General features: G+C 33.1%; 60 protein-coding genes. 58 read left to right on the top strand and 2 right to left on the bottom strand.

Annotated features, from left to right (window positions below):
• Positions 1 to 119: 119 nt before the first annotated feature.
• Positions 120 to 1,352 carry a MerR family transcriptional regulator gene (locus HZF24_RS15640; protein WP_179239293.1) on the bottom strand — a complete coding sequence of 411 codons (1,233 nt, stop codon included), beginning with the start codon at positions 1,350 to 1,352 and terminating at the stop codon, positions 120 to 122.
• Between the two features lie 350 nt (positions 1,353 to 1,702).
• Here HZF24_RS15640 and cobU point away from each other — a divergent pair, with 350 nt between their 5' ends.
• The 58 genes from cobU to HZF24_RS15350 all read left to right on the top strand — a co-directional run bounded on the left by cobU (position 1,703) and on the right by HZF24_RS15350 (position 54,150).
• Positions 1,703 to 2,296, top strand: a complete 594-nt coding sequence (gene cobU / locus HZF24_RS15635; RefSeq protein WP_179239291.1) for a bifunctional adenosylcobinamide kinase/adenosylcobinamide-phosphate guanylyltransferase — start codon at positions 1,703 to 1,705, stop codon at positions 2,294 to 2,296.
• Positions 2,278 to 3,012: an adenosylcobinamide-GDP ribazoletransferase gene (gene cobS / locus HZF24_RS15630; RefSeq protein ID WP_179239290.1), complete on the top strand. Its 735-nt coding sequence runs from the start codon at positions 2,278 to 2,280 to the stop codon at positions 3,010 to 3,012. The genes cobU and cobS overlap by 19 nt, the downstream gene beginning before the upstream one ends.
• Before the next feature lie 2 nt (positions 3,013 to 3,014).
• Positions 3,015 to 3,599 (top strand): histidine phosphatase family protein, encoded by a 585-nt coding sequence (locus tag HZF24_RS15625; protein WP_179239288.1) that lies wholly within the window; start codon positions 3,015 to 3,017, stop codon positions 3,597 to 3,599.
• Between the two features lie 147 nt (positions 3,600 to 3,746).
• Positions 3,747 to 4,943 carry an acetate/propionate family kinase gene (locus tag HZF24_RS15620; RefSeq protein WP_179239287.1) on the top strand — a complete coding sequence of 399 codons (1,197 nt, stop codon included), beginning with the start codon at positions 3,747 to 3,749 and terminating at the stop codon, positions 4,941 to 4,943.
• Positions 4,944 to 5,187: 244 nt separating this feature from the next.
• Positions 5,188 to 5,937, top strand: coding sequence for an Rpn family recombination-promoting nuclease/putative transposase (locus HZF24_RS15615; protein ID WP_179239286.1), 750 nt, complete (start codon positions 5,188 to 5,190; stop codon positions 5,935 to 5,937).
• 459 nt (positions 5,938 to 6,396) lie between these two features.
• Positions 6,397 to 6,825, top strand: a complete 429-nt coding sequence (locus tag HZF24_RS15610; RefSeq protein WP_179239285.1) for a hypothetical protein — start codon at positions 6,397 to 6,399, stop codon at positions 6,823 to 6,825.
• Positions 6,806 to 7,060, top strand: coding sequence for a hypothetical protein (locus tag HZF24_RS15605; protein WP_179239284.1), 255 nt, complete (start codon positions 6,806 to 6,808; stop codon positions 7,058 to 7,060). The genes HZF24_RS15610 and HZF24_RS15605 overlap by 20 nt, the downstream gene beginning before the upstream one ends.
• Before the next feature lie 666 nt (positions 7,061 to 7,726).
• Complete coding sequence (locus tag HZF24_RS15600) at positions 7,727 to 8,944, top strand: S8 family serine peptidase (protein ID WP_179239283.1); 1,218 nt, start codon at positions 7,727 to 7,729, stop codon at positions 8,942 to 8,944.
• Between the two features lie 143 nt (positions 8,945 to 9,087).
• Positions 9,088 to 9,954 carry a CPBP family intramembrane glutamic endopeptidase gene (locus HZF24_RS15595; protein ID WP_179239282.1) on the top strand — a complete coding sequence of 289 codons (867 nt, stop codon included), beginning with the start codon at positions 9,088 to 9,090 and terminating at the stop codon, positions 9,952 to 9,954.
• A gap of 106 nt (positions 9,955 to 10,060) precedes the next feature.
• The gene (locus HZF24_RS15590) at positions 10,061 to 11,407 is read left to right on the top strand and encodes a hypothetical protein (RefSeq protein ID WP_179239281.1); all 1,347 of its coding nucleotides are present in this window, start codon (positions 10,061 to 10,063) and stop codon (positions 11,405 to 11,407) included.
• An 11-nt stretch (positions 11,408 to 11,418) separates the two neighbouring features.
• Entirely contained in the window at positions 11,419 to 12,441 is a 1,023-nt protein-coding gene (locus tag HZF24_RS15585; RefSeq protein WP_179239280.1) for an ABC transporter ATP-binding protein, read from the top strand.
• Positions 12,428 to 13,204 carry a carbohydrate ABC transporter permease gene (locus HZF24_RS15580; protein ID WP_179239279.1) on the top strand — a complete coding sequence of 259 codons (777 nt, stop codon included), beginning with the start codon at positions 12,428 to 12,430 and terminating at the stop codon, positions 13,202 to 13,204. The genes HZF24_RS15585 and HZF24_RS15580 overlap by 14 nt, the downstream gene beginning before the upstream one ends.
• Positions 13,205 to 13,212: 8 nt before the next feature.
• A complete protein-coding gene (locus tag HZF24_RS15575) occupies positions 13,213 to 14,037 on the top strand; it encodes a carbohydrate ABC transporter permease (RefSeq protein WP_179239278.1) in 825 nt (274 codons plus the stop codon).
• A 17-nt stretch (positions 14,038 to 14,054) separates the two neighbouring features.
• Positions 14,055 to 15,341, top strand: coding sequence for an HlyD family secretion protein (locus tag HZF24_RS15570; protein WP_179239277.1), 1,287 nt, complete (start codon positions 14,055 to 14,057; stop codon positions 15,339 to 15,341).
• Between the two features lie 14 nt (positions 15,342 to 15,355).
• Entirely contained in the window at positions 15,356 to 16,489 is a 1,134-nt protein-coding gene (locus HZF24_RS15565) for a DUF6290 family protein (RefSeq protein WP_179239276.1), read from the top strand.
• A 174-nt stretch (positions 16,490 to 16,663) separates the two neighbouring features.
• Positions 16,664 to 17,167 carry a YceD family protein gene (locus tag HZF24_RS15560; protein WP_179239275.1) on the top strand — a complete coding sequence of 168 codons (504 nt, stop codon included), beginning with the start codon at positions 16,664 to 16,666 and terminating at the stop codon, positions 17,165 to 17,167.
• Positions 17,168 to 17,179: 12 nt separating this feature from the next.
• The gene (gene rpmF, locus HZF24_RS15555; RefSeq protein ID WP_179239273.1) at positions 17,180 to 17,359 is read left to right on the top strand and encodes a 50S ribosomal protein L32; all 180 of its coding nucleotides are present in this window, start codon (positions 17,180 to 17,182) and stop codon (positions 17,357 to 17,359) included.
• Between the two features lie 154 nt (positions 17,360 to 17,513).
• Positions 17,514 to 18,512, top strand: a complete 999-nt coding sequence (gene plsX / locus HZF24_RS15550) for a phosphate acyltransferase PlsX (RefSeq protein WP_179239271.1) — start codon at positions 17,514 to 17,516, stop codon at positions 18,510 to 18,512.
• Positions 18,513 to 18,518: 6 nt separating this feature from the next.
• Entirely contained in the window at positions 18,519 to 18,746 is a 228-nt protein-coding gene (gene acpP, locus HZF24_RS15545; protein ID WP_179239270.1) for an acyl carrier protein, read from the top strand.
• A gap of 147 nt (positions 18,747 to 18,893) precedes the next feature.
• Positions 18,894 to 19,613 carry a ribonuclease III gene (gene rnc, locus HZF24_RS15540; protein WP_246346165.1) on the top strand — a complete coding sequence of 240 codons (720 nt, stop codon included), beginning with the start codon at positions 18,894 to 18,896 and terminating at the stop codon, positions 19,611 to 19,613.
• Positions 19,600 to 20,685 (top strand): elongator complex protein 3, encoded by a 1,086-nt coding sequence (locus HZF24_RS15535; RefSeq protein ID WP_218835320.1) that lies wholly within the window; start codon positions 19,600 to 19,602, stop codon positions 20,683 to 20,685. The genes rnc and HZF24_RS15535 overlap by 14 nt, the downstream gene beginning before the upstream one ends.
• Positions 20,686 to 20,693: 8 nt before the next feature.
• Entirely contained in the window at positions 20,694 to 24,257 is a 3,564-nt protein-coding gene (gene smc / locus HZF24_RS15530) for a chromosome segregation protein SMC (RefSeq protein ID WP_179239268.1), read from the top strand.
• Positions 24,258 to 24,333: 76 nt separating this feature from the next.
• Positions 24,334 to 25,488 (top strand): signal recognition particle-docking protein FtsY, encoded by a 1,155-nt coding sequence (gene ftsY, locus HZF24_RS15525; protein ID WP_179239267.1) that lies wholly within the window; start codon positions 24,334 to 24,336, stop codon positions 25,486 to 25,488.
• A gap of 231 nt (positions 25,489 to 25,719) precedes the next feature.
• Complete coding sequence (locus tag HZF24_RS15520) at positions 25,720 to 26,055, top strand: type II toxin-antitoxin system HicB family antitoxin (protein ID WP_407695757.1); 336 nt, start codon at positions 25,720 to 25,722, stop codon at positions 26,053 to 26,055.
• A 25-nt stretch (positions 26,056 to 26,080) separates the two neighbouring features.
• On the top strand, positions 26,081 to 26,335 hold the full coding sequence (locus tag HZF24_RS15515; RefSeq protein WP_179239266.1) for a hypothetical protein: 255 nt from the start codon (positions 26,081 to 26,083) through the stop codon (positions 26,333 to 26,335).
• 456 nt (positions 26,336 to 26,791) lie between these two features.
• A complete protein-coding gene (locus HZF24_RS15510; RefSeq protein ID WP_179239264.1) occupies positions 26,792 to 27,502 on the top strand; it encodes a LytR/AlgR family response regulator transcription factor in 711 nt (236 codons plus the stop codon).
• A 27-nt stretch (positions 27,503 to 27,529) separates the two neighbouring features.
• Positions 27,530 to 28,867 (top strand): sensor histidine kinase, encoded by a 1,338-nt coding sequence (locus HZF24_RS15505; RefSeq protein ID WP_179239263.1) that lies wholly within the window; start codon positions 27,530 to 27,532, stop codon positions 28,865 to 28,867.
• Positions 28,868 to 28,975: 108 nt separating this feature from the next.
• Positions 28,976 to 29,551 carry an accessory gene regulator ArgB-like protein gene (locus HZF24_RS15500; protein WP_179239261.1) on the top strand — a complete coding sequence of 192 codons (576 nt, stop codon included), beginning with the start codon at positions 28,976 to 28,978 and terminating at the stop codon, positions 29,549 to 29,551.
• A complete protein-coding gene (locus HZF24_RS15495) occupies positions 29,548 to 29,682 on the top strand; it encodes a cyclic lactone autoinducer peptide (RefSeq protein WP_179239259.1) in 135 nt (44 codons plus the stop codon). Before HZF24_RS15500 ends, HZF24_RS15495 begins: the two co-directional genes overlap by 4 nt.
• Positions 29,683 to 30,127: 445 nt before the next feature.
• Entirely contained in the window at positions 30,128 to 30,511 is a 384-nt protein-coding gene (locus HZF24_RS15490; protein ID WP_179239258.1) for a hypothetical protein, read from the top strand.
• Positions 30,512 to 30,606: 95 nt separating this feature from the next.
• Positions 30,607 to 32,541 (top strand): ABC transporter permease, encoded by a 1,935-nt coding sequence (locus HZF24_RS15485; protein WP_179239257.1) that lies wholly within the window; start codon positions 30,607 to 30,609, stop codon positions 32,539 to 32,541.
• A gap of 17 nt (positions 32,542 to 32,558) precedes the next feature.
• Positions 32,559 to 33,398, top strand: coding sequence for an ATP-binding cassette domain-containing protein (locus HZF24_RS15480; protein ID WP_179239256.1), 840 nt, complete (start codon positions 32,559 to 32,561; stop codon positions 33,396 to 33,398).
• Between the two features lie 2 nt (positions 33,399 to 33,400).
• A complete protein-coding gene (locus tag HZF24_RS15475; protein ID WP_179239255.1) occupies positions 33,401 to 34,039 on the top strand; it encodes an ABC transporter permease in 639 nt (212 codons plus the stop codon).
• Between the two features lie 229 nt (positions 34,040 to 34,268).
• Positions 34,269 to 34,616 carry a YlxM family DNA-binding protein gene (gene ylxM / locus HZF24_RS15470; protein ID WP_179239254.1) on the top strand — a complete coding sequence of 116 codons (348 nt, stop codon included), beginning with the start codon at positions 34,269 to 34,271 and terminating at the stop codon, positions 34,614 to 34,616.
• A 5-nt stretch (positions 34,617 to 34,621) separates the two neighbouring features.
• Positions 34,622 to 35,980 carry a signal recognition particle protein gene (gene ffh / locus HZF24_RS15465; protein ID WP_179239253.1) on the top strand — a complete coding sequence of 453 codons (1,359 nt, stop codon included), beginning with the start codon at positions 34,622 to 34,624 and terminating at the stop codon, positions 35,978 to 35,980.
• 61 nt (positions 35,981 to 36,041) lie between these two features.
• Positions 36,042 to 36,305, top strand: coding sequence for a 30S ribosomal protein S16 (gene rpsP, locus HZF24_RS15460; protein WP_179239252.1), 264 nt, complete (start codon positions 36,042 to 36,044; stop codon positions 36,303 to 36,305).
• Positions 36,306 to 36,316: 11 nt separating this feature from the next.
• Positions 36,317 to 36,547: a KH domain-containing protein gene (locus HZF24_RS15455; protein WP_179239251.1), complete on the top strand. Its 231-nt coding sequence runs from the start codon at positions 36,317 to 36,319 to the stop codon at positions 36,545 to 36,547.
• 24 nt (positions 36,548 to 36,571) lie between these two features.
• On the top strand, positions 36,572 to 37,072 hold the full coding sequence (gene rimM, locus HZF24_RS15450; RefSeq protein WP_179239250.1) for a ribosome maturation factor RimM: 501 nt from the start codon (positions 36,572 to 36,574) through the stop codon (positions 37,070 to 37,072).
• On the top strand, positions 37,069 to 37,785 hold the full coding sequence (gene trmD / locus HZF24_RS15445; RefSeq protein ID WP_179239249.1) for a tRNA (guanosine(37)-N1)-methyltransferase TrmD: 717 nt from the start codon (positions 37,069 to 37,071) through the stop codon (positions 37,783 to 37,785). The genes rimM and trmD overlap by 4 nt, the downstream gene beginning before the upstream one ends.
• 99 nt (positions 37,786 to 37,884) lie before the next feature.
• The gene (rplS, locus tag HZF24_RS15440) at positions 37,885 to 38,232 is read left to right on the top strand and encodes a 50S ribosomal protein L19 (protein WP_179239248.1); all 348 of its coding nucleotides are present in this window, start codon (positions 37,885 to 37,887) and stop codon (positions 38,230 to 38,232) included.
• Positions 38,233 to 38,292: 60 nt separating this feature from the next.
• Positions 38,293 to 39,147: a ribosome biogenesis GTPase YlqF gene (gene ylqF, locus HZF24_RS15435; RefSeq protein ID WP_179239247.1), complete on the top strand. Its 855-nt coding sequence runs from the start codon at positions 38,293 to 38,295 to the stop codon at positions 39,145 to 39,147.
• A gap of 170 nt (positions 39,148 to 39,317) precedes the next feature.
• The gene (locus tag HZF24_RS15430; RefSeq protein ID WP_179239246.1) at positions 39,318 to 39,950 is read left to right on the top strand and encodes a ribonuclease HII; all 633 of its coding nucleotides are present in this window, start codon (positions 39,318 to 39,320) and stop codon (positions 39,948 to 39,950) included.
• Positions 39,951 to 40,275: 325 nt separating this feature from the next.
• Entirely contained in the window at positions 40,276 to 40,932 is a 657-nt protein-coding gene (deoC, locus tag HZF24_RS15425; protein ID WP_179239245.1) for a deoxyribose-phosphate aldolase, read from the top strand.
• Positions 40,933 to 40,976: 44 nt separating this feature from the next.
• A complete protein-coding gene (locus HZF24_RS15420; RefSeq protein ID WP_322790752.1) occupies positions 40,977 to 42,068 on the top strand; it encodes a BMP family ABC transporter substrate-binding protein in 1,092 nt (363 codons plus the stop codon).
• A 104-nt stretch (positions 42,069 to 42,172) separates the two neighbouring features.
• On the top strand, positions 42,173 to 43,705 hold the full coding sequence (locus HZF24_RS15415; RefSeq protein ID WP_179239243.1) for an ABC transporter ATP-binding protein: 1,533 nt from the start codon (positions 42,173 to 42,175) through the stop codon (positions 43,703 to 43,705).
• Positions 43,695 to 44,798 carry an ABC transporter permease gene (locus HZF24_RS15410; RefSeq protein ID WP_179239242.1) on the top strand — a complete coding sequence of 368 codons (1,104 nt, stop codon included), beginning with the start codon at positions 43,695 to 43,697 and terminating at the stop codon, positions 44,796 to 44,798. The genes HZF24_RS15415 and HZF24_RS15410 overlap by 11 nt, the downstream gene beginning before the upstream one ends.
• Entirely contained in the window at positions 44,795 to 45,748 is a 954-nt protein-coding gene (locus HZF24_RS15405; RefSeq protein ID WP_179239241.1) for an ABC transporter permease, read from the top strand. The genes HZF24_RS15410 and HZF24_RS15405 overlap by 4 nt, the downstream gene beginning before the upstream one ends.
• A 108-nt stretch (positions 45,749 to 45,856) precedes the next feature.
• Positions 45,857 to 47,347 carry a helicase HerA-like domain-containing protein gene (locus HZF24_RS15400; protein WP_179239240.1) on the top strand — a complete coding sequence of 497 codons (1,491 nt, stop codon included), beginning with the start codon at positions 45,857 to 45,859 and terminating at the stop codon, positions 47,345 to 47,347.
• Positions 47,348 to 47,351: 4 nt separating this feature from the next.
• A complete protein-coding gene (locus tag HZF24_RS15395; protein WP_179239239.1) occupies positions 47,352 to 47,696 on the top strand; it encodes a YraN family protein in 345 nt (114 codons plus the stop codon).
• A gap of 77 nt (positions 47,697 to 47,773) precedes the next feature.
• Positions 47,774 to 49,078, top strand: a complete 1,305-nt coding sequence (gene mtaB, locus HZF24_RS15390) for a tRNA (N(6)-L-threonylcarbamoyladenosine(37)-C(2))-methylthiotransferase MtaB (protein WP_179239238.1) — start codon at positions 47,774 to 47,776, stop codon at positions 49,076 to 49,078.
• 38 nt (positions 49,079 to 49,116) lie between these two features.
• Positions 49,117 to 49,458: a histidine triad nucleotide-binding protein gene (locus tag HZF24_RS15385; protein ID WP_179239237.1), complete on the top strand. Its 342-nt coding sequence runs from the start codon at positions 49,117 to 49,119 to the stop codon at positions 49,456 to 49,458.
• Between the two features lie 106 nt (positions 49,459 to 49,564).
• Positions 49,565 to 49,750: a 30S ribosomal protein S21 gene (rpsU, locus tag HZF24_RS15380; RefSeq protein WP_019227108.1), complete on the top strand. Its 186-nt coding sequence runs from the start codon at positions 49,565 to 49,567 to the stop codon at positions 49,748 to 49,750.
• Positions 49,751 to 49,761: 11 nt separating this feature from the next.
• Entirely contained in the window at positions 49,762 to 50,205 is a 444-nt protein-coding gene (locus HZF24_RS15375) for a GatB/YqeY domain-containing protein (RefSeq protein ID WP_179239236.1), read from the top strand.
• A 214-nt stretch (positions 50,206 to 50,419) separates the two neighbouring features.
• On the top strand, positions 50,420 to 50,986 hold the full coding sequence (locus tag HZF24_RS15370; RefSeq protein WP_179239235.1) for an RNA polymerase sigma factor: 567 nt from the start codon (positions 50,420 to 50,422) through the stop codon (positions 50,984 to 50,986).
• A 7-nt stretch (positions 50,987 to 50,993) separates the two neighbouring features.
• Positions 50,994 to 51,944: a DUF4367 domain-containing protein gene (locus HZF24_RS15365; RefSeq protein ID WP_179239234.1), complete on the top strand. Its 951-nt coding sequence runs from the start codon at positions 50,994 to 50,996 to the stop codon at positions 51,942 to 51,944.
• A 78-nt stretch (positions 51,945 to 52,022) separates the two neighbouring features.
• A complete protein-coding gene (locus tag HZF24_RS15360) occupies positions 52,023 to 52,454 on the top strand; it encodes a cell agglutination protein Mam3 (protein WP_179239233.1) in 432 nt (143 codons plus the stop codon).
• Between the two features lie 277 nt (positions 52,455 to 52,731).
• Complete coding sequence (locus HZF24_RS15355) at positions 52,732 to 53,484, top strand: hypothetical protein (protein ID WP_179239232.1); 753 nt, start codon at positions 52,732 to 52,734, stop codon at positions 53,482 to 53,484.
• 117 nt (positions 53,485 to 53,601) lie between these two features.
• A complete protein-coding gene (locus HZF24_RS15350) occupies positions 53,602 to 54,150 on the top strand; it encodes a hypothetical protein (protein WP_179239231.1) in 549 nt (182 codons plus the stop codon).
• 503 nt (positions 54,151 to 54,653) lie between these two features.
• Here the strand turns inward: HZF24_RS15350 and HZF24_RS15345 are convergent.
• A partial coding sequence (locus HZF24_RS15345; RefSeq protein ID WP_218835319.1) for a transposase occupies positions 54,654 to 55,086 on the bottom strand: 433 nt, incomplete at its 5' end.

Here is a 55,086-nt window from a genome sequence, read left to right as displayed (position 1 = left end):
AGATTGATTTTTCATGTGTCTTTCCTTAATTATTATGAAAACCCGCTAATTTTTAGCGGGTTTGTCAATAACCTGACAATTACATGGAGTATACTCCATGTAATTGTTTTTTATATTCGTTATCTTTTGGCATCAAAGGCGTAAAGGGACATTTTTTCATTCTTCATATGAAAACTGAAAGCAAGGTTATCTCCTGAATCGTTTGTAAAGCCTATTTCCTCACAATCATCTATATTAAATTTCTCATTATGGAGGGATTTTTTAAATTCTGCTAAATTAAAATTATTTTCGTAGTTTTCAGGATATTCCTTTGTGAGCTGTTTTATGGACTTGGAAAATGGTTCAAAGTAAAAATATGTACCGATAATTTCCGATTTTTCCTTTAAATATTTTTGGATATTATTTATCAAAAATGTATGTTTATAGATACAGTGCTCGTTGGTCCCGAAAAAATCGATCAAAAGGTCGACGGACCTATTTTTTAAAGGATAATTGCAGCTTGAATCGGCTATGTATAAAATATCCGGCTCCAACCCTAAAAACTCTATTCTTTCCTTATACATGTATAGCGTTTCCGGAAATTTGTCTACAATTATTAACAAGCCCTCTCCGTTAATTTTTTTCAGGTGAGTGTATAAGAAAAAGTAAGCATTTACATGGGTTTCCAGTATGACTTTATTTTTCGGATCGTTTATGTTGATTTTTTTCAGCATCCAGTTATAGGATTTTTGGAACAATGTCACCAGATCCGGCGGTATATCCTTATACAACTCTCTGGTCAGATCCGGCTTGTCATAAAGGCTTGTATTCTTATTTTTAGTTATTACAATACCGTCGATGATTTCAATTTCATAGCCGCATTCGCATATCAAGGTTCCGTCATAGATATATTTGCGGCTGATTTTTGCGTTTTCAACGGACAACTGGTTTCCGCACAGGGGACAACACAAGTATTCCAAGGATTTTAAAGGAACTCCGGTCTTGTTTATTTTATAATTTACCACGTAAGAAAAAGTGTTTATTTCTTCATCTATCTTTTTAATTGACTCTTTAAGCTGCAAAAGCTTTGCGCCTATAAATCCCTTTTTTTCCTTTAATTTAAATATATAATCTTCAATGTCCTCCGGTTCCACCCAATTGGAAACTCGTCTCAGGGAAATGATGTCGTAGATTTCATTTAAGGAAAAATTCATAGCTTTCAATTTCAAAATCCATTTAATATCATTCAGGGTAGATTCGTCAAATTCAAATAAATGCCCTTTTCTGTGGGGAACGATAATTCCCAGATCTATATAATACCTCAGAGTATCCGCGGAAATATTGAATAATTTTGATACTTCACCTATTTTCAAATAAACTCACCCTTTCCTTACTGAAATGATTAAAAGACGGACGATTACTTACACTGCACGGCATATAATCAATTATATATTTGTTTTGCTGCATATGCAATTAAATTTATTGTTTTAAACACCGATTGGAAGATAAAAAAAATCGTACAAAAGGCACATGAAACAAGCTAAAAGGCGATAAAAGCAGTATAATAAAATAAAAACTTTATCGCAAAGAGAAATGAAATAAGAAAAAGAGAGGAAAAATAATTACATTTAAGAAATGTTTTTCTATTATTTTTGTTTGATTTTTTACATAACAATGATATAATATACAAGGTTATGGTAAATATTTAGCAAGTGGTGATAAAATGAGTTTAACTTTTATAATAGGCGGAGCAAGAAGCGGAAAAAGTACATATGCGGAATTAAAGGCAAGGGAATACGGCGAAAAGGTCGTATATATTGCAACTGCAGTTGTTACAGATGAGTCAATGGCTGAAAGGGTAAAAAAGCACAGAGAGCAGCGTCCGGTGTCATGGAGTACTGTCGAGATGTATTCAGATTTTGAAAGATTAGCCGAATACAAAGAATTCATGGACAACGAGGTTGTATTGATCGATTGCATGACAACATTGATAGGAAACTATATGTTTGACAGCAAAATCAATTTTGATACCTGTTCGCCGGAGGAAGTAAATAATTTAGAAATAAAAATAACCGAAGAAATTTTTTCCTTAATAAACGTTTGTAAAGCTAACGATAAAAAATTAATTATGGTTTCAAATGAGACAGGCTTGGGCGTGGTTCCACCTTACTATATGGGTAATTATTTCAGAGACATAAGCGGAAGAATAAACCAGAAAATTACGGTCGCATCAGATTTTATGTATTTTGTTTTATCAGGTATACCTATAAAGCTTAAGCACAAAGGGGAAATGATAAAATGGCAAGAGGATTTCTAATTCTTATTTCTTTTTTTACAAGAATTCCAATTGGTAATAAAATTGAATATGATGAAGAAAGCTACGTAAAGGGATTATCCTTATATTCCCTTATGGGTGCGGTTATAGGGCTCTTTTTAGCAGCAGTATATCTAATTTTTAACAATGTATATATTACACTTTTCAAAGGTCTTATACTTACTATAGCTTATATCATTATAACCGGCGGCATACACCTTGACGGAACTGCAGATACATCGGACGGTATATTTTCAGGAAGAACAGGGGAACGCATATTTGAAATTATGAGTGATTCTCATATCGGCTCATTTGGTGTACTAAGCCTGATTTTAGTAGTTATTTCTCAAATCATTTTATTTTCTTACACTGATATATTTACTGTATTTATGATGCCTGTTGCAGGACGGCTAAGTGTCATCATTGCATCTTGGGGTAAAAAATATGCCAAGAATTCAAAGGGCATGGGAACATTATTTATTGAATCAATTAATAATAATGCCTTAATAATAAATTTATTTATAGCATTATTTTTTATTTTGATATTACCATACAGGCTTATATTTTTAATTTCTGTAATTGCAACATTGATGATATCCTACTTCATATCCTGCAAAATAGAGGATAAAATAGGCGGCATGACAGGTGATACCTGCGGCTTTGTTCTGGAAATAAGCCAAATAATTTTTATGATGATAATACTTTTTCTAAAGGGATAATTATGATATACTTAGTTCGACACGGAGAATCAGAAGCAAACATACAAAACAGATTCAGCGGCATAACAGATGTGGATCTGTCAGATAGAGGCAGAAAACAAGCGGCAACAGCAGGCGATAACTTAAAGCCGTATAAAATTGATTATGTCTATTCAAGCCCTTTAAAAAGAGCAAGGGAGACTGCCGAAATAATTTGTGATGTAAATAATATAGATATAAATGAAATTATAATAGAGAACAACTTAATTGAAGTTAATTTCGGGCTCTTTGAAAATATGACTTGGGATGAAATACGAGAAAGCCACAGAGAAGAATCGGAAAATTGGATATCCAATAAGCATAGATACAAATTCCCAGAAGGTGAGTCATACGACGATATTGTAAACAGAATTTCTTCCTTCGTGGATAATGTGCCGGATAACTCATTGATAGTTACACATTTTGGAGTTATACAATCAATACTATTGTACTTGGATATTGCAGACGACAATAATTTGTGGGATCATAAGATTGATAATTGCGATATTGTCATATTAGACAAAAATAAAGGCAAAATAGAAAAAATAATCAAGAATGCGTCATCCTGAGCATTTGTCATCCTGAGCATTTGTCATCCTGAGCGCAGCGAAGGATCTCATCAGGAACATGTCATTCCGAGCGTAAGCGAGGAATCTCATCTTTACAGCTTTAAAATCTAAAGGATTTTATATAAATTAAAAACTTGGAGGAAAAACATGAATGTATTAGTAATTAACTGCGGAAGCTCATCATTAAAATATCAGTTAATCAACATGAATGATGAAAGTGTTTTGGCTAAAGGTCTTGTTGAAAGAATAGGAATCGAAGGAAGTGTTTTAAAACACGAAAAAACAGGTCAGAACAAAGTAGTTATTGAAGAAGTAATGAAAAATCATAAGGATGCTATTAATCTTGTATTAAAAGCATTGGTTGACGAAAATCACGGTGCGGTAAAAGATTTAGGTGAAGTGGATGCAGTTGGACACAGAGTAGTTCATGGAGGTGAAAAATTTGCAGGTTCGGTAGTAATTACAGACGAAGTTGTAAATGCAATGAAAGAATGTATTGAACTTGCACCATTGCACAACCCGCCAAACATCATCGGTATAGAAGCTTGTCAGGAATTATTGCCGGATGTACCAATGGTAGGGGTATTCGATACTGCATTCCATCAGACAATGCCTGCAGAATCATATATTTATCCGCTGCCCTATGAATTATATGAAGATATGGGAATCAGAAGATATGGCTTCCACGGAACATCACATAAATATGTTTCTGAGAGAGTTGCTGCTTTAACTGGTAAGAGCCTTGAAGGCATGAAAATAGTAACCTGCCATTTAGGCAACGGTGCAAGTCTGACAGCTATAAAAGACGGAAAATCCTTTGATACAACCATGGGTATGACTCCTCTTGAAGGACTTGTAATGGGAACAAGATGCGGTGATATAGACCCTGCAATTGTTACTTACTTAATTAATAATAAGAAAATGACAGCGGAACAAGTTGATAATTTAATGAATAAAAAATCAGGTGTATTAGGAATTTCAGGAGTAAGCAGTGACTTCAGAGATATTGAAGCAGCAGCGAAAGAAGGCAATGAAAGAGCTCAGCTTGCTTTAGAAAAATTCGACTACACAGTAAGAAAATATATCGGTTCCTATGCGGCAGCTATGGGTGGGTTGGATGTAGTAGTATTTACTGCCGGCTTAGGAGAAAATTCTGCTTCTAACAGATGTAACATTTGTAAAGGCTTAGAATTCCTTGGAATTGAAATCGATGATTGCAGAAATGATATAAGAGGTCAGGAAGTAGAAATATCAAAAGCAGGCTCAAAAGTAAAGGTATTTGTTATACCAACAAACGAAGAAGTAATGATAGCAAGAGATACAAAGATGCTTGCAGGAAAATAAAAATATATAAACGGTCGAAAGGCCGTTTTTTGTTGCTTTCCACAGCATCCACAAATATCATAGAATCGGCTGCAACCCTGACCGTCCCCGAGGCCTTAGTTCTTCTGGAATCTTTTTTGTACTTACAGTACAAGTAAAGCAATCGAATAAACGTTCGAAATAATCCTTGAATCCTATAGCTGCTTATGGTAAAATATGTATAGATAATTGACCTGATGAAATCATATTAAATCCGGAGATGAAAATGGATAATGAAAAGAACAAGACTGAAAGAATTAGGCTTGATGAAACATTAAAACTGTTGTTCGATGTGTCAAAGCCATTGGTAATCAATATAGTCAACTACTTTTTCAACGAAAGCTTTGATGTAAATCAGAAATACGATGTGGAATTTATGGCAACAGAAAGTGCTGACCTGAATATGGAATTGAGAAAAGCCGATCTATTGTTAAAAATCGGAGGAAAACAAAAATTTCATTTTGAATTTCAACTTAACGGAGAAAGATTTATGGTGCTTAGGATGTTTGATTATGGGTATAGAGAGGCTGTAAAAGATACAGGAACAGAAGATATACCGACCATATATTTTCCGAAGCAGGCGGTGCTTTATTTGGAAGAGGGAAGAGGTATTCCCGATGAATTAAAACTGAAGGTAGTGTATCCGGTTACCGACAAAGGTAAGCAGGAGATAGTGTACACGGTTAATTATTTCTCGGAAACATATGCGGACTTGAAACTATCAAAGGAGGTGTCCGAAATGACAGAATATATTTATACAAGAGGTAAGGCAGAAGGCAGAGCTGAGGGAATAAGGGAAGGCAAAAAAGAAGGAATAAGAGAAGGTATAAAAGAAGGCAAAGCCGAGGGAATTCTTGAAACGGCTGCTGAAATGTTAAAAAAGGGCTTGGACATAGAGTTAATCAGTGAGATAACAAAACTCCCGAAAGAAGAAATAAAGAAGCTGCAAGATAAAATTAACAATCATAATAATTAAAAAAGAACATGTCAAGAGGACGGGGTTGCTGACATAAATAAGGGACATCAACATTCCATTCGTCCTGAAAAAGGTAATATGAAATAGTAATGACATGCAGATGGAGATGTTGCATAATGTGACATCTCTGTCTTTTTTTTAAAGGCGAAATATTCTGGCAGATTTTAAAATGATTTCCAATAATATAGATACAAGATACCTACAACGGACTTGATATGGTAAGTCATATCAACTATAATGGAGGAAAATAGGCAAGCTACGATGCAGCCGGAGCCCTCATAGAAATGAATGATTGGACAGGAAAAACCACATTTGAGGTAGACCTGTTGAACAGAATAACAAAGACATACAATCTGTTGGGAAATAAATTATACTACAAAGGTGCCTAATAGGACAAATACCGCTGAATTATTATATGGCGTAATGGCAGAAAAATAATCATTGAGAAAGGTGAGTTGCATGAAAAAATTGCTAATCGAGATAGGGCTAGTTTTAGTTTTACTAACGCAGACTTCCTGTTCCAATTTATTACGATTTCAAGGAATTAATAATGAAATTGCTGAAGATACTTCCCAGAATGTAGAAATTGACACAAGCTCAAATGATTTGGAAGAAAAATCTATCGAGACAGGTATTTCAAATAAACAAAACATCGTAAAGCCAAATGATTTGGATGCAGAATCAGAAAATATTGACAATACATACATAATCAATCATGAGAAGGATGGCTCAACATATACTCTGGTCATAATGCATGATTACAATTACAATTATACGTTACAACTTTTTGATGTAGAATCAAATAAGTTGCAATCAATTCTTTTGGGTCCAATTCCTGAAGGAATAGATTTTATGGACGTAAATTTAGATGGGTATACAGACAGCTAATACAGGTGGAACCTTAAATGGAACACACGAACTATATATTTGGGATGTTTCCTCTCTAAATATATTAAAAGTGATTTTTGAAGGATTTGATATGTTATCTTATTTCGAAGTACATGAGAGCTATATTATGAATTGGGTAAAAGATACGCCGTTGTCTGGTGTTATACAAAAGCTGATTTGGAATGGAAACACCTTGATAATGGAATCGGAAGAACTTTATGGATTAACGGATTAAGGATCAAGCGTTTAATAATGTCTTAGGTAATGGATTTGAAACAATTGAAGTACTGTATGATAAACTTATTCTTAACTTCGTGCATATGGTTTTTATACGTGCTTAAAATATTTGATCGTAATAAGCTGTTAAATTTTTAGCCTATTGTATATTTTGCTTATTCCGTCCTCTCCAAATTCCATCATGTTAAAAACAAGTTTAACAGTTCTCTGTTGTTATTATAAAAGGATACATCTAAAATATCTGACACATTTGCTGACCTGGTGGTAAAAAATCCGGATCCCAGAACAAAACAATAATAACCCCGTAATAGTTGAAAATATTGTTTCTGGTAGATTTGCCTTGAGTTTTTTTGTTTATATAATTAAAACAAGAACATGGGTAAGGACATGGGGATGTTTAATTTGTACTAATCATGGTTTTGGTATAAGAAATGCGAAAAAAATAACGAATTCATCTGTAAAGTTATGTTATTATTTTATTACTCACCAAACATATACCGAGAAATACCAAACATGTACACCCCTATATTTACATGATAAAAATTTTCTGTTAGATTTGATTTAAGATTATTAATTAAGGAAATGCGTAAGAATGACATTACATTTTTGACAATTGAATTTATCAAGGATAATATTTAAAAAATCAAAAAGAAGAGGGAAAATTATGATTAATAAGAGAAAATACTTTTTTGTATGTATAATAATTATTATAATCGTTGGTGTTGTTATGGCATGCAATGCCGAATCAACGGACACTAAGGTTATAAATATAGTCAGGTACCCTGAGGCTCCTGATTATACAACATTTTTTAATTCTAATAAATTTCCTGAGGAAAAGGATGAGAATTTGGGTTTTGATGTAAGAAGTACTGATTTGTCATCTGAAGATTTGACGAGTCGTTTAGATGATTTATTGTATTCAACTTACGATTCAAAAACAAAATGGCCAGAAAAGCTTCCTGAGGAATTTAATCCCACAGAATTAATGGACCTTTACAAGAATCCCGGATTTAATATAAGGGAGCTTCACAAACAGGGTATAACAGGAAAAGGTGTGGGTATAGCAATTATTGATCAAACCTTGCTGGTAGATCATGTGGAATATAAGGACAGAATAAAGCTGTATGAAGAAAATGAATATGCAGGAAAATATGAGGCACAAATGCATGGACCTGCTGTTGCTTCAATTGCAGTAGGAAAGACAGTCGGAGTTGCTCCTGATGCAGATCTGTATTACATAGCCGGAGATTTTGGAACAGTTAATAATAATAATTTTGAATATGATTTTTCATTTCTTGCTAAAAATATTAATCGTATTTTAGAGGTTAATGAAAGCTTACCTGATGCAAATAAAATAAGAGTTATTTCCATAACGATAGGGTGGAATAGCAGTCAGAAAGGATACGAAGAAGTAACAGAAGCTGTAAACAAAGCAAAGGAAGAGGGAATACTTGTCGTTTCATCATCCCTAAGAGAAACCTTCGGATATAAATTTCATGGATTAGGAAAATATCCAATGTCTGATGCCGATAATTTAGAATCATACAAGCCCGGTAGTTGGTGGGAATACAATACAGAAGGAATTTTAGGGTATTCTACAAGTGTTCCTTACCTTTTTGCACCGATGGATTTCAGGTGTACGGCTGCACCTACCGGGGCAAATGATTACGCAGTTTATTCCAGCGGAGGATGGAGCTGGACCATACCTTATATTGCAGGTGTATATGCATTAGCTTGTCAGGTAAAACCGGATATTACGTATGATGAATTTTGGAATATAGCATTGGAAACAGGTAATTCAATTAATATAAATTCAAACGGACATGATCATATAATGGAAAAAATAATTAATCCTATAGGAATAATTGATAGATTAAAATAACTAATAAAACAGTGATGATTCGATGTTAACAATCAGCTTTAACAAGCGAAAGACCGTTTTTGCCTTCGCAATCATGTTACTGAAGCTGCTGCAAAAAGACTACAATACTAAAATTAGTGGTATATTTTAAAGGGGGTGCTATTATGAAGTATATAAGAATTTATTTGTTTTTTTCTTTTTCGTTAACATGGTTAATGTGGGTTATTATTAACAATTTTGAATTTCCGGATTACTTATCTTCAATATTGATGATTGCTTCGGTGTATATACCGGCGATAACCGTATGGGTTATGAAAATATTTAATAAAGAAGATGAAATTACTATCGTTAGTTTGGAACCAGATGTCAAAAAAAATATTAAATGGTATTTAATTGCATGGATAGTTCCGGTAATTTTTACACTTTTAGGTGCTCTTCTTTATTATAGCATATTTAAGAATGACTTTGATTTAACTTTTGGGAGGTTACAAAACGAAATAATTAATAAAACTGGACAGCCTTCAGATACCCCTATAACAGCCGCCAATATAAAAATATTATCTGCTATTTTAATAAATCCATTTATAAATACGTTCCTTTGTCTTGGTGAGGAAATGGGATGGAGAGGATTTCTATTTCCTAATTTGGTTAAGCATGTATCAAGAATTAAAACTCATATTTTAGCTGGAGTTATCTGGGGATTATGGCACATACCTCTTACTATAGTCGGGCATAATTACGGTCTGGAGTATTTTGGATATCCGTGGTCGGGGGTGCTTACACTGTGTATTTTTACAATTGCAGCAGGTATCTTTTTATCATGGATCACGGAGAATTCTTCAACAATTTGGCCTGCAGCTTTGGCACATTCCACAATAAATTCCATGGGGAAAATACCATATTTATTTCTCAGCACTGCAAATCCATCCAATAGGTTGTTCGGACCTGCAATAACCGGATTAATTTCCTCATTACCAATGGTTATATTAGCTTCAGTATTAATTATTAAAGAAAAGCAACTTAAGAATTAGGATTTTTAACGATGATAATTAATAAAACGCGTTTCGATAAAATTAGACAAGCAATGCAATATATGGTATAATTTTCATATAGCAAATTATGGGAAGGTAAATTTCGATGAAAAAAATATATCTGTTTTTATGTATCACCCTTATAGCTGTTCTGACATCATGCTCTGAACAAACATCTGGGGAAAACGATGCTGTTAAAATATGGTGGTATAAACAGGAAGAGGGTACTATTTTTAATATTATTGTTGAAAAAGCTATAGAAAGTATATTGTTTCAGGCTAATTTAGATGATATAGAGGTAGATGTCAAGCAATTTTCATATTCTGATATCAGCTACGAAGATTATGTTCTTAAAAGAAACCTTGCTATTGAACACGGGGATTTAGACATGACATTCGACTTGCCCGGAAGCTTGTATGCTTTGAGAAATAAAGCTGCGGACTATGACAGAATAGAAAGCTATAAAAATGTATTTGATAATTATAAAAATCAATATTGTGTTCCTCTGTGTACAGTACTGCGAGTTAACTTTGTCAATAATGATGCTTTGATAAAATACAACATAGAGCCTAAAAATGTGATTTCACTTGATGAGTATTATGATATAAAGCAAAGGATGAAGGTAAATGGGGCTGAATTTAAGCTCAATTCACAGGAATTCATGGAGCTTGTGGATTATTACAGCATAAAAAACGACTTAAAAATTTTAAGAGATCAAAAAGGTACATATATAGATAAGACATCGGCACTTACTGCTATCAGTGAACTGATAGATGATATAAAAAGTAATTATGAATATGAATATATTATCAATGATTCTGATGATTATGACTATAGAATTATTGAAGAAAAATCCGGATACGAGTTTTCCGGTCTGATGTACAACTATTCGGCTTTAAACTACAATGATTTCAGAGGCCGTCCACCTATTGAGAATTATACAATAGTATTATTGGATAATAACGGTGATTTTTTTTCACTATATAATCGTGTTATTATGCCTTGCTTGTTTATGCCAAGTATCAGTAAGAACGACAATGCATATATCATAGCAGATACATTGTTCCGTGACGGATTTCAATTATTTCTCTACGAGAGAGGTATGGAAGGGGTAGTTACAAATTTAGATTCAACAAGAGATTTAATCGGATTTGATGAAGATTGGAACTATGTGGGTGTGAAAAACCTTACGGATGAGAATGGTAATAAAGTATCTCTTAAGATGTATCCTAAAGCTGAGGAAGAAAAGCTGTATGAAGTGTTGACCAAGGGATACAAAGTAGTGAGAAATATGGATATGTCATACTTTTTTTCCAGCGTTCATTATTACGGTGAATTAAGAGAGTTTGTATCAAATATGGCAGCGGGTATAATCAGAAATGAAAAAACATTAGAGGATTTTGATAAAATGGCTGATGATTTCATTGTTAACTTAAATATCATGGGCAATTGAGCAGGTGAGAAATGGCGGAGATAATTTTAAAGGATGTAACTAAGATTTATCCTAATGGATTTAAGGCATTGGAGGATTTCAGCCTTAAAATAACGGACAAGGAGTTTCTTGTTCTTGTTGGTCCATCAGGATGCGGAAAAACTACAATACTCAGAATAATTGCAGGGCTTGAAGAAGCTTCTGCAGGGGATGTAATAATTGGAGACAGAAGGGTTAATGATGTGCTGCCTAAGGACAGGAATATATCCATGGTATTTCAGAACTATGCCTTGTATCCTCATATGAATGTCTACGAAAATATGGCATTTTCACTTAAACTCAGAAAAATCGGCAAGAAGGAAATACAGGAGAAAATTTTAAACATTGCCGGTATATTGGAAATAGAAGATATATTGTACAAAAAGCCGGCTACTTTGTCGGGAGGGCAGAAGCAAAGAGCGGCACTTGGCAGAGCAATAATCCGTGAACCCGATATTTTTTTATTTGATGAACCGTTGTCAAATATTGATGCAAAGCTCAGAACCCAGATGAGAATAGAGCTTATAAATTTGCATAAACGGCTGGGTACGACTTTCATATACGTTACTCACGACCAGACTGAAGCCATGACCATGGGAGAAAGAATAGCTGTCATGAAGGACGGTATAATACAGCAGATGGATACTCCCGAAAATATTTATAAAAATCCCGTAAATATTTTTACCGCAGGCTTTATAGGTTCACCTCAGATGAACTTTATTAAAGACAGCGATAAAAATATAATAATGGGTGTAAGACCTGAAAAGTTAAAGATATCATCGGTTGAACCAGAGGAGTCTTCATTAAGTCTCGATCAATGCTACGTTGAGGCAGTGGAATTGATAGGATCTGAAAAGCTGATATATTTTGATTGTAACGGATTGAAGCTGATTTCTAAAGTGCCTGAAGACATTCAGACAATCAAGGGCAACAGCTACAAGCTGTACTGCCTGAAAAAGGACATTCATTATTTTGACGGGGAAAAAGGAGAAAAATTATATTATGAAAAAATATAGTATGATGAAATACATACTTCCCAGCATTTTTGGAGTAGCTTTTCTTAACTTAGTTCCCTTTATAATAGCTCAAAAATATGTTTTCTTTTCATCAGGCGGCTCATTTACGGATATTTTTTCAAATATGGGTTTTATTATATCTATCAAAAACACGGCCGTATTTATGTCCGTATTCATTCCGCTGGCTGTTATCATAGGCTTTGTTACAGCCTTTTTAACAGAATATTTAAAGCTCAGCTTCTGGGTACAGGCGGCGGTTATATTGCCGATTACCGTACCGGCATCCTCCGTATCGGGTTTTTTCAGAGAAATTGCTGCAAGCTCTGCTCTTGAAAACATAAACGGGCTGTTCATAGTTGGTTTTATATTTTTGTGGAGCTGCATCGGATATACGTATATTATTTTCCTTATATCGTTGAAGAACAGGGATAAAAGTATAGAAGAAGCTGCATATTTAGATGGCTCCGGCACATTGAGAACCATTTTTTCTATAATGCTGCCTCTGCACAGTGAGGCGCTTGTGCTTGCCGTTATAGTAAGTACGTATAATTCTCTTAAAATTTTCAGGATGACCTATGCTATATTCGGAGAATATCCCGACTACAGAATGTTTATGATACAGAATTTTCTACATTTAAAGCTCAAGGAACTGAGTCTCGATACGCTTATGGCAGGAGCTGACATATTGCTTGCATTCATATTTATACTGTTGTTTTTTATCTTGAGATCAGGGCGAAAGCACAAAATTAAAATGTCCCTGTAGGAGTAATCATGAAAAAGTTTACGGTTAAGCTTTTATCTGCATTTATAATAATAGTATTCATTTTTCCCATACTGTACACCATATCCCATTCCTTCATGGATGGATATCAGCTGAAAAATAACGAAGTGGAAATAGTACCGGAGATTTTTAATATTCAGCAATATTATGAAATAAGTGTTGAAAAAAATGAATATTTCAAGCTTTATATAAATTCGGCAATAATGACTGCGGGAGTGCTTTTGGGGCAGATGATTGTAAGCATAGGTGCAGCATATTATTTCTCGGTGAAAAAAAGCAGGTATTCAGAAGTTTTGTTTTTGATTTACACATTTTTTATGCTGCTTCCGTTGCAGATAACACTGATACCCAATGTGCTTTTATATAATTCCATAGAGAGGTACTTGGGATTAAGATTGTTCAATACACAATTTGCGGTTATTTTACCGGGTGTATTCAGTACATTAGGAGTATTTTTTCTCAAACAGTTTTTTGAATCAATGCCCCAGAGCTATTATGAAATTGCAAAAATAGACGGTGCATCAGATCTTGAGATACTACTTCATGTAGTGCTTCCGTATTCCAAAAATGCAATAGCGGCCTTGTGTCTTTTGATATTTATTGAGAATTGGAATTTAATAGAGCAGCCAATCATATTTTTGAGCTCTATGTCTAAAATGCCTGTGTCTATTTATTTAAATACTCTTTATTCAAGTTACAGGGAAATTTTTTATGCAGGAAGCGTGTTGTTTATGTTCCCTGTCATATATGTGTTTATGAAAATAAGAGACAAGCTTAAGGTAATGGTATTAAAAATCAGTGACGAAGGAAGGTAGTACAGATGGTATCCGGTTTGTTTGATAGAATTTTAAAAATATTTTTTATTTTTCTCAGCATTGTTATTATCATAGGATTTGTGTTTCTTGCAATCAGAAACTACATTATGCCGGAGGTTACTGCTACTAAGCCGTTGGAAAACAGTACCCTTATTAAAAAGGACTATTTTACGGGCAGGGTTATCTCAAGAGAAACAATCGAAGTAAAAGCTGACAGAAAACTGTATATAGAAGAAATTAACGTAAAAAGCTCTCAGATAGTTGAACCCGGCTCGAAAATAATAACACTGGACATGAGCAGGCAATCCCTTAATACCGATACTGAAGCTGTTGAATTACAAAATCAAATAAAATTATATGAAATAGAAAAACTCAATCTGAAAAGTCAAATGAATAACAGGGAAGCTTCTGTACAAAGAGCATTGGAATCATACAATAAAGCAAAAGAGGAGTATGAAAGTACAAGCTATTTGTATGAAAATGGAATCGTTACAAAAGAAGACCTTGATAGCAAAAATGATTCTGCGGAAGAGCTCCGCAAATCTTATGAGAGAGAAGTAAGCTCTCTCAAAAGCGAAACGGAAATATATGCAATGAATTTAAACCGCATTGATAGTGAAATAAATATATTGCTGGGTAAATTGCATGGGAAAGTAAATGAAGAAAACAAAATAACCGTGGACAGTGAGGGAGTTTACTTCCTTTCCGACATGGTGTACATAGATTATATAATTGATAAAAAGATCGTTGAAGAAGGTGAAACTGTAATCAGATATTCAATATGCAATTCTAATTCTGATTTATATATTGAGGCATATCTTGACAGAGATGTTTATGACGATATTTTCAATAAAAGGTACAGTGTATACTTCTGGAAAAATGATGAAAGAAAGAAGGAGTCGTTAAATATTCAATCGGTTCGTTCTTTTCCGGACCACAATGAGCTTATTTTTTCTTTAAGGGATGAGCTTAGAGAAAAGGTGTATATATCTGATGTTGTAAGATTTATGGTTCAGTCGGAAGAAAATTATGAATGTGTGGTTCAGAAAACAGCTGTTGTGCCTGTAGGCGAAATGAAATCAGGTAATTATTGCTATATATACACAATAGAATCAGAAGAATCAATTTTGGGACAAATAAATTATTTAAAGCAGGGAGAATATAAGATTCTTGCTGTTGGAGACAATACGGTAGCTGTTGAAGCATCTCAGACAAATACAACAAGGATAGACAGGAACAGTATAATAGCTAATTATGCTTCAGCTGTTTTAGAAAATGAAATGAGAGTCAGAATAATTAAATAGGCAGGGAGCCGCAAATGAAAAATACGTTATGGGCACTTCTTATAATTGTCTTAATAGCATCTTTGATGCTTATATATGTGGAATCAAACACTTACGGCGGAATGGCGGAGTTTTGCTTAAATGAACCTGTTTCTGCGGAGAAAATTAAGGATGCGCTGGAGCAGGGTAAGGTATATGATTATCTTATAGTATATGATTTGTATAACAGGGAAAGTTCCAAGGTATACAAAGGCAATATGAATTTGCTTTTAGCAGGAAGAATAAAAGAAAACACAGATATTGGATTCAGTGAAAGAGAAGTTCTCATGGGTGACGATTTTGCAGAAAGAAACTATGCATACAATCCCATCGGTCAAAACCATGAGTTTAACAATGCAGGATACACTGTAACCGCTATTGTAAATGACAGCCATGATGTATATTACAGTGATTTGAATTTACTTGAAAATCAGAATATAAAAAGGCAGAGAATATATGCTGTTCTGAAGGACAAGGATGGTATTAAGATAGAAGAAAATACCTTGTTGTCTATACTTAAATCAAAAGGCATAGTGTCTGATGCACACATTTATTATGATAATTTATCCAAGCTTCTGCTTAAGCTTATAATTCTGTGCTTCATATCATTTTTCATATGTGCTATATATAATATAATAAAAAGATTAAGGAAGCTATTAAGAAGTATTTTTTCAGAATATAAAAATAACAAATATGATGTTGGTGTATGGGAATATATTAATAGGAGCGAGAATCTAGGTTTAATCAGAGGCATACTTCTGTATTTATCTGCACTGCTTACATCAATAATATGCATCGCAGTATTGCTTATAAGATATCTGAATTTAAGGATGCCTTATAGATTTAATCCTGTTTCGCCTAAAAGTATTTACGGCATGATAAAATCATTTTTTGATTTAGTTTCGTATTATTTGCACAATGGTATTACGGAAATGAGCGTAATTGCATTTAAGATTGTACTTAGTATGGTTATGGCTTTAATATTCTACGTAGTTGTCATAATATTAAAAAGGTTAGAGTATAGATATGATTTGAAAGTCGTTAAAGAATATGAAAATGAAAAGAAGAATAGCAAAGTAAAACACTATTCATTGAATGAAGTGAAAAAAGAATTAGGTATAGATGCTTGATGAGATTCTTCACTTGCGTTCAGAATGACATAGCGGCAGATTTACGTTTATTCATAGCAATGACAGGATAGTGCAAAATAACAAGCAATAATAACAAGCAAAATATTACAATATAGCTTGACAAAATATTTTTTTTCTCATATAATTAACTCTGCGAATAAAAAGGGTGGTAGTATGTTAATTAAGCTAAAAGAATTTTTATCATCTGATCAGCTTTCTTACAGAGTTAGTGAGAATTTTGTAATAGATGATGAGGATTTCTTATCAAAGACACATCTTGATAAAAGCATTGTGTTTGCAGGTGAATTTTATAAAGTGGACGAAAGCGTCATACTAAACGGCACTGTTATGTACACTGTTAAGGATAAATGTGCAAGATGCTTGGATGAATTTGACAATAAGATTGAAACGAAATTTGAGGCTCTTATAGTTAAACAATTAGATGAAGATAGTGAATCTGATGAAATTCAATTGAAAATTACAGACGGATGTGTTGATTTACAGGAAACCATTAAGCAAATAATTTACTTGTCAATGCCTATGAAGTCATTGTGCAGTAAAGATTGCAAGGGCATATGCCCCAATTGCGGAGTTAATTTAAATAATGATAATTGTAAATGTGAAGACAATTTAACAGATCCGCGATTTGATAAATTAAGAGACCTGTTAAAGGATTAAGGAGGTGTTAAAATGGCAGTACCTAAGAGAAAAACTTCCAAAGCAAGAAGAGATAGAAGAAGATCAGCTAAATCAAGATTAACAATTCCAAATATCATTGAGTGTCCACAATGTCACGAAACTAAGCTTCCTCACAGAGTTTGTGCAGCTTGCGGATATTATGATGGTAAAGAAGTTATAAGCGTAGAATAATCAGGAATTATTTTAATAGTTTAGCTATAAAAAGTAGTGCAGCGCACTATTTTTTTATTGCAAAGATAATATATCTACGTTATACTAATTTTGTGTGTACCTGTACATATTAAGCCCTGTGCTTTATCAGAAATTATTTAAAGAAGGTGTAAGAATGAAAATTGCCATAGATGCTATGGGCGGCGATAATGCTCCCGAGCTTATTGTTAAAGGAAGTATACTTGCAAGAGATGAATATAATGTGGAGATTTTATTATATGGAAAAGAAAATGAAATAAAAAATATAGTAGAAAAAAATACATCTGATTTTAACAATATAGAAATTATTAATGCTGAAGAAGTTATCACAAACGATGATAAGCCGGTTATGGCTTTAAGAAGAAAAAAGGATTCATCGTTGGTAAAGGCACTTAATACGGTTAAGGATAAGCAAGCGAATGCTATAGTATCTGCAGGAAGCACCGGCGCTTTGTTAGCAGGTGCTACACTTATGGTAGGACGTATAAATGGCATAGAAAGACCTGCAATTGGAGCCTTGATACCGAATATGTACGGAGGGTTTGCGCTATTGATTGATTCAGGAGCAAACGTAGATTCTAAGCCGGAATTCTTATATGATTTTGCTATGATGGGAGATATTTACTTAAAGCAGGTGCTAAATATCACTTCTCCCAGAATTGCACTTGCTAACATCGGTTCAGAAAAAGCAAAAGGTGACAAGCTGACTGTTGATACATACGGACTATTGGAAAATACAACACTTCCTCTAAATTTCATAGGAAATATAGAGGCAAGAGAAATACTTCAGGGCAAAGCGGATATAATAGTTTGTGACGGGTTCGTCGGAAATATGATATTAAAAACGCTTGAGGGCTCTGTATTGGAATTGATGAAGGGACTAAAATCAGCACTGTTGTCTTCAGCAAGGTCGAAAATCGGAGCAGCTTTAATTAAACCCGCACTTAAGGATTTTAAGAGCAAATTTGATTATTCTGAACATGGTGGAGCTCCGATACTTGGGGTGAAAGAAATTGTAGTTAAAGCTCATGGCAGCTCTGACGAAAAAGCCTTTAAAAATGCTATTCGTCAAGCTAAAATATGCTGTGAGAACAATGTAAACGGATTAATTCAAGAAAGCATTATGAGGAGGTGATTTGATATGTTTGAAAGAATTAAAGAAATTGTAGCTGAAAAGGTTGGCATTGAGGAAGCTGACATTACAATGGAAACTTCTTTTGCAGATGATTTGGATGCAGATTCAATAACATTATTTGAATTGGTAATGGCTTTGGAAGACGAATTTAATATTGAAATCGATGATGAAAGTATTGAACAAATCAAGACAGTGGGGGATATAGTAAACTACTTAGAAGAAATTAACCAGTAATATTAATTTGATATTATTATATATAAGGGACGCAGTAATGCGTCCTTAGGTTGCTGAAAATACTTATAATTATTTATTATATTTACGAATAACTTCGTTAATGTACTAAATAGTTATAACCTTATCAAGTGAATACGGAGGATAAAGTTGATTATAGATATGAAAGAACTTAAAGAGTTCGAAAGCATAATAAAATATAAATTTAATAATATAGAAACGTTGGAAAAATCACTCACTCACAGCTCTTATTCAAATGAAGACAAATCATACAACAAGGTTAATAACGAAAGATTGGAATTTTTGGGAGACGCCGTTTTAAGCATAAGCGTGAGCAGATATATCTTTGACAAGTTTCCCGACTATCCGGAAGGTGATTTAACAAAATTGAGGTCTCAGGTAGTTTGCGAGGATACCTTGAGTATGGTTGCCGGTGAATTAAATATCGGCAAATATATGTTGTTAGGCAAGGGTGAAGAAGCATCAGGCGGAAGAGAGCGAAAATCCATATTGGCGGATGCTGTTGAAGCCATTATAGCTGCAATTTATATTGACGGAGGATATAAAAAAGCGGAAAGCTTTGTATTGGATAATCTGACTAAATATATCCACCATGCGGTCAAGGGTAAAATTATTACGGATTTCAAATCATATTTACAGGAATATTATCAGAGCAAGGGTCATACTTGTAAAATCCGATATGTGGTAACAAAGGAAGAAGGACCTGACCACGAAAAAGTATTTCACGTTGATGTTGTTATCAACAGGGTTGTTACCGGAAGCGGCTCAGGCAAAAGCAAGAAGCTGGCTGAGCAGGAAGCGGCAAAAAATGCTTTGATATCAGAAGGCCAGATTAATGAATATAATTAATAAAAAAATAAAAATTATTCCTGTCTTTGTTCCTCATGTGGGATGCCCGAATGATTGTGTTTTCTGCAACCAAAAAAGGATAACGGGCAAGGATAATACGGTTATAGACGGCGGATACGTAAGAAATATAATTGAAGATTACAAAAAAACAATAGATGATGATGTCTGTACGGAGCTTGCTTTCTTCGGCGGTTCCTTTACTGCAATAGATTTACGACTGCAGGAGGAATTGTTAAGTGTAGGTAAGGAATATAAGGACAATGGCATTATACAACGGCTCAGATGCTCAACCAGGCCTGATGCAATAGACGAACAGGTACTTAATCTTCAGAAAAGATATGGTATGGATATCATAGAATTAGGGATACAATCACTGGATGATGAGGTTTTAAGACTATCCAACAGAGGACATAACAGGCAGCAATCCGAAAATGCAAGTAAATTAATTAAAGAGCACGGATTTGTTTTAGGTCATCAGATTATGCCCGGTCTCCCGGGGAGCAGCAGTGAAAAAGATTTAAAAACCTGTATAGATTCAATAAAAATGAAACCGGATATTGTCAGGATTTATCCTACTTTGATTATAAAGGATACTGATTTAGTTCAAATGTATGAAAAGGGCGAGTATAAGCCTTTGACATTGGATGAAGCAGTAGATATTTCTGCGCTTATTTACAGTCATTATTCCGTTAAAAATATAAACGTCATACGTATAGGTCTGCAAAACACAGAAAATATAAATGAAGATAATGATGTAATTGCAGGTCCCTTTCATGCGGCATTCAGACAGCTGGTGGAAGAAAAAATATATTTGCACTCTGTTATAAAAGTTTTGGAGAAACAGGATTTAACAGATAAGCATATAACTTTTGCCGCTGACGATAAGGTTATAAGCTATATTTCCGGTCAAAACAAGGCAAACATAAAAATACTTAAGGATAAATTTTCTGTTAATAAAATAAATTTTGTTAATGACAAAAACAGTCAATCAATTGAAATTTTTGCCGATAATATAAAAGCAGGAAGTTTTTTAATAAAAGACATTTATAAAAACTATCTTAGTTTTCATTAGGGGGAACTATGTATCTCAAAAAATTATATATAAACGGATTTAAATCCTTTGCAGAAAAGACAGAAGTAATAGTTGAAAACGGAATTACTGCTATTGTAGGTCCCAACGGAAGCGGCAAAAGCAATATTTCTGATGCAATTAAATGGGTTTTAGGCGAGCAGAGCGCAAAATCTCTCAGAGGCGGCAAAATGGATGACGTTATTTTTGCCGGAACAGAAAAAAGAATGCCTCTGGGATATGCTGAAGTGAACCTGATATTTGATAATGAATCGGGACAAATTCCGTTGGAGTATAAAGAGGTCAGTATTAAAAGAAAATTATATAAAACAGGCGAAAGCGAATATTATATAAACAAACAGCAATGCAGATTGAAGGACATAAAGGAATTGTTCATGGATACGGGTATAGGCAGAGAAGGCTATTCATTTATAGGACAAGGTCGTGTGGAGGATATTTTGAGTCCGAATTCTGAGACGAGAAGACAGGTTTTTGAAGAAGCTTCGGGTATAGTAAAATACAAAACAAGGAAGGAAGAATCCGAAAGAAAGCTTGAAAAAACCAGTGACAATTTAGACAGAGTGGATGATATAATAAATGAATTGGAGGAACGAATCACACCTCTTTCGGAGCAGAGCATAAAAGCTAAAAAATATATTGAAATAAAAGAAAGATTAAAGCAATATGAGCTGAATTATCTTGCCCACGAATACGAAAAGCATACCGAACAGCTTAAGGCTTTAAACAATCAAAGAAACATTGCAACCGAGCAAAAAATCAAGCTTCAAAAGAAGAGGGATTATTTCTCGGAATCCATTGCTTCCCAAAAAGAAAAAATCACGTCAATCCAGCTGAAAATAAAAGAACTTGAAGAAAACAGGGAGCTGAAAAACAAGGAGCATGAGAGCTACCAAAGCATGATACAGGTATACAAGGAAAAAAAGCTTTTGTATATAAAGAACATTGACAATGTTAAAAACGAAATTTCGGAGCTTTTAACAAGAAACGAAGAGCTTGAAGATAATATTAAGCTGCTTAATGAAGAAAAAAATCAGCTCTTAGAGGGATTAAACCTCGATACAGAAAAGTTTAATTCAATGAATGAGGAAATAAAGGTATACAAAAATGAAATTGACAGCATAGCAAAGAAAATAGAGGAGCAAAGAAATGAGCTGTTTGAGCTTCATAAGGAAATTAACAAGCTTAACAGTCAGAAAAGCACCGTGGAATCCTTTATATCAAACGATGCGGACAGAATAGAAAATTTATTGTCTGAAATTTCTTCGGAAAATGAAGACAGGAATAATAAGCTGTCTGTTATTAATTCAATCGAAGAAGAACAAAATAAAGTTACAGCATTGTTGTCGGCAAAAAAACAGGAGTTGAACAATAATACTGATAAATTATCCCTAAGTGAAAATGAAAAAGAAAAATTAAATGAGCAAATCAGGGATGTAAGCAATGAATTAAACACCTTTAAATCAAAGCTCAATATTCTGTCCAACATGGAAGCATACTATGACGGCTACTATAAAAGCATCAAGACGGTGATGAACAATAAGGACAGGGAGCCGGTTTTAAAAAATTCGATAGTAGGTACCGTTGCGGATATTATCAAGACAGAAAAGAAATATGAGACGGCCATTGAGGTTGCATTAGGCTCAGCAATACAAAACATCATCGTCAACACGGATACAGAAGCAGAAAACATAATAGAATATTTAAAGAAAAACAAGATTGGAAGAGTTACATTTTTGCCGATAAATATGCTTCAGGAGAGAAGCTTGAATAAAGCGGAACAAGAGGTTCTGAAAGAAAAATGTGTTATCAACACAGGGGACATGCTTGTAGAAACCAAAAATAAATTTGAAACCGTAATAAAGCATTTATTGGGCAGAATAATAATTGTAGATAATTTAAATAACGGCTTTAAAATTTCAAAAAAGCTAGGTAACTCCTTAAAGATAGTAACATTGCAGGGTGATGTAATAAATGCAGGAGGCTCAGTAACAGGCGGACACATAGTGAGCAATCAGAACCTGCTTGGACGAAAAAGAGAAATTGAAGAATGCAAGGAATCTATAATAAAGTCGGACGCTTTATTAAAAGATAAGAATAACAAGCTAAGTACTTTAATAGCCGAAATAAAAGTATATAACGAGGTTATTGCTTCCTTGAAAAATGAAATCAATGAAAACAGCAACCTGTATGAAAAGAATATTTCAAGGATGGGCATGCTTAAAGAACAAGCTGATAAAACCGCTTCCGCAGTAAAAAAATATACAGAGGAAATGCAGTTTATCAGTGACGAAAAAACCAAACATAGTAATGAGCTTGCAAATATTCTTTCTGAGATAGAAAGAATTGAAAACTTGGTGGAAGAAAAAGAAAAGAGTATTGAATTAACAATAACAAAGAGTGATACGAATAAAAGCAAGTATGAAGAATATAATTCAATTATATTAAGTCAGAGAGATTTGGTTGCTCAGATAAATCAGGACATAAAGCTTAAAGAAGAAAAAATAAATAATGCCAAAGCTGAGATATCAAGAAATATCGAGCAAGTTTCGGTTAAAGAAGAAAGCCTGAAGAATATTGATATAGAAATAATCAATGCAGAAAAAACAATAGAAGAAAATAAATCAAAATCAGATGCTTTAACAGAAGAAATTAAATTAACCAATGATAATTTAAATGCAGAAAAAGAAAATCTCAATACCATTCAAAATGAAATTTATGAGTACCAGAATAAAATCAATGAAGCAAACAAGCAGATTACGGAAATTCTTGACGATGAAAACAAAATGAACGTAAGAATTGAAAGAGAAAATTCAAAGGTTGAAGAAATTTCCGCAAAGCTTTGGGAAGAATATGAAATAAACTATGCAATGGCTATACAATATAAGGATGACAGCATAAGTCAGAGTAAGCTGTACAGTGAAGTAAATTCATGCAAAAAAGCAATTAAAGATCTTGGTAATGTGAACCTGGATTCAATCGAAGAATACGAAGAAGTAAAGCAAAGATATGATTTTCTGAAAAAGCAGCAAAAGGATTTAATAGATGCAAAGGATAAGCTGAAGGAAGTAATTAAAGAATTAGAAGTTCAGATGAATGATAAATTCGTCGAAGAATTTGCAAATATTCGACTTAAATTTAATGATGTATTTAAAAAACTGTTCAACGGCGGAAGCGGTGACGTTTATTTAGAGGATGAAACGGATGCTTTAAACTCTAACATAGAAATTGCAGTACAGCCGCCGGGAAAGAAGTTGAGCAAAATTTCACTTTTATCAGGGGGAGAAAAGGCTCTTACAGCCATTGCTTTACTGTTTTCAATACTTAAAACAAAGCCTACATCATTTTGTGTTCTGGACGAAATTGAGGCAGCTCTGGATGATTCAAACATCAACAGATTTTCTCATTATTTAAGAGATATATCCAAGGAAACACAATTTATTGTAATTACGCACAGAAAGGGCACAATGGAATATGCCGACACCCTTTACGGCGCTACAATGGAAGAAAAGGGTGTTACAAAGCTTGTATCCATGAAGCTTTCAAACGCAATATAGAGATCCTTCACTACGTTCAGGATGACATCCCGTCATTCTGAGCGAAGCGAAGAATCTCACTTTAAGAGGAGGAAATATGTTTAATTTTTTTAAAAGAAAAAAAGATAAAAATCAAGAAGATGAAATTAAAAAAGAAGAAATAGAAGAAATGCAATCAGAAGAGACATACGAAGAATCAGAAGAATTAGAAGAATTAGAAGAAATAGAAGAGCCAATCGAAGTAATCGAAGATGAAGATGAAGATTACAAAATAGTTGAAGATACAGAAGAGCCCGAGCAATCAGAAGAAGTTGAAAACAACGAAAAAAGTGAGAAAAAGGGATTGAGCTTTTTCGAAAAGCTTAAAGAAGGACTATCTAAAACAAAGAAAAATCTGACAGAGCAAATTGAAAGCATCGTATTCAGACACAGAAAAATAGATGATGACTTCCTTGAGGAATTAGAAGAAATCTTGATTACTTCAGACATGGGTGTTGAGACTACCATGGATATAATCGAATATATAAAGACAGAAACAAGAAAAAGAAATTTGACGGATACTTCTGAAATCAAGGATGTAATAAAAGAATACCTGATTAATATGCTTGAAGAAAATGATGAAGATAACGATACAGAAAACAAGCAAAGAGTTATTTTAATCGTGGGAGTAAACGGAGTGGGCAAGACCACATCCATAGGTAAAATTGCCTACAGGATAAAGCAATCCGGAAAAAGCGTCATAGTTGCCGCAGCAGATACATTCAGAGCCGCAGCGGTTGAACAACTCAAAGAATGGTGCTTAAGAGCCGGTGTTGATATAATTGCTTCGGAGCAGGGCTCCGACCCGGGCTCAGTTATATTCGATGCGGTGAATGCCGCAAAAGCAAGAAAAACCGATGTCTTAATCTGTGATACTGCAGGAAGACTTCACAACAAAAAGAACCTGATGAATGAATTAAGCAAAATCTTTAAAATAATTGACAGAGAATTCGGCGAAGCAAAACTGGATGTATACCTTGTTATCGACGCTACAACGGGTCAAAACGGTCTCATTCAGGCGAAACTGTTCTCGGAAACCTGCAGCATCAACGGTCTGATTTTAACCAAATTAGACGGTACTGCCAAAGGAGGCATAGCATTCCCCATAGTCAACGAGCTCAAAATTCCTATAAAATATATCGGTGTGGGAGAAAAAATAGACGACCTCCAGGACTTCAACGCAACAGACTTTGTAAATGCTATATTTGAATAGAATAACAAGTGAGATTCTTTGCTAAAACCCGAAGAATCTCATTTTTTAATTGCTAATTATTGGATATTCGTATATCATTAAAGTATAACAAAATATATCCGATTACAGAATTATTGACACGTGTTATAACATGTGTTATACCTTAATTACAGGAGGTTATTTTTATGAAAAAAGATATTTATGTATATCCTGCCATTTTAACACAGTACGATGATAATATAGGCATTACATATTCCCGATTTACCTGGATGTGTATCCAATGCTAAAGATATAGAAGAAGCTGTTAAAAATGCTAAAGAGGTTTTGTCACTACACATGTTCGGTATGGAAGAAGATAAAATAGAAATTCCTGCACCATCGTCCGTAAACAAAATTAAATTAGATGAGAATGAAATACCTGTATTAATTGAAGTCTATATGCCGATTTACCGCCAAGCGATAAGAAATACAACCGTAAAAACTACTGTGACAATGCCTCAGTGGTTAAAGAATTTAGCCGAAGAAAATAACATTAACTTTTCTCAAGTTCTTCAAGCTTCTTTAAAAGAGTATCTTGGAATTAAATAAATTATTTCATGTTAGGAGGATGACTATGACTCTTGCAAAAAAAATAGAAGAATTGTTAAAAGATGAATTAGAGCCTGAAAATGTAAAAACTATTATAAACATTGCAGAATATTTAAAGTTTAAAGAAACTCAAGATATATGGGACAAAATAAATGAATCTGAACATGAATATATATCTGAAAAGGAACTGAAGTTAATTGAAAAAATCAAAGCACAAGGTGAATTTATCAGCCAAGATGAACTATTAGGGGAATTGGGGATAAATGGTGATGAAATATAAAAGATGACTTCTCGGAGGTCATTTTTTTTATGATAAAACTCATGATGGAAAAGGATATAGAGCCGTAATGACATTCGATTTAATAAAATTAAATACGGATATTACATTTATATACATTTGAATCGTATATTTTTACATTTAAGAAAAGTGATTATTTCAACGTATATTTAAACTGTCATGAGATGAAGATGCAGTTCGTGAAGAAAAACTCCAAATTAGAGCACCCTTATTTTGAATATATATACAGCATTCCCCAGATTACCTCGGTATAGTAGTGCTATCATTGTATTCTTAAATACATTAATTGTTACTATTATAGTTAAAAAGTCTATATCATATATTTTAGTTCGACAAAAGTTGATAAAAGGTGCTTTTTAGTGTATAATTAACTAAATGAAATTTAATTTGGGAAGCTATTATTCTCTTAGTAAAAGTTAAGCACAAGGGGGAATTAATATGAAGGATTGCTATAAAATTGCCATATGTGACGATGACGAAATCATGCTTCAAAATATATTTGAATATATTAAAACAGAATTTACGAGCATGAGCTACGAATATAGTATAATCAAGTACAGTGACGTTAAGAAAATGCTTGCAGATATTAAAATTTATGAGTTTGATATATATTTTTTGGATATAGATATGCCGAATATTAACGGACTTGAGGCATCACATAGCATAAAGTTAAATAATCCTGAGTCTGTTATTATTTTTATAAGCGGTATGGACGAAATGGTATATGAATCTCTCAAAGTTCGACCTCTCAGATTTATACGAAAACTAACATTAGAAAAGGAAATATCAGAAGCAGTTAAAGCTGCTGTCAATGAAATTTCTTCTATATCTTATAAAATAACTGTAGAAGTGAATAAACAGAAAATTAAAATTGATATAAGAAATATACTATATATAGAGAGTATAAGAAACTATATTTATGTTAATACGACAAATAGTAAAAGATCAAAATACAGAGGAAGTATTAATCAAAGGGAAAAAGAACTGAATGAATATGGATTTATAAGAACTCATGTAGGCTACTTGGTAAATCAAAGATACATAAGGAGAGTGAATAAAAACAGTATAACATTAGTGAATGATGAAGAAATACCTGTGAGCAGAGCTAATTTAAAAACAGTAGAGAAAAAATTTATAGAGGGGATTTAGGTATATGAAGAACGGGGATATAGAAAAATGGATGGCAGTATTTTAATAATTGTATTTGAGTTATCAGTCAATTTATTCGAATCATATTTAATGGTTGAATTTATATCGAAATATAATGGTTATAAATTTTATGGAATAAAGAGAAATATTCTTTTTGGGGGAACAGTAATTGCGATATTTTTAAATGTTACCGCAATGAATTATGTGCAAAGCTATGTGGAATCTGCCAATTATATTTCATTAATTATTATAGTTTCATATAGTTTGTATGCTCTTAATGGGAAAAATAAGATCAAAATATTTAGTTGTATAGTATTTAATGTTCTCATGATTTTGACAGCAATGATCTCATTACTGTCAATTAGTACGATATTTATAGTAGATATAAAGTACATAATTACGACTTTTTCAGTTTATAGATTAACAGCGGCTATATTATCAAAAATTCTTCTTTTTTATTTATCTCGGATAATAATAAAAATTAGGGTAAATCAGTATGAAAAATCATCTAATTTATCATGGTTCGCTGTGACACTTATTCCTGTACTAACAATATTTATAATGGTAACCATAACAGAATCTGTTCTTGTGAATAAAGATCCAAGAATCAGTTTTTATTTTTTATTGTCAATGATTGGTTTAATAATCATTAATGCGTTTTCATATTTTATGTTTACCAAATTAGGGGAAGAGCATAAAAAGAATTTGGAAAACACTATTATAAACCAAAGATATATACTAAGTCAAAAGCATAATGATGAAGTAAAAGAGCTGTACAATGAAATTAAAATAATTAAGCATGATATGAAAAATCATCTTATAAATATAAGAGAATATATAAATAACAATTATATGAAAGAGGGAACAGAGTATATAGATAAAATAATTGAGAAAATAAATGTTACAAAAAAATTTGTATTAACAAAAAATGTTTCCTTTGATGCAATTGTAAATAATAAATTTTCTAAAGCGTATTCTATGGGAATAAAAACTATCATTTCTGTAAAATACGAAATTGATGATGAAATAGAAGGAACAGATATAAATGTTTTAATCGGAAATTTACTGGATAATTCTATCGAGGCTTGCGAAAATATAAAAGGTAAAAAAGAAATATCCTTACTTACAGATAAGAGAAAAGATTATATATTAATTGAAGTGAGTAATACAATAGATAAAGCAGTATTGAAAGAAAATGGACAACTTGTTACAACAAAAAAAGACAAAGAAAATCATGGAATGGGAATCAAAAGCGTAAGAAAGATTGTAGAAAAATATAACGGCATCATGGACTTTAAGGAAGATAAAAATAATTTTACTTGCAAAATTTTATTGTTAAGTAATCATGATCAAGAATATGATTAAATAATTACCAATTGTACCTATATGATACTAAACGTACCTAATGTATTGACTTATAAAAATAATCAGATATATTGTAAATAAAGATAAAAAATAATTATGGAGGAAATTGTGATTGACTATTTATCTTGCAGTATAGCTGATTATTTTTGTGCTAATAAAATAATTTATGATTCTGAAAAAAAAATATATATCTATGGACTCAGATTAATCATGTCTACTCTTGTGAGCATTTTGGCAATAATTGGCATATCCATTTTAATAAATGAAAAATTAATTACAGCTATATTTTTATCGGTATTTATAACAATAAGAAGATATTCAGGTGGATATCATGCAAGTACATATTTTAGGTGTATTTTAACATTTATCTTACTATATTTGGCAATAATTTCAATAATTTTATTTACTAATCATGATTATATTATAATTATATCCTGTGTGACTGCTATAACGGCTATATTTATATTTTTGAAATATTCTCCTGTAGACAATGAAAATAAAAAACTGACTACACATCAAAAAATAAAGAATAAAAAAATATCATTATATTTATTATTTGCATTGTATGCATTTTCTATACCGTTTATTGGTGTAAATATACGATTATTTTACACTGTAGCTATAACATTGTTCATGGTATCGATGTTAATATTAATTCAAGTTAAAGGAGGAAGGAAAATATGAAATTGAAAGAAGAGATATTGATATTAGCTTCAAAAGCAATAAAAACTTCAGCAATTTCGGCAGCGGGTAGTACATCCCATTGGGGTATATATCAGCCAAAAGAACCAAAAAATATTCCAAGAAGGTTGTAAACATTCAACTTATGTTAAATAAAGACATTTGAAGTTATGAGTTCAGATATATCTTGGGATAATCAATCAAGAAGGGTGTTTCCAATGTGGTATGATTGATACTTTAAAGCTTTTATATTTTTATACAAAAATATAGCATCAAGAGAGGTGAACCACTTGTGAAAGAAATATCTACTAAAACACTGTATGTCGCATAGGGTGCTGCCTGTTTATTTACATTGTTTTTAATTATGGCATTATTATCACTAAGCTATGGATTCTTTATTGCACGTTGGTTCTTTATGGCGTTTTTTCTTTTTAGTATGGTATCACATAATAATGTTCAAAAGCTTAAAGTGTCCGCATTGCGGTAAAATGGAAACTATAATAAATCTCACATACTCAATAAATTACCAATTTTTTTGCCGACACTGTGGTCAACAAATTAAAATAAGGAGGTGAAATTATGAAATCAAAAAAAGTATTTAGTTATTTAACGTTAGCCGTTGCTTTGTTATTATGCTTTTCAGTAAATGTATATGGTGCAAGTGCGAATGCTATTTTGCTTGCGACTGAATCATCTACAGTATCAAGTGCAATAGGGCTTAGTACTTATTCAGATTATTCTGCATTGAATAGTAAAGACTCAGCATACAGTGTATATGCTAACGTTCAATGTGCTTTTCCAGGAAAAAGTTGGAAGCAAGTGGAATCAACACTTATGGCGGCACCAGGAATTGCAAATGGTACTAACTATGCCACCGAAAATGCAAACTGGAGGTTAGAATTAAATCCTTGGGGATGGGGATTTATAGGTTGTAGTGCTAATGGGATAATTTCATATGATTAAAAGTTAATTGACATAATAGTATCATCAGTATAAGGTGGAAACGTAATTTTCCACCTTATACTTTATAATTTTAAACATATAGGGGATTTGTCAATATGAATGGATTAATAAAAAATAATTTAAAGCTTTTTTTTAAAACAAAATATTTATTATTTAGTTTCCTGCTTTTTATTGCTATTATAAATATCTTTTTAGCAGCAGAGTTTTATAACTACTTAATACATGAGGATATATTGTACTATTTAGGAGAAAGCCAGAGGTTAGGAATAGTTTATTTTGTGTTTTTTGTATTTATTTCCTATGAATATTGCGTAAAAAATAAAAATGATAATTTATTGGAGAGCATTTCTGTAACAAGTAATGGAAAATTCTTTTTTTATATTTCAAAACTAATTACTTTAGTCATAATTATATTAATTATGACTTTAAATATAATGATATATAATTATGCAGTATATTTTTTAAAAGAAATAAATTTATGGTCGTTTGTTAAGCATATATTTTTAAATAATTTATTGAATATTTTTTTAGTTTCTTTAACAGGTATTTGCATAGGTACTATGGCGGCACTAAAATTAAAGAGGTTCAAGGCGTATTTTTTAATCATTTTATTAACAATACTTATAAGTCCAATTATTGAATTTGTACCGTATATCCTGTTTATGGGTTTTGGAATAAACATTTATCCGCTTATGAATATATTGGACATCCTTCCTCCAAATTTAAATTGGGTGTCTGAATCTTTATATGGATTATCTATTGAACCGTACCGATGGAATCTAATTATTTTTTGGATATGCTTGTTGTCATCTGCAATATTACTTAATGTAAGCAGTAAAAAAATTAAACTGATAAACTATATATCATATATACTTGTGATTTTATCCATCTACAACTTTTATTCTTATATGAACTCAGGGAGCATTGTAAAAAAAGACTACAACCCTATAAATTTCACGGCTTTCGATGAGCTCTATTATTCAAACGAAGTTCAAAGAGAAGAAAAAGCTAACTTTACAATTGATTCTTATGATATGAAAATAAAAATTGACAGACAGTTAAAAAATTACGTTACGATAACACTAAATGAAACGGATGTGCTAAAAGGGTATAAATTTACCTTATATAGAAATTATGATATAAAAGAAATATTGGATAAAGATAATAATCCGTTAGAATTTAAAAGACATGGTGACTATATAGACGTATATAACCCTGCCGATGAAAAATTAGAAACAATACAAATTGAATACAGTGGATACAGTCCTGTTTTTTACAGTAATTTGCAAGGGGTTTTGTTACCGGGATGCTTTCCTTATTATCCCATAGAAGGTTATAGAAGGATGTACCTAAAAGAACAAAGCTCGTATATTCCCATAATCAGAGATTATACTGTTAAATTTAATATATCTGTGGAATCAGCACTTGATATTTATTCTAATCTTAAAAATGAAGGAAAAAGATATTATGGAGAAGCACAAGCTGCTACCTTGATGGGTGGATTTATAAACGAAAAAAAGTATGAGGATGTTACTTTTTATGGGCTGTCTTTAGAAGAACTGCCAAAAGAAAACAATTTGTTAAGAATAGATGAAATATTAAATCAATACAAATCAGTTCTATTTAAAGATCAGTATACTAATTTTAAAGATATGAAAATATTTCAATCTACTATTACATTGTCCAGTAAGCTGACAGATAATGGCATAGTAAGTTTTCAAGATCATATACTTACTTATGATTTAAGTGAGGAATGTTTGGTACAAGGGTTTGCTCAAAAAAATATTCCATATGATGTAAATAAGTTAAAAGTAAAAAAAGAATTTTTTGATTATATTTTACATAAAGAGAGATTTATAAATATTTCTAAGTCGGAATTAGAAAACAATATGATTTATAAATTCCGTAGATTGTTTTTGGAAAAAATAAATGAGTTAGGTGAGGATTATGTAATTAAAAAAACATATTACTATCTTACCGATGAAAATGATACAAGAGATTCTGAATTATTTATTAGAAATTTAAATTAGACCAGGAGGATAAATAAATGCTTGAGGTTATTAAATTACATAAATCATTCAAGAAAAAAGAAGTTCTGAAAAATGTTTCTTTAGAATTTAAAAACGGAATATATGGACTTTTAGGACCAAATGGTGCGGGGAAAACCACACTTATAAGATGTATGGTTAATCTATATGACCTGAATAGCGGAAGTATAGAGTATTGTGGTTCATCCATTAATGGTAATAACGACTTATTAAGTAATATAGGATATTTACCTCAGAAATTCGGACTTTTTAAAGAGCTTACAGTATATGAAAATTTAAAATATTTTTGTATTCTAAAAAAGATTTATAAGAGCAGGATGGATGATGAAATAAAAAATTGTTTGATTTCCGTTAACTTAGAAGATAGGATTAGTCATAAGGTATCTTCTTTATCAGGGGGGATGATAAGAAGGTTAGGAATAGCTCAAGCAATTTTAGGGCATCCCAAAATAATTATATTTGATGAACCTACGGCTGGACTTGATCCCGAAGAAAGAATAAGGTTTAAAAATATTGTTGCCCAAATAAATAAAGATAGAATAATCATTATTTCTACGCATATTGTAGAGGATGTAGAAGCATCCTGTAATAAAATAATAATTATGAATGAGGGAAGAGTTTTAAAATACGGAAGTTCAGAGGAAATAAAATCAGAGGCAAATGGAAAGGTTTATGAAGTTGAAAAAAATTTAAATGCAGATGAGTATTGGTATGTTGAGAAGAGCTTTTCGAGAAATGAAAAAACTTTTATGAGAATACTATCTAATAAAAAGGAAAACTTAAAAAGCTTAGAACCCACTATTGAAGACGGCTATATGTGTATCGTTAAAGGAATATAAAAATGGATATCAGATTAATCTATTATGATTTCAAAAACCTAAAAACATATTTCTATGTACCTATATTTATTATATACTTATTTATTCCTGTTTTGAGTATAGGTATGGTTAAAATGTATGGTGTGGAAAATTCTAAAATTATGATTTTTAAAGAAGTTGAAAAATTTATTCCAATTATATCAATGTGGTGGACAACATTTATATTTAGAGAATATATTGAGGGAGATGGGAATGAACTTTTATACTGTATCAATAAAACAGGAAAGATAAAATCTTTTCAAATTTTTATTATTTTTTTATGTTATGTTTTGCATGTTGGTATTTTGTTTTTAGTTGGCAATATATTTTGGGATAATATTTTGTTTGAATTTATCAAGACTGTTGTTCAATGTTTCTTTTTCACTTCAGCAATTTATGTTTTAATATATACACTAAAATCAACGACGATTAGCTTTATGATTTTACTAATATACGCATTGTTTTCACTTTTTATAAATTCCAAAATTTCACAAGTGATAAGTATATTTGGAAACGGTGATATATTAATTATGAATATTATAAGTACGAAATCCCTTAAGATTTTGTTTGTGTCAACTATATTATTTATAATTGGTGTATACAAAAACAAAGTTTTTTATTGAATAAAGATTTACGTATTGTCCCTACATATATACTAACATCAGACCATTGACTTATAATAAATGTATAATAACAAATGAATATATAAAGAACTGATAATACAAGGTAAATTCAATTATCAGTTTTTTATATATAGAAAAAAGAAAAATATTTTATATTTAAGTGTTGACAAAACGGCAATAATGAGGTAAAATTCACTGTCAAGTTAAATACTTTACAGTAGGTGTCTATATGATGGAGAAAAAATTTATATATAGCATTCTTTATGATTATTATAAGGAATTGCTTAAGGATAATCAAGCAAATATAATTGACCTGTACTACAATCAGGATTACAGCCTGTCGGAGATAGCTGAGGATATGAACATCAGCAGGCAGGGAGTCCACGATGCTCTGAAAAGAGCGGAAAAAAGCTTGACTGACTTTGAAGATAAAATTAAACTTTTTTACAAATATGAAAAATATCAGAAAGCAGCAGAGAAAATTATTAAACTCACTGCTGAAATAGATGATGAAAAATATAAAGAGACTGTTAAACAAATCAGAAATGAAGCAGGAAAAATAATAAACGAAGGGTAGCAAATATGTTTGAAAATTTATCTGATAAACTTCAAAATGCATTACAGAAATTAAAGGGCAAGGGTAAATTAACCGAAAAAGATATCGACTTAGCAATGAAAGAGGTTAAGATGTCCCTTTTGGAGGCTGACGTTAACTTCAAGGTTGTTAAAACCTTTATAAACAGCGTTAAAGAAAGATCTCTCGGCTCAGAAGTAATGGAAAGCTTAACCCCGGGACAGCAGGTAGTTAAAATAGTCCATGAAGAGCTCGTTAAAATAATGGGGCAGGGCGAAAGTAAGCTTAAAATTAACTCAAATGACATAACATACTTTATGATGTGCGGTCTTCAGGGTGCAGGTAAGACAACGGCAACCGGAAAATTAGCGAGAAAGCTTAAAAAAGACGGTAAGCGTCCCTTGTTGGTTGCCTGCGACATATACAGACCGGCAGCTATAAAGCAGCTTCAGGTTGTGGGAGCGAGTGTCGATGTTCCGGTGTTTGAAATGGGAGATAAAACAAATCCCGTGACGATAGCCAAGGAAGCTATGAAGCATGCTATGAAGCACGGGCATGACATAGTTATAATAGATACTGCGGGACGTCTTCACATAGACGATTCCCTTATGGAAGAGCTTGTTGAAATCAAGCAGACGGTTAAGCCGGATGAAATACTGCTGTTATTGGATGCAATGACAGGTCAGGATGCGGTTAAGGTTGCTGAAACCTTTAATCAGTATCTTGACATCACAGGTGTTATACTGACAAAGGTTGACGGCGATGCAAGAGGCGGAGCCGCACTTTCCATAAGAAATGTGGTGGATAAGCCGATTAAATTCCTGTCTGTGGGTGAAAAGATGGATCAGCTTGAAACATTCCATCCGGACAGAATGGCATCAAGAATCCTTGGCATGGGTGACGTGCTGTCAATCATTGAAAAGGCTCAGAGTGCAATAGATGAAAAACAAGCGTTGGAGCTTCAGAAAAAATTAAAGACACAGAGCTTTGACCTTAATGATTTCTTGTCTCAGCTTCAGCAAATAAAAAATATGGGTCCATTGGAAGAAATATTAGGTATGATGCCGGGCTTAGGCGGAAACAAAAAAATGAAGGATCTCAAGGTTGATGAAAAGGAATTGGTGTTCACAGAAGCAATAATTCAGTCAATGACCAAAAAAGAAAGAACAAATCCATCCATCATAAACGGGAGCAGAAGAAAAAGAATTGCCGCAGGAAGCGGAACTTCTGTCCAAAGAGTAAATCAATTGTTAAAGCAATATGATGAAATGAAGAAAATGATGAAAAAATTCTCCTCAATGGAGAAAATGATGGGCAAAAAGAAAGGGCTCAGAGGCATGGGCGGCATGGGTAAACTGCCGTTTTAAACAATTGCTTGTAAAAGGATTTTCCTTTTTCATATATACATTATTTTAAGGAGGTGACAATATGTCAGTAAAAATAAGATTAAAAAGAATGGGTTCAAAAAAGAAACCTTTCTACAGAATAGTTGTAGCAGATTCTCGTTCACCTAGAGATGGACGTTTTATTGAAGAAATAGGATATTACAATCCGGTTGTAGAACCTAAGGTTGTAAAAATCAATGATGAAAGTGCTATAAAATGGCTTAACAACGGTGCAAAACCTACAGATACAGTAAGCTCATTATTCAAAGCTAACGGTATCTATGAAAAAAGAGATGAAAATAAATAAGAGGTGATAATATGGGTGAATTAGTAGAATATATAGCAAAATCACTGGTAGATAACCCGGATTCAGTAACTGTTAATGAAGTTGAAGGCAGTCAATCACTTATAATTGAATTGAAAGTTGCTCCGGATGATATGGGTAAAGTAATCGGTAAACAAGGCAGAATAGCCAAAGCCATAAGAACTGTTGTTAAAGCTGCGGCTACCAAAGAAAATAAAAGAGTTATTGTTGAAATAATTCAATAATTTCTTGATTTAACTGAGGGAAACATGAATGATTATATAAAAGTCGGAAAGATTGTAAATACTCATGGTGTCAAGGGCTACCTGAAATGTTTGCCTTTAACCGATGATATGGAGAGATTTGAAGAGCTGAAATACGTCTACACTGAAAAGGACAACACCAAGCGCAAGCTTAAGGATGTGTGGTATCGTAACAACATGGTTTATATCTTACTTGAAAATATAAATGATATGAGCACTGCTGAAACTTTCAGAGATTCATATATTTCCATATTGGAGGACCAGCTCAGAGAGCTTCCTGAGGATTCATACTATATATTTGATTTGGAAGATATGGAAGTATACTCGGATGATGGAGAATATTTAGGCAAAGTTAAAGAAATTTATCAGACCGGCGCCAATGATGTTTATGAAATAACCAATAAAAACAAATCGTTTTTGATACCTGCAGTTAAGGAAGTTGTCAAAAAAGTTGATGTTGAAAATAAGAAGATGGTAATAAATGTTATTGAGGGATTGCTGGAATGAAATTTGATGTTGTAACATTATTTCCGGAGCTGATTGACATTTATACAAAGAATGGAATAATCGGCAGAGCCGTTGAAAATGGCTTATTTGAATTTGGATTTTTCAATTTAAGAGATTATTCCGAGGACAAACATAAAAAAGTTGATGATTATCCATACGGAGGCGGCCCGGGTATGCTTTTAAAACCGGAGCCCATGTTTAAGCTTTTAGATGCTATTAAAAAACATAACTCATATATTATTTATTTATCACCTAAAGGCAGCTTATTTAATCAAAATAAGGCAAAGGAGCTTTCCCAAAAGGATCATTTAATTCTTATTGCGGGACATTATGAAGGCATAGACCAAAGAATAATAGACAAATATGTGGATGAAGAAATATCTGTGGGAGATTTCGTTTTAACGAGCGGAGAATTGCCTGTTCTGACGATTGTAGATGCAGTAGGTCGTTTGCTGCCGGGAGTGCTCGGTTCGGATGAATCTGCCATAGAAGAATCACACAGTGACGGTTTGCTTGAATATCCTCAATATACGAGACCGGAAAGCTACCAAGGAATGGGTGTGCCTGAAATTTTACTTTCGGGACATCATAAAAAAATAGAAGAATGGCGGCTGTTTAAAGCGATAGAAATTACTTTAAAAAGACGTCCTGATTTGATAAAGGACAAAAGTATAATTGAAAAATACAATAAATTATCACAAATTTATAAATAATTATTGTATGATGCAATATCCGTGTGCTATAATGCATAGGAGTATACGGCGGTCCTCTGCTGAAAGACATGAACGCTCAATTGAAGGGAGGTATACAAAATGAACTTAATAAAATCATATGAAAATGAACAGCTTAAAAGTGAATTAACACCTTTTAATGTTGGAGATACTATAAAAGTACACGTTAGAATCAAAGAAGGTAACAGAGAAAGAATTCAGGTGTTCGAAGGTATCGTAATTAAAAGACAAGGTGAAAGCAATAGAGAAACTTTTACAGTTAGAAAAATTTCTTACGGTGTAGGTGTAGAAAGAACATTCCCTGTTCATTCACCAAAAATCGAAAAAATCGATGTAGTAAGAAGAGGTAAAGTAAGACGTGCTAAATTGTTCTACCTGAGAGAAAGAACCGGTAAAGCAACAAAGGTTAAGGAATTAAAGAATTATTAATAAATTGGGGACATTCCTTTAAAGGTGTGTCCTTTTTTAAGGAAAGGGGATACACCTCTTATGAATATAAATTGGTATCCGGGACATATGAAAAAAACAAAGGACTTGCTTCAGGAAAATCTTAAGCTCGTTAACATTGTTATAGAGGTTATAGATGCGAGAATTCCCATATCGAGCAAAAATCCTGATTTTGATAATCTGTTCAGAGATAAAAAAAGGCTGATAGTTCTCAATAAATATGATTTAGCAGATCCAAACTTAAATAAAGCCTGGGAAGCATATTATAAAAGTAAGGGCTGGTCAGTAGTGCTGTACAATTCAACAAATAACAAGGAGCTTAGGAAATTGGATAATGCAATAGCTGAAGCTTCAAAGGAAATAGTTGAAAGATACAAAAAAAGGGGCTTGCTAAACAGAACAATTAAGGCGATGATAGTCGGAATCCCCAATGTAGGTAAATCCACTCTCATTAATTCGCTGGCGAAAAGAAAAAGTGCCAAGACGGGAAATATGCCGGGTGTAACAAAGGGCAAACAATGGATACGATTAACCGGCAACATTGATTTGCTGGATACTCCGGGGATTTTATGGCCGAAATTTGATGACGATAAATTAGCCCTGAATCTTGCATTTACAGGAGCAATAAGGGACGAAGTAATTGTTCTTGAAGAAATCTCTTTAAAATTTGTCGAAAAAATGATAGAATTAAACAAGGTTGATGCAATATTGGAAAAGTACGATATAGAGCAAGGTGAAAAGCCGTTGGATATTTTAGATAATATTGCCTATAAAAAAGGATTTTTATTAAATAAGACAGAAATAGATTACTTAAGAGTTGCAAACTTATTATTTAATGACTTCAGAAACGGAAAATTAGGAAATATAACATTAGAGAAGCCGGAAGAGTTGAATTGATGTCATTTTTCTTGTCATTGCTATGAATAAACGTATATCGTATGCCTGTATCATTCCGAACGTCAGTGGGGAGTCTCAGGTTTTGAAGTTCTGAGATCCTTCAAGCTAAAGCTTTCAGGATGACAAATACCGGAGATGCTTATTTAATCTCATTTTTTAAGGAGTAAAATATGCTTAAAATTGAAACCGAACTTTGGGACAAGGGTTATAAATATATCGCCTGTATAGATGAAGTAGGAAGAGGATGCCTTGCGGGAAGCGTGGTAACATGTGCAATAGTAATGCCTCAGGGTGTAATTATAGAAGGAGTTAACGATTCTAAAAAATTAACCGCCAAAAAGAGAGACATACTGTTTGAGTTAATAAAAGATTCTGCCGTTGCAATCGGCGTAGGAGAAATGGATTGCAGAACGGTGGATGAGATAAATATAAAAAATGCAACGAAGCTTGCTATGAAGCAGGCAATAGAAAACTTGAGGGATAAAGACGGAAGCAAAATAATTCCGGATTTTGTCCTGACAGATGCAGAAAAGTTAGATATCAAAATCCCTCAGTTAAACATTATCCATGGAGATGCAACCTGCCACGGTATAGCTGCAGCTTCAATAATAGCTAAAGTAACAAGAGACAGGCAGATGGATGAAATGGACAAGATATTTCCCCAATACAGATTTGCCAAAAACAAGGGATACGGAACCAAAGACCATGTACAAGCTCTTTTAGAATACGGTCCCATTGAAATACATAGAAAAACATTCTTAAAAAAGATATTGAATATACAAGAACAAATGAGTTTTATATAGCCATTTGTTCTTTTTTTATTTATATTCTATTATAAATTATACATTTAAAATTGCCATTTAATTGTAAATAAGTTATAATTAAATGGCAGTTTATAATTTTTGAACCATAATTATAGAAAAAAATAATAAAAATGGGGAATTGCTATAGAGTGTAGAAATTGTAGCAGCACAAGAATAGAAAAAGGTGTTGCAATTGGCAAAACTGCAAAGGCTGGAGATATCGGACCTGTATCAAGCAAAGGAATTTTTTCGTTTGACGAATGTATAATTTTGTGCTAAGCTAATAAATATAAACAAAACATATAAATATTGGTAGGGAGTAAGTATGGATGCGAGGGAAATTTTAAAATATGTTGACCACACGCTATTGAAAGCGTTTGCGACGTGGGAAGACATAAAATTACTGTGTGATGAAGCAATAGAGTACAAAACAGCTTCTGTTTGTGTACCGCCTTGTTATATAAAGAAAATTAATGAAGTTTATAAAGACAAAATAAATATTTGTACTGTAATAGGTTTTCCACTTGGGTATTCAGTAACTGAGGCAAAAATATCAGAATGTGCACAGGCTGTTAAGGACGGTGCAAATGAAATCGATATGGTTATAAACATTGCCGATGTAAAAAATAAGGAATATAAAAAAGTAGAAGAAGAAATATCGGCTATTAAAAAGGTTGCTGGGAACAAAATATTAAAAGTAATAATTGAAACTTGTTATCTTACAGAAGAAGAAAAAATTGCTATGTGTAAAGCGGTTACTGATGCAGGTGCGGATTATATAAAGACATCAACAGGATTCGGTACAGGCGGAGCAGTTTTAGAGGATATAAAATTATTTAAAAAATATTTGGGTGAGAGTGTTAGAATTAAGGCATCCGGGGGTATAAAAACACTCGAAGATATGGAAACGTTTATTAATGAAGGATGTTCAAGGATTGGTACAAGTTCTGCAATTAAACTGATAAATGACGCTCAGCGTTAATTTATAAAAATCTTAAATTGAGTAAGATAAATGGAGGAGATAGTATTATGAAAAAATTAGGTATCATTGCACTTGCACTTATGCTGATTTTGAGTTTATCTGCATGTGCCAAGGAACAAGCTACAGATACACCGGCTGACGGCACAGCTGAAATTGCCCTTATTACCGACGTTGGAACTATTGATGATAAATCATTTAACCAAGGTGCGTGGGAAGGCGTTGTTGCTTATGCCGAAGAAGCTAATAAAACATACAAATATTACAAACCATCTGAAAAATCAGACGATGCATATTTAACATCCATCGATTTAGCTGTTAAGGCAGGAGCTAAAATAATCGTTTGTCCGGGATTCTTATTTGAAGTACCTATTTTCAATGCTCAGGATAAATATCCGGATGTACGCTTTATAATTCTTGACGGTAATCCGCATGCGGGAGATTGGGTTCCTGTAGTAAAGGATAACACTTTATCAATATTCTATGCTGAAGAAGAAGCAGGTTTTCTGGCAGGATATGCGGCTGTTAAAGACGGCTATAAAAATTTAGGTTTCATGGGCGGTATTGCTGTTCCTGCGGTTATTCGTTTCGGTTACGGATACATTCAGGGAGCGGAAGTTGCGGCTCAGGAATTAGGATTAGCTGACGGCGAAGTAAAAGTTAAATATACATACGTAGGAAACTTTGATGCTACACCTGAAAATATGGCAAAAGCAGCGGCATGGTACAATGAAGGCACAGAGGTTATATTTGCTTGCGGCGGTGCTGTGGGGAACTCAGTTATGAAGGCAGCCGAAACAGCTAAAACAAAGGTTATAGGTGTTGACGTTGACCAATCGGCAGAGTCCGAAACTGTTATAACTTCTTCAATGAAAAATTTAACAAAATCAGTTTATGATGCGCTTAAATTATTCTATGATGAAAAATTCCCTGGCGGTGAAATCCAGGTATTGGACGCAACAGTAAACGGAGTTCAGTTGCCGATGGAAAATTCTAAATTTGAAAAATTCTCTCAGGCAGATTATGATGCGGTATACGGAAAGATAGTTAACAAAGAATTTGAAATTGTTGGAGATCAGGATGTTGAAGGTCCTAAAGAAATAGAAACACAAAAAGTTGCAGTAGAAGAAATAAATTAATATAACCTTTTATTTCAGTTGAGATTTCAATTGATGCAAAAAAGTGTCTTGACGTATTTATTCTAAGACACTTTTTTGCTATAAACTACCATAAGGAGTTAAGTATGGAATATGTCATTGAGATGAATCATATTACCAAGGAGTTTGGTGATTTTAAAGCAGTTGACGATGTTACATTTAAAGTGAAAAAAGGAGAGATTCATGCTCTGTTGGGAGAAAACGGAGCCGGCAAATCAACCCTTATGAGTATTTTGTTCGGCTTGTATCAGGCTGAAAACGGCGATATTTCCATTAATGAAAAGCCCGTGAAAATCAATAACCCTAATGATGCAAATGATTTAGGAATAGGAATGGTTCATCAGCATTTCAAATTGGTTCATAATTTCACTGTTTTAGAAAGCATTGTATTAGGTAAGGAAACTACTAAAAACGGCTTTCTTAAAATGGAAGAAGCAAGAAATAAAATAAATAAATTAAGCGAACAATACAAATTGAAAATAGATCCCGATGCCCGGATATCCGACATAACCGTCGGTATGCAGCAAAGGGTGGAAATTCTTAAAATGCTTTACAGAGACAATGATATATTAATATTTGATGAGCCGACGGCAGTTCTTACTCAGCAGGAAATAGATGAGTTGATGAAAATAATGAAGGATATGACCGAGGAAGGCAAATCAATTGTTTTTATTACTCATAAATTAAATGAAATAAAGGCGGCGGCAAATAGATGCAGCGTTCTGAGAAAAGGCAAATATATAGGCACTGTCGATGTAAGCGTGACGTCAAAAGAAGAAATGTCAGAAATGATGGTTGGAAGAAAAATAAGTTTTGTTATCAACAAGGATGAGTGTACGTCGGAGGAACCTGTTCTTAAGGTGCAAAGCCTTACTATAACAAATAAAGAAACCAAGAAAGACAAGGTCAATAATGTTTCTTTTAACGTAAATAAAGGTGAAATTCTTTGTATAGCAGGAATTGACGGCAACGGACAATCTGAATTGGTACAAGGTATAACCGGTTTATTGCCCTTGACATCAGGCAAAATTTTATTAAATAACGAAGATGTTACCAAAAGTTCAATAAGACAAAAATGCATTGCGGGTTTTGCACACATACCCGAGGACAGACAAAAATACGGTCTTGTTCTTGACTACAGCTTGAAGGAAAATGCTGTTCTGCAAACATATTATGAGCCGAAATTTCAGAAAAACGGTTTTATAAAATTTGATGCAGTAAAAGAATATGCAAAAAAATTAATTGATGAATTTGATATAAGATCAAGTCAGGGAGAAGACTCCGTTGTGCGGGGCATGTCCGGAGGAAATCAACAAAAGCTGATTGTTGCAAGAGAAATTGACAGAGATCCCGATATCATTATAGCCGTACAGCCGACACGAGGCCTTGATGTCGGGGCTATAGAATATATACATAAGCAATTGATTGCACAAAGATGCACAGGAAAAGCAGTTTTATTGGTATCCTTTGATCTGGATGAAGTGATGAATGTAAGTGACCGTATATTGGTTATGTATGAAGGTGAAATTGTAGGGGATTTAAATCCAAAGGAAACCACGGTTCAGGAATTGGGGCTTTATATGTCCGGAACTAAAAGGAGTGTGTACAATGAAGCATAAGCTAAAATTTAGTTTAATGAATTCAAGCTGGGGAGTAAGCTTTATTTCTGCCGCAATGGCTATTTTTATAGGTCTCCTTTTCGGTTTCATTATTTTATTAATAAGTAATTCAAGAGAAGCAGTACCGGGATTTTTTGCAATTTTACAGGGCGGCTTTGCAGACGGCGCAAAAGGAATAGGCGATATGCTTTATAATGCAATCCCTATAATTTTAACCGGTCTTTCTGTCGGCTTCGCTTTTAAAACCGGTTTATTTAACATAGGAGCTTCCGGTCAATTTACAATGGGTGCGTTCGTTGCAATTTTTATAGGTATTAAATGGACATTTCTACCGGGGCATTTGCACTGGATTGTTGCTTTAACCGGAGCTTTGATAGCAGGAGCTTTGTGGGGACTGTTGCCGGGTATACTGAAAGCATATTACAACGTACATGAGGTTATATCTTCTATTATGATGAATTACATCGGCATGTACTTGGTAAATATCCTCATAGTTAAAAATATCCATGACAAAATTAAAAATCAAAGCTTGCCTGTTGCTAAAACTGCGATTATACCTAAGGCGGGTCTAGATAAAATTTTTGAAACAAACAATATGAACATTGGAATTCTTATTGCAATATTAGCTGTTATTGTTATTTATATAATATTAAGCAAGACAACCTTAGGCTATGAATTAAAGGCATGCGGATTAAGTCCTACTGCCAGCAAATATGCGGGAATAAATGCTAAGAATAAAATAATACTCTCCATGCTGATAGCAGGTGCATTATCTGGACTTGGAGGAGGGCTTTTGTATCTTGCCGGTTCAGGAAAATATCTGCAGGTAGTTGATATTCTAGCTCCTCAGGGCTTCGCGGGAATTTCTGTGGCGCTCCTTGGTATGTCAAATCCAATCGGGATTTTATTTGCAGGGTTATTTATAGCGCATTTAACGGTTGGGGGAGTAAATATCCAACTGTATTCATTTGCTCCCGAAGTAATCGATATAATTATTTCTGCAATAATTTACTGCGGAGCATTTTCACTTTTGTTTAAAAATATAATTTTAAAAATAAATAAGCGCAGCAGCAGACAGGAGGCCAGCAAATGAATGTAATCTATTTTGTAGCTCAGCAAACTATGTTTTTTGCAATTCCTTTATTGATTGTTGCTTTGGGAGGAATGTTTTCTGAAAGAAGCGGTATTGTAAATATAGCACTTGAAGGAATAATGGTCATGGGTGCCTTTGTAAGCATATCATTTTTAAGTATATTTCAGAACATGATGAGCGGGCAGCTTTTACTGGTTCTTGCAATATTTGTTGCAGGATTAACCGGAGCCGTATTTTCACTGCTTCATGCCTTCGCTTCCATAAACTTAAAAGCGGATCAGACCATAAGCGGTACGGCACTCAATATGTTTGCTCCTGCTTTTGCTATATTTGCTGCCAGAATGGTGCAGGGAGTGCAGCAGGTTCAGTTTTTAGATACATTTCATATCGCAAAGGTACCGTTTTTAGGAGATATCCCTGTACTGGGTCCTATACTGTTTCAAAACTGTTATATAACAACGTATATTGGGATAGGTATAGCCGTAATGGCTGAAATAGTTATAAACCACACTAAATTCGGCTTAAGATTAAAAGCCTGCGGCGAGCATCCTCAGGCTGCAGATTCTGTAGGTATCAACGTTTATAAGATCAGATATGCAGGTGTAATCATTTCAGGTATGCTTGGCGGAATAGGCGGTCTTGTATTTGTAGTTCCCACATCTACGAACTTCAATGCAACAGTGGCAGGATACGGATTCTTAGCTCTTGCTGTTTTAATATTCGGTCAATGGAGAACAAAGAAAATATTCTTTGCTGCATTTTTCTTCGGTATAATGAAGACCTTTGCTGCGGCATATTCCGCTATTCCGATACTTAAGACACTGCCTATTTCAAATGATGTATATAAAATGATTCCTTATATTGCTACATTAATAGTTTTATCTTTCTTCTCTAAATCTTCACAAGCGCCAAAGGCATCCGGAGTACCTTACGACAAAGGAAGCCGTTAAAAATTAATATGGTGAAACACTAAAATATGCTAATATATTGAAAGATAATGTAATCATTAGTAATATGGTAAGTAATTACTTAATTTTCGATAGTGGAAAGGAGTTGCTATGTTCAAGGATAATAAAGTTTGGATAGGAAAAAGTGACAAAAGAATATATTTAGAACCTAAAATGGCTAATAGACACGGTCTTGTGGCAGGGGCTACAGGCACCGGAAAAACAATAACATTAAAGGTTATGGCTGAATCCTTCAGCGAAATGGGTGTGCCGGTATTTCTTTCCGATATAAAGGGAGATTTGGCAAGTCTGGCGTCACCCGGAACTGATAATGAAAATATGCAGGAAAGAATTAAACGTTTAGAGATAGATAATTTTACATATAAGTCCTCTCCGGTACAGTTTTGGGATATTTACGGAGAAAATGGTCTTCCTTTAAGGACCACCATATCTGAAATGGGTCCCATATTACTTTCAAGAATACTTGATTTAAATGATACTCAGTCGGGCATACTCAATATAGTTTTCAGAGTTGCCGATGAAAACGGACTTCTGCTGTTGGATTTAAAAGATTTGCGTTCAATGGTTCAATACGTGGGAGACAATGCCAAAGAGCTTACATTGAAGTATGGAAATATTACAACTCAAAGCGTTGGTGCAATCTTAAGATCATTAATGGTACTTGAAGATCAAGGAGGAAACTTCTTCTTTGGTGAACCGGAGCTTGATTTCAATGATTGGATGAAAGTTGCAGGGGATGGCAGAGGATATATAAATATTCTTCACAGCTCCAAACTATTTTTAAACCCTGCATTGTATTCTACATTCTTACTATGGATGCTCTCCGAGCTTTTCGAAAATCTGCCCGAAGAGGGAGATTTAGAGCAGCCCAAAATGGTATTTTTCTTTGATGAAGCACATTTGCTGTTTGATAATGCTCCAAAGGTTTTATTAAACAAAATAGAGCAGGTGGTTCGACTTATTCGCTCAAAGGGTGTAGGCGTATACTTTGTAACACAAAATCCAAGAGATTTGCCGGATGAAATACTCGGACAGTTAGGAAACAGAATTCAGCACGCTCTGAGAGCTTACACGCCTGCTGACAGAAAAAAGGTTGTGACGGCTGCCGAAACATTCCGTACGAATCCGGCATTTGATACAGTTCAGGCAATAACGGAGCTTGAAACAGGAGAAGCCTTAATATCGTGCTTAGACGAAAAAGGAAGCCCTTGCATAGTTGAACGTGGATTTATACTTCCGCCTCAAAGCAAGTTTGGGACTATAGACGATTATTTGAGAAAACAAATTATTACAAGCTCACCCCTGTATTATAAATACGATAAAGAAATTGACAGAGAATCGGCTTATGAAATGCTCATAAAAAGAAATGAGCGTGAAATGGAAGAATTAAAGCTTCAAAAAGAAAGATTGGAATTAGAAAAAATAAAGGCAAAGGAAGCAAAGGAGCTTGAAAAGCTCAGAAATAAGAAAAGCAATCGGCTGACTCCCGTTGAAAGAGTCACAAATTCGGCTATGAGTGCCATAGGCAGAGAAATAGGAAGGTCACTTATGAGAGGCGTGTTAGGCTCCCTTAGAAGGTAGTACCATGTACGATAAAAACAAGGGCTTTGAATATGAAAAAATTGCCGAAAGGTACTTGCTTAAAAACCAGTATACAATAATTGAAAGAAATTTTATCAGTAAATTCGGTGAAATTGATATTATTGCAAAAAAGGACGGACGACTTCATTTTATAGAAGTAAAGGGCAGAAAGAATCTTTCCTTCGGATATCCGAGAGAGGCAGTTACATGGGCTAAACAAAAGAAACTAATAAGTGCCGCAAAGTATTACTTTATGCTGATTGGCAAGGATGATATGCCCTGTCAATTTGATATAATTGAAATTATCATGGAAAACAAAGAAATAAATATGATTGAAAATGCATTCTGAGTTGTACTTGATATTTATTATCGGTTATGATATTATTTCAAATGAATTAGTCATATAAACGTAAATCAGGAGAAATAATGAAAAACAAATATACCGTATCATTTACAACTCTCGGGTGCAAGGTTAATCAATTTGAAACCGAAGCAATGACGGAGCTTTTAGAAAAAGAAGGCTTTGAGGTACTGCCCCATGATATGGAAAGTGATATTTATATAATCAATACATGTGCTGTAACAAAAGAAAGCGAAAGAAAATCAAGACAATTTATCAATAAGGCAAAGAGAAATAACCCTGACGCCTTAGTTGTTGCCGTAGGATGCAGCGTCCAGTTAAATGGTGAAAAGCTGAATAAAGAAACTTCCGTCGACATAATAATAGGTACTAAGAACAAGGGCAATATAGGTAGGCTTTTAAAAGAAAAACTGGATAACATGGAAATGTTATCTTATGAAATAGAAGATTTTAAAGGCAAAGAAGAGTTTGAAGAATTAAAAATAAGCACTGTTCATGACAAAACCCGTGCCAATATAAAAATTCAGGATGGATGCAGCCAGTTCTGCTCTTATTGCATAATTCCCTATGTCAGAGGTCCCATCAGAAGCAGAAATCACGAGGATATAGTAGAAGAAGTTAAAAAGATTGCGGCTAACGGCTATAAAGAAATAGTATTAAACGGCATTCATATTTCTTCCTACGGCAAGGACATTCAAAAAAAGGATGCCTTAATAGAATTGATAGAGGATATAGATAAAATCGAGGGTATCGAAAGAATCAGATTAGGTTCACTAGAGCCGAAACTCATAACCGAAGATTTTATTAAACGCTATTCGTCTCTCAGCAAGGTATGCGATCACTTTCATCTTTCACTGCAAAGCGGAAGCGACAGCGTATTAAAACGAATGAACAGGAAGTATACTTCAACAGAATACAGGAACAATGCGGAGCTTATCAGAAAGTATATGCCTGATGCCGGAATTACAACCGATATAATAGTCGGATTCCCGGGAGAAACTAATGAAGAGTTCGATGAAACGATAGATTTCGTTAAGGCTGTCAGATTTTCAAGAATTCATGTGTTTAAGTATTCCGTGAGAGAGGGTACAAAGGCCGCGGAAATGGAAAATCAGGTTGAGGATTCCATAAAATCCGTGAGAAGCAAGCAGCTTATAGATTTAGGAAATACCATAAGCAGAGAATTTATGCAGCAATTTATCGGACGAAATTTGCCTGTGCTTGTGGAAACGCAGAAAAAAGAAAATTTATTTGAAGGATATACAACAAACTACTTGAAAGTTTTGATAAAAAGTGATAATAATATTAAAAATCAAATAGTTTCTGCCTCAATAAGAAATGTAAAGAACGATTTTTTATCAGAGGAATAGAATGCTATATAATTATTAACAGGAAGAGGTGAAAAAGTGTGAGCTGCATATTTTGCTTGATTGCAGAAAAACAAATTCCATCACAATGTGTATATGAAAGTGATAATATAATTGCCTTCAGAGATTTAAACCCTCAGGCACCTGTACATATACTTGTTGTACCTAAAATGCATATAACATCGATGAATGATATAAATTCGGAAAACAGTGGTGTAGTGGCTGAAATATTCGAAGCTATAAACAAAATTGCTGAAAGCGAAGGTATTAAGGAATCCGGATACAGGGTTATCAGCAACTGCGGAGATGATGGTTGTCAATCTGTAAAACATCTGCATTTCCATTTGCTGGGTGGAAGAAAATTGTCAGAAACTTTATCATAAATTTCTTGCATTTACTTATTCTATGTTATATAATAATTAAGTGCTATTTCAAACTCGCTGGTGTCCTAGGACAACTAGTAGTAGATAACGAGGGGAGGGTAGCAAAATGACAGAGGTAAAGGTTAGAGAAAACGAGTCCATCGATAATGCTCTCAGAAGATTTAAAAGACAGTGTGCACTTACAGGTGTTATGTCAGAAGTAAGAAAGAGAGAGCATTATGAAAAACCAAGCGTAAAGCGTAAGAAGAAAGCTGAAGCGGCTCGTAGAAAGAAAAATAAAAAAGCGAGATAAGAGGTGAATGTATGCCTTTAAAAGAGAAGCTCATGGCGGACATGAAGGAAGCCATGAAATCTAAAAACAAAGTCAATAAAGATGTTATTACCATGGTAAGAGCAGCTATAAAACAAAGGGAAGTTGACGACAGAAAAGAATTGAATGATGCTGATGTAATCGACATCATAGCTAAACAGATAAAGCAGAAAAAAGATTCTATCCCCGACTTTGAAAAAGGCAATCGACAAGATCTTATAGATCTTACCAACCAAGAAATCAAAATACTATTAGAATATTTACCGCCTCAACTGTCAGATGAAGAGCTTGATTCTATTGTCAGAGATGCAATAGAACAAACAGGCGCTCAGACCAAAAAAGATTTGGGCAAGCTGATGGCTCTCATAATGCCGAAAGTAAAAGGCAAGGCTGACGGTAAACACGTTAACGATATTGTGGCAAAATATATAAAATAGTTTAAAGACCCCCGCGTGGGGGTTTTTTTATGCCCTAACCCTATTTTTCAGAGTCATTTTTCTGAAAAATAGCGGTAGGTCAAATGCAAGGAATGCCAAATTTATGTGAGCGAAAGCGAGCAAATAAATTTGATGCATTCTACTGCTTGCAAAAAAACATATTTATAGACATTATTTATAATGGTATAATATTTGTGCAAGGGGGGATAACGTTATGATAATTATCTTTTTTAATAATTTAACCGATGAGCAAAAAGAATTGATAAATAAAATCTTTTCAGACATGAATGCTTTGTTTTATTATATTTCTTATGGCATATTAAAGAATCAAATTGATGCAGAAGATGCTGTTGCACAAACTTTTTTAAATATATCTGGTAATATAGAAAAAATTTCTAATTTCTCATGTCCCGAAATGAGGTCTTACTGCGTTGTAATATTGAAGAACGAAAGTATAAATATTTTGAGAAAGAGCAGTAAGTATATAAGTGATGAAGATATAGATAACCTATATCAAAATTCAAATAAGGATAAAACCTACAATCTTGAAGAAGAATTTCTTAAAACTGCTGATAAAGAAATTTTAAAATCATGTATCAGCAGACTTTCGGAGGATGAGAAAAACCTTATTTACTTACGTTTTTTAAATGAATTTAGCTTTAAACAAATTTCAGAACTTTTTGATATTACTGAGGAAGCTGCAAAAAAACGCAGTCAGCGTATTTTAAAAAAATTAAGAGCATATTATGAGGAGGGCGATAAGGTTGTCCAGAACGATTGACATTATCATGAAAGACGTATGTGAATTATCTTTTCAGGATGAATTGCACAAAATAAGCGAATCAGATACTAATGATATTGTTTATGAAACACTGTCCAAGGAGCATATTAGCATATTAGCAAAAAAAATAGGACTGTTACCCTTTGAATATCGCAGCATTCTTTTTTTTAGATACTGCTTTAGGAGTACTCCTTACGAAACAGATAAAATACTAAAAACAGAAAATTCCAAAAGCAAATTGTACTATATACAAAAAATGCTGTCAAACCTCATGGGCATACAAAACTCATTGATAGATAATAACTCCATGGGAGAAGCCTGTAAATTATCTCTGCCGGATGAGATGAAGGACTATGACAATATTGAAGCATTGAAAAAACCTGTTTATACAAAGAGTTTCAGAAAAAAACTGAAAGAATTTAATATAAGTCAAAGCAATAATAATATATATCTTTCAATAGCTAAAAAAGCAGCAATATTTATATTAATATTTATCATGAGCTTATCAACGGTCTTGGTATTTAACACAGAAGCACGTACAAAATTATTCAACTGGATTATCGAGAAATTTCCTAAGTATAGTATATTTACATCACAAAATGCAAATGAAGATACTGAGCAGGTTGATTTATCATCATTCAAAATTAAATATATACCCGCAGGTTTTGAATTATACAATATTCATGAAATGGGTAACATAGTAATATATAATTATATATCTAAAAATAATTATATACTAACTGTAAAGCTACTTATTCCTTTAGGTGAAATAAAATCTTATTACGATACAGAAAATGCCGTCATAGAAGAATTTATCTTTAAAGAATCCCAGGCATATATCTGGCAGACTGATGGTATAACATACTTGCTATGGCATTGGAGTGGCGTGGACTTCCATATAACCGGAAACTTAAATAAAGATGAAATAATAAAGATTGCAGAAAATATTTCAAAATAATTTAAAAAAAAATGTCCCTTTTTTCCTCCTTGTTCGTTATATAGGTAAGAACCTAAAACAACAAGGAGGATTTTTATTATGAAACTGAAGAAAATTGGGGCAGCAGTATTGGCAACGGCGGTGATGTTAGGAAGTATTGGGATTGGTGATGTATATGCAATTGAACAACAAAAAAATATATCAGTATATACGAATAATCATATAATTACCCCATTCTGGTCTGAAATCATCAATATTTTGCCAAGTATATCAGCAAGTGGTAATGCTATTAACCCGAAAGTATATATCGAGGCTAAAAGTCCATCGGCTTCAATTATAGGTACAATGTATTTAGAAAAATACAGCTCAGGAAGATGGGTAAACGTAACATCATGGTCTTTAAAAGGAACAGGTAGTTTGTCTTCGTCTAAAAGCTACAGCGGAACATTAAATACAAAGTATCGTACAAGAGTTGTGGTAACGATAAACGGAGAAACCGCTGAGGCTGTTTCAGCACCCTGTGAAACTTAAAAGTAGCGAAAATAATTTAACGTTAACTTTCTAAATATGGCGGATATCTTCCGTTACATATAAAAACATAGAGAGGAGGTAGAGATATGATACACATAAGATCACCAAATAAATCAAAAGACTCTTTAATACCTCAAAATTTGCATACTTAATACCGAAAAAGTACATAAGAGGATATTTCAGAGCCTTGTAAGTAATATTATATAGCAAATATGATATATTTTCAATGCTATGTATAAATTTTAAGAAGATAATTAAAAATAATTGGAGGTAACGTATGGGAAAAAATAAAATATCATTAAAAAAATTAATTATTATGATTATGATTTTTGCATTAGGATTATCATCTTCAGTGTATGCAAGCATACCAAATAAATTGCCTGAAGATCATAAAGTTATTAATGGGCAGTTATATATTAATGGAAACAAAGTTACAGAGATAATACAAGTAGAATCAGGAATCACGAAAGAGCTCACGATAGATCAATATATTTTGGAACTAGAATATGGTGAAATATCTTTTGATGATACAATTACTTTAGAAGATACATCAGAAGATTTGGGTAATTCACCTTTAGGAATTACTGATGATTGGTATAGATATGATGAAACATCTAATATTACTGTCTTACGAACCGATAAGAGAGAAAGAGTATCTACTGTTCTAAAAAATGAGACTTCTAATCCAGCTGACCATATATTAAGTACAACTTGCGTATCCGGACATTCATTTAGTTTTAATGTTGGAACGGGTGAAAGACCTTATATACAAACAGGTGCAGGATTTACGTGGGAATCATCATTATCTAGAACAGAAGAAAAGAAATTAACTATAAACTCAGGTATGTATGGATGGTGGGAATTTGCACCCCAGGAAAACAAAACAGTGGGACTTTTTAAAACATTTAGTTGGTTAGGAGAACTTAAAGATTTCAAGCAAGTACATGCTTACTCACCAAAGAAAGTAAATAATAAGTTTTTAGATGGAGTTTATTATGCATTAGAAAGTTCAAAAATGCCAACAAACTAGTACCTAATGTAATACAAATAGACGTGAAAATAAAACTTCACGTCTATTTAAAATATATATTACAAAATAATAAGTAATATATGTAAAATATTTTTTTAATAAAGTGGTGAGGAATTTATGAAATTTAAATATTTTATACTATGTGGGATTGTTATATTATTAATTTTTATTGTATTTAATAATAAAAGAAAATTACAATTTGTTCAAGATAAAGATTACGCAATTGCAATTCAGCTCGGGCTAGAAAAAGAAGACCTGACGGAGGAGCAAATACTAATAGTTGAATCACTTAAAGATAATGAAAAACTAATCTTTTTTGTCAATTATAATGCTTTGGGTTTTTCTTGCTTATCTAAAATAAAAGATGAATGGGTGTGGAAGAGGACAGAGGCTTTATACAGCTTTCAATCTTCAAATACATCATCTTATATGTCATCTGTTATTGAAATCAAAACAATAAAAAATCATAAGTATTATTTGTGTTTAGGAGAGATATTTGATTCAGAAATTAATAGAATCATTTTATATAATGATTCTATTAATGCAAAGATTATAAAAACAGATAACAATATTTTTTGGTTTGCAGTTATTGATACTAAATTAGTTAATAATAGTTTAAATATTAATACAAAAGCTTATGATAAGATAGGAAATATTATAGAATAATTATAGTTATAGGTGTCAGAGGTATGTCAGAGAGACGGGGTTATTGACACCTTTAATGAAACTTGTAAAGTTGAACATCCCATGATATTCAAGAATTTAATACTGATGAGCGTAATTATTATAGGGAATGTCAAGGGAATGTCAAGGAGACGGGGTTGCTGACAACTTCGAGTATCGGAAATTAGGCAATATTTGCGTATAAATGTATAAATTTTGTTTTTGTCATAAAAATATTATGATACTAAAAACAGATTTTCTTCCTCTAAAGGGGATTTTTATTGTAAAAAAATTTTTTAGAAAAATTTGTCCCCTTTTTCCTTCTTCATTTGTTATATATAATAAGTGGTTAAATAAATGTTAAAGTATTGGAACTAAGAAAATCTCCATGGATATTTCAAGTAGTAATATGAATACAATTAGACGTGTCAAAGGGACGCGTGTCAAAGGGACGGCAGACTGCGCAATATCACACATTTATTCCCCCCAAAAAATCATTTTAACACTTAAATTATGACAAATTCAAGATAAGCAGAAAATATGTTTAAAACAAAGGAGTTTATAGCCTCCACAAGGACTTTGACTCCTTCTATCTTTATTACCCTTTTCATATTATAGGATAAAAAGTGCATAAAAGACTCAGCTCGTACACTTTCATTGCCTATAGTAAGAAAATATGTATAGCCAAGACTTCTTTTTACCGTTCCAAATACATGTTCTACTATTTCTTGTCTTTCTTTATATATTTTTTTATTCTCGTCCATTATTTTGTTTACAATATCATATATATCATGTTTTTCATTTCTTTTTATTGATCTTTCATCTGGACTTGTTGTACATTGGTCTTTAAATGGACATTCTTTGCAGGCTGCCTTATTTCTATATAATTGGTTTTGTGATGTTGGATTACTTACATTATTCAATATTTTTCCTTCCGGA

Source organism: Sedimentibacter hydroxybenzoicus DSM 7310 (assembly GCF_013403245.1).
Taxonomy (GTDB): Bacteria; Bacillota; Clostridia; order Tissierellales; family Sedimentibacteraceae; genus Sedimentibacter; species Sedimentibacter hydroxybenzoicus.
This window is presented reverse-complemented; position numbering and strand designations above follow the sequence as displayed.

Excerpts from the sequence above, each read along its gene's own strand:
- cobU (WP_179239291.1), top strand. The coding sequence starts at position 1,703 with ATGAGTTTAACTTTTATAATAGGCGGAGCAAGAAGCGGAAAAAGTACA.
- cobS (WP_179239290.1), top strand. The coding sequence starts at position 2,278 with ATGGCAAGAGGATTTCTAATTCTTATTTCTTTTTTTACAAGAATTCCA.
- HZF24_RS15625 (WP_179239288.1), top strand. The coding sequence starts at position 3,015 with ATGATATACTTAGTTCGACACGGAGAATCAGAAGCAAACATACAAAAC.
- HZF24_RS15620 (WP_179239287.1), top strand. The coding sequence starts at position 3,747 with ATGAATGTATTAGTAATTAACTGCGGAAGCTCATCATTAAAATATCAG.
- HZF24_RS15615 (WP_179239286.1), top strand. The coding sequence starts at position 5,188 with ATGGATAATGAAAAGAACAAGACTGAAAGAATTAGGCTTGATGAAACA.
- HZF24_RS15610 (WP_179239285.1), top strand. The coding sequence starts at position 6,397 with ATGAAAAAATTGCTAATCGAGATAGGGCTAGTTTTAGTTTTACTAACG.
- HZF24_RS15605 (WP_179239284.1), top strand. The coding sequence starts at position 6,806 with ATGGGTATACAGACAGCTAATACAGGTGGAACCTTAAATGGAACACAC.
- HZF24_RS15600 (WP_179239283.1), top strand. The coding sequence starts at position 7,727 with ATGATTAATAAGAGAAAATACTTTTTTGTATGTATAATAATTATTATA.
- HZF24_RS15595 (WP_179239282.1), top strand. The coding sequence starts at position 9,088 with ATGAAGTATATAAGAATTTATTTGTTTTTTTCTTTTTCGTTAACATGG.
- HZF24_RS15590 (WP_179239281.1), top strand. The coding sequence starts at position 10,061 with ATGAAAAAAATATATCTGTTTTTATGTATCACCCTTATAGCTGTTCTG.
- HZF24_RS15585 (WP_179239280.1), top strand. The coding sequence starts at position 11,419 with ATGGCGGAGATAATTTTAAAGGATGTAACTAAGATTTATCCTAATGGA.
- HZF24_RS15580 (WP_179239279.1), top strand. The coding sequence starts at position 12,428 with ATGAAAAAATATAGTATGATGAAATACATACTTCCCAGCATTTTTGGA.
- HZF24_RS15575 (WP_179239278.1), top strand. The coding sequence starts at position 13,213 with ATGAAAAAGTTTACGGTTAAGCTTTTATCTGCATTTATAATAATAGTA.
- HZF24_RS15565 (WP_179239276.1), top strand. The coding sequence starts at position 15,356 with ATGAAAAATACGTTATGGGCACTTCTTATAATTGTCTTAATAGCATCT.
- HZF24_RS15560 (WP_179239275.1), top strand. The coding sequence starts at position 16,664 with ATGTTAATTAAGCTAAAAGAATTTTTATCATCTGATCAGCTTTCTTAC.
- rpmF (WP_179239273.1), top strand. The coding sequence starts at position 17,180 with ATGGCAGTACCTAAGAGAAAAACTTCCAAAGCAAGAAGAGATAGAAGA.
- plsX (WP_179239271.1), top strand. The coding sequence starts at position 17,514 with ATGAAAATTGCCATAGATGCTATGGGCGGCGATAATGCTCCCGAGCTT.
- acpP (WP_179239270.1), top strand. The coding sequence starts at position 18,519 with ATGTTTGAAAGAATTAAAGAAATTGTAGCTGAAAAGGTTGGCATTGAG.
- HZF24_RS15535 (WP_218835320.1), top strand. The coding sequence starts at position 19,600 with ATGAATATAATTAATAAAAAAATAAAAATTATTCCTGTCTTTGTTCCT.
- smc (WP_179239268.1), top strand. The coding sequence starts at position 20,694 with ATGTATCTCAAAAAATTATATATAAACGGATTTAAATCCTTTGCAGAA.
- ftsY (WP_179239267.1), top strand. The coding sequence starts at position 24,334 with ATGTTTAATTTTTTTAAAAGAAAAAAAGATAAAAATCAAGAAGATGAA.
- HZF24_RS15515 (WP_179239266.1), top strand. The coding sequence starts at position 26,081 with ATGACTCTTGCAAAAAAAATAGAAGAATTGTTAAAAGATGAATTAGAG.
- HZF24_RS15510 (WP_179239264.1), top strand. The coding sequence starts at position 26,792 with ATGAAGGATTGCTATAAAATTGCCATATGTGACGATGACGAAATCATG.
- HZF24_RS15505 (WP_179239263.1), top strand. The coding sequence starts at position 27,530 with ATGGATGGCAGTATTTTAATAATTGTATTTGAGTTATCAGTCAATTTA.
- HZF24_RS15495 (WP_179239259.1), top strand. The coding sequence starts at position 29,548 with ATGAAATTGAAAGAAGAGATATTGATATTAGCTTCAAAAGCAATAAAA.
- HZF24_RS15490 (WP_179239258.1), top strand. The coding sequence starts at position 30,128 with ATGAAATCAAAAAAAGTATTTAGTTATTTAACGTTAGCCGTTGCTTTG.
- HZF24_RS15485 (WP_179239257.1), top strand. The coding sequence starts at position 30,607 with ATGAATGGATTAATAAAAAATAATTTAAAGCTTTTTTTTAAAACAAAA.
- HZF24_RS15480 (WP_179239256.1), top strand. The coding sequence starts at position 32,559 with ATGCTTGAGGTTATTAAATTACATAAATCATTCAAGAAAAAAGAAGTT.
- HZF24_RS15475 (WP_179239255.1), top strand. The coding sequence starts at position 33,401 with ATGGATATCAGATTAATCTATTATGATTTCAAAAACCTAAAAACATAT.
- ylxM (WP_179239254.1), top strand. The coding sequence starts at position 34,269 with ATGATGGAGAAAAAATTTATATATAGCATTCTTTATGATTATTATAAG.
- ffh (WP_179239253.1), top strand. The coding sequence starts at position 34,622 with ATGTTTGAAAATTTATCTGATAAACTTCAAAATGCATTACAGAAATTA.
- rpsP (WP_179239252.1), top strand. The coding sequence starts at position 36,042 with ATGTCAGTAAAAATAAGATTAAAAAGAATGGGTTCAAAAAAGAAACCT.
- HZF24_RS15455 (WP_179239251.1), top strand. The coding sequence starts at position 36,317 with ATGGGTGAATTAGTAGAATATATAGCAAAATCACTGGTAGATAACCCG.
- rimM (WP_179239250.1), top strand. The coding sequence starts at position 36,572 with ATGAATGATTATATAAAAGTCGGAAAGATTGTAAATACTCATGGTGTC.
- trmD (WP_179239249.1), top strand. The coding sequence starts at position 37,069 with ATGAAATTTGATGTTGTAACATTATTTCCGGAGCTGATTGACATTTAT.
- rplS (WP_179239248.1), top strand. The coding sequence starts at position 37,885 with ATGAACTTAATAAAATCATATGAAAATGAACAGCTTAAAAGTGAATTA.
- ylqF (WP_179239247.1), top strand. The coding sequence starts at position 38,293 with ATGAATATAAATTGGTATCCGGGACATATGAAAAAAACAAAGGACTTG.
- HZF24_RS15430 (WP_179239246.1), top strand. The coding sequence starts at position 39,318 with ATGCTTAAAATTGAAACCGAACTTTGGGACAAGGGTTATAAATATATC.
- deoC (WP_179239245.1), top strand. The coding sequence starts at position 40,276 with ATGGATGCGAGGGAAATTTTAAAATATGTTGACCACACGCTATTGAAA.
- HZF24_RS15415 (WP_179239243.1), top strand. The coding sequence starts at position 42,173 with ATGGAATATGTCATTGAGATGAATCATATTACCAAGGAGTTTGGTGAT.
- HZF24_RS15410 (WP_179239242.1), top strand. The coding sequence starts at position 43,695 with ATGAAGCATAAGCTAAAATTTAGTTTAATGAATTCAAGCTGGGGAGTA.
- HZF24_RS15405 (WP_179239241.1), top strand. The coding sequence starts at position 44,795 with ATGAATGTAATCTATTTTGTAGCTCAGCAAACTATGTTTTTTGCAATT.
- HZF24_RS15400 (WP_179239240.1), top strand. The coding sequence starts at position 45,857 with ATGTTCAAGGATAATAAAGTTTGGATAGGAAAAAGTGACAAAAGAATA.
- HZF24_RS15395 (WP_179239239.1), top strand. The coding sequence starts at position 47,352 with ATGTACGATAAAAACAAGGGCTTTGAATATGAAAAAATTGCCGAAAGG.
- mtaB (WP_179239238.1), top strand. The coding sequence starts at position 47,774 with ATGAAAAACAAATATACCGTATCATTTACAACTCTCGGGTGCAAGGTT.
- rpsU (WP_019227108.1), top strand. The coding sequence starts at position 49,565 with ATGACAGAGGTAAAGGTTAGAGAAAACGAGTCCATCGATAATGCTCTC.
- HZF24_RS15375 (WP_179239236.1), top strand. The coding sequence starts at position 49,762 with ATGCCTTTAAAAGAGAAGCTCATGGCGGACATGAAGGAAGCCATGAAA.
- HZF24_RS15370 (WP_179239235.1), top strand. The coding sequence starts at position 50,420 with ATGATAATTATCTTTTTTAATAATTTAACCGATGAGCAAAAAGAATTG.
- HZF24_RS15365 (WP_179239234.1), top strand. The coding sequence starts at position 50,994 with ATGAAAGACGTATGTGAATTATCTTTTCAGGATGAATTGCACAAAATA.
- HZF24_RS15360 (WP_179239233.1), top strand. The coding sequence starts at position 52,023 with ATGAAACTGAAGAAAATTGGGGCAGCAGTATTGGCAACGGCGGTGATG.
- HZF24_RS15355 (WP_179239232.1), top strand. The coding sequence starts at position 52,732 with ATGGGAAAAAATAAAATATCATTAAAAAAATTAATTATTATGATTATG.
- HZF24_RS15350 (WP_179239231.1), top strand. The coding sequence starts at position 53,602 with ATGAAATTTAAATATTTTATACTATGTGGGATTGTTATATTATTAATT.